This is a genomic window from Microvirga tunisiensis, from assembly GCF_009296175.1.
Classification (GTDB): domain Bacteria; phylum Pseudomonadota; class Alphaproteobacteria; order Rhizobiales; family Beijerinckiaceae; genus Microvirga; species Microvirga tunisiensis.
The window spans coordinates 1-51,568 of record NZ_VOSK01000023.1 but is presented as its reverse complement, the minus strand read 5'-3'; the positions used below and the strand labels follow the sequence as shown (position 1 = coordinate 51,568).

Below are 51,568 nucleotides of genomic sequence, written 5' to 3'. Positions count from 1 at the left end.
GGAGGCCATCAACCGCTACGTGGCTGAAACCAATGCACGTCCCAAGCCCTTCACCTGGACGGCCAACCCAGATGAGATCATCGCTGCCGTCCGGCGAGGGCACCAAGTGTTAGATTCCGTCCACTAGGATGTTGACCAAACGCGCCGGCTTGAAGCTGGCTACGGCTCTCGCCGCACTCATGGTCGTCGGATCGGCGCAGGCCGCCGAGAAGCTGCGGCTCCTGACCTGGGCCGATTACGTTCCGAAAGACGTGATGGAGCAGTTCACCAAGGAGACCGGCATCGAAGTCGAGGTCACCCTCTCGAACAACGAGGAGATGATCTCCAAGCTGCGCGCCACTCAGGGTGCGGGCTTCGACCTCGTCCAGCCGAGCCAAGACCGCATCGCCGGCCCGCAGGCGGAATTCGGCATCTACAAGCCGCTCGATCTGTCCAAGCTCAAGTCCGACCTCTTCATCGCCTCCATGCTGGAAGCGACCAAGAAGAACACCACCGTCGACGGCAAGGTCTACGGCGTTCCCCACATCTGGGGCACCGACGGTCTCATCGTAAACACCAAGGCGGCCCCGAAGGTCGCGGATTACAACGATCTCTGCGATGCCGCGATTGCCGGCAAGGCCAGCTTCCGCGCCAAGCGCCCGGCGCTCATCGCCTTCGCGTTCGCCAACGGCATGGACCCCTTCGCGTCCTACAAGGACCCGAAGGCCTACACCGCCATGATGGAGAAGGTCGGCGCGAAGCTCGCCGAGTGCAAGAAGAGCGTAAAGTTCTTCTGGGACGGCAAGGACCAGCTCCTCAACGCCATCCGCTCCGGCGAAGTGGTGGCCGCCATGGCCTGGGACACGGGCGGCTGGAAGCTCAACTCCGAGAATGCCGACATCAAGTTCATCGCGCCCAAGTCCGGCGCGCTCGGCTGGGTCGACACCTTCGCGATTCCCGCCAAGGGCCGTAACGACGATGCGGCCTACAAGTGGATCAACTTCAACATGAAGCCCGAGATCGCAGCAAAAGTTGCTGCGACCGCCGGCAACTTCACGGCTTCGAACGGTGCCGACAAGCTCATGCAGGGCAAGCTGAAGGATCAGTTCGCCGAGAGCTTCCCGAAGGCCGCCATCGACAACATCAAGTGGTATCCGGCCGTGCCGGCCGGCATCGAGGAGATCGAGGGCAAGGTCCTCGACCGTCTGAAGGCCGGTTCGTAAGAGCCCATCGTAGTGTATCATCATCCCCCGGCAAGCAGCGGCCCCAAAAGTGGACTCCACTTTTGGGATCCATCCGATGCTCGTTTCTAGATAGCGCATCGTTCGGGCCGGAAAACCGGCCCCATTTTTCCGCACGATGCGCTTGCCGGGGGATGACTTTTTGCGTGGCAGCGTCATGGCCTCTTCAAACGATCTCGACATCGTCAACGTCACCAAGCGCTTCGGCAGCCACGCGGCCGTCGATGATGTGACGTTCAGCGTCGCTCCCGGCGAGTTCTTCTCGATCCTCGGCCCTTCCGGCTGCGGCAAGACCACCCTGATGCGCATGATCGCCGGCTTCGAGCATCCGACGAGCGGAGACATCCGCATTCGCGGGCAGTCGATGATCGGCGTTCCGGCCAACAAGCGCCCCGTCAACATGGTGTTTCAGAGCCTTGCGCTCTTTCCCATGATGAGCGTCGGTGAAAACGTGGCCTATGGGCTCACCTGCCGCGGCGTGTCTCGTGCGGACGCCGAGGAGCGCGCTAACCGCATGCTGGAGCGCGTCGGTCTCAAAGGCTTCGGCGAGCGCCGCGTGACGGCGCTCTCGGGCGGCCAGCGGCAGCGCGTGGCGATTGCCCGCTGCCTCGTGCTCGAGCCCACGCTCGTGCTCCTCGACGAGCCGCTCGGCGCTCTCGATCTCAAGCTGCGCGAGCACATGAAGATCGAATTGAAGCAGCTGCAGGGCACGTTCAACACCACCTTCGCCTACATTACGCACGACCAGTCCGAAGCGCTCGTCATGTCCGATCGCATCGCCGTGATGAATCAGGGTCGGTTCGAGCAGGTGGGAAGCCCGCGCGAGCTCTATCACAACCCGGCCACGCCCTTCGTGGCGAGCTTCGTCGGCGAGACGAACCGCTGGCAGGGCGAGATCATGTCGTCGTCCGATGGAACCGTTGCCCTGCAACTGCCCTCGGGAACAGTGACCCAAGGATCAGGCAGGGTCCTGCAGAAAGCGGCCGTCGCTTTCGTGCGGCCGGAGGCCGTCGCTCTGGCTCCGAACCAGCCAGCGTTGCGCGACCTTCCGAATCGTTTCGAGGGCCGGGTGTCAGCGGTGCTGTTCGACGGCGCCAATTCGAGCCTGCTCATTGAGACGCTAGGCTTCGATCGACCGGTTCGTGCCGTGCTCCCGCAGGCCGGACCGCTCGCCGGCATCGAAGTCGGTGCGCCGATCCATGTGGGCTGGACGGCGGACGCCATAAGGGTCTTTGCCGCATGATGACGAAACCGGCGCAGCGCCTCACGTTCTTCCTGCTGCTCGCCCCGGCGATCCTGTGGCTCGGGCTCCTCATCGTGCTGCCGCATGTGGAGATCCTCATCCTGTCCTTCAGCGAGCGGGTGGCGCCGCGGGTCTATGCCTTCGGCGTCGGCAACTATCTCGAATTCTTCACCGAGCCGCTCTACTGGCGGACCTTTGCCCGCACCGCCTTCATGTCGATCCTGGTCACGGCTCTCACCCTCGTGCTCGCCTTCCCCATCGCGCTCTACATCGCCCGCGTCGCGCAGGGCCGCGTGAAGGCGATGCTGTTGCTGCTCTGCCTGCTGCCGTTCTGGGTGTCGGAGCTCGTGCGTACGCTCGGCTGGATGATGCTGCTGCGCGAGACCGGCGTGATCTCCTATATGCTGCGGGCCGTCGGTCTTGCCGACCAGCCGGTGGAACTCCTCTACAACGACGGTGCCGTGATCCTCGGTCTCGTTTATGGCGGGCTGCTGTTCATGATCGTGCCGCTCGCCAATGCCCTGGAGAGCCTCGATCCCTCCGTGGTCGAGGCCGGCTTCGATCTCGGCGGCAGCCGCTGGACCGTCCTACGCCGCATCGTCATTCCCCATGCGATGCCCGGCATCGTCGCAGGCTCGATCATCGTGTTCATGCTGACCGTCGGCAATTTCGCGACGCCGGTGCTGCTCGGGGGCAAGAACGGCCTGTGGTTCACCGAGCAGATCTACGCGCAGTTCATCACGCGCTTCAACTGGCCTCAAGGGGCAGCCTTCGGCATGCTGCTCCTGCTGCTCTCCTCCGCCATCGTGTGGCGGGCCTGCGCCTCACCGGCCAGAGCCTTGGCACCACGTTGAAGCAGGCTTGAAGTCCATGAACCGACCGACCATCGCCTGGAAGCTCTACATCGCGGCATTCTACATCTTCCTGTTCGCGCCGCTGCTCATCGTGGCGATCTTCGCCTTCAATGCGAGCCCGTTCCCGTCGCCGCCCTGGCGCGGCTTCACGCTCGAATGGTTCACCGGGTCCGGCACCGTCTTCGGCAAGCCCGGCGTGCTGACGGACCCAATCTGGTTGAGCAGCATCGGCAACAGCTTCAAGGTCGCCGTGCCGGTGGCCCTGCTCGCCGTCCTCCTCGGCACCGTCAATGCCTGGGTGCTGGAGCGGGCCGAATTCCGCGGCAAGACGGTTCTCGCGATGATGATGCTCTGGCCGCTCGTGATCCCCGGCGTGGTGCTCGGCATCTCGATCCTCGCCTTCTTCTCCCGGGTGGCGAACGGGCTCGAGGACTGGCTTCAGACCGACCTCGATTTCCTGCGTCCCGGCCTGCCGCTCGTCATCCTGGGACAGCTGTCCTTCATCCTCACGATCTCGACGCTCATCATCGCCGCCCGTCTGCGCAAGTTCGACCTGTCCCTGGAGGAAGCCGCCTTCGACCTCGGGGCGAGCCGCGCGCGGGTGCTGCGCACCGTGACGCTGCCCTTCTTGAGCCCCGCGCTCATCGGGGCAGGGCTCGTGGCTTTGCTGATGTCGTTCGAGAACTTCAACACGACCCTGATGCTCGTCGGATCCGACGCCCCGCTGCCGATCACCATGTACGGTCAGATGCGCGAGGGCGCGACGCCGGCCATCAATGCGGTGAGCTTATTGCTGATGCTCGGCGTCGGAGGGATCGCAAGCGTGTTTGCGCTGACGGCGAAGGCGGAGCGGTAAGTTACCTCCCTCGTCATCACCGGCCTTGTGCCGGTAATGACGATCATCTGAAACGCTGCGCTTCTTCGTATCGAGATGACCGGCACAAGGCAGGCCATGACGGTCTGGATGTCATCCCCGGCGAGCGTAGCGAGGGAAGGGGATCCATGACCACGGGGCTGATTGCTCTGGCACCGTCAGCGGCTATGGATTCCCGCCTGCGCGGGAAGGACAGTGTTGAAGCTCAGGCGTCATTCTCGGCAGACGATCCCGGGTTCTGCTTCGCAGCCCGGGATGACGGTTGGCAACTCACCGTCCCCAGGTGCGCTCCAGGACGTTCACCCAGTTCTCGTAGCAGAGCTTGCGCAGGGTCGCTTCGTCGTAGCCGTGGCGGCGCATGGCGTCGACGAGGCGGGGCAGGCCGCGCACGTCGCCGATCTCCGCCGGGATGGTGGCGCCGTCGAAATCGGATCCGAGACCGACGCCATCGACGCCCACATGCGCGATCAGGTGATCCATGTGGCGGATCATCTCTTCGAGCGGCGTGTCGTCATTGCGCTGGCCGTCGGGGCGGATGAAGGAGGTGGCGAAGTTCACACCCACCATGCCGCGGCTCTCGCGGATGGCGGCGAGCTGCTTGTCGGTCAGGTTGCGCGAGTGCTGGCAGATCTCCCACGCATTGGAATGGGTGGCGACGAGCGGCGCATCCGAGAGGCGCGCCACGTCCCAGAACCCCTTCTCGTTCAGGTGCGAGAGATCGATCATGATCTTCAGGCGATTGCAGGCGCGCACCAGCTCAAGGCCGCGATCCGTCAGGCCGGGACCGGTGTCGGAAGTCGAGGGATAGCGGAACGGCACGCCGTGGCCGAAGATGTTGGGGCGGCTCCAGACCGGACCGATGGAGCGCAGCCCACTCTCATAGAGCACGTCCAGCATGTGCAGGTCGGGATCGATGCCCTCCGCGCCCTCGATGTGCAGGATGGCCGCGAGCCTGCCGTTGTCGATGCACTGGCGGATATCGGCGGCGGTCCGGCAGATCTTCACCTCGCCTTTCGAGGCACGCTCGATGCGGATGAGCAGCGAGGCCATGTGCAACGTGACCTGCTGGCTCGGCGCCAGCGCCAGAGTCGCGGGCAGGGGCACGTCATAGCGCGACTGCGTCATCAGCGCGTCCACATCGACACCCACGCTGTCCGACGGCACGTAGACGGCAAAAAATCCGCCGACGAAGCCGCCTTCCTTCATGCGCGGCCAATCGAGGTGTCCGATGTTGTCGCCTTCCAGAAAAGCCTGTTCCGGCTGGATCTTGCCGCGCATGAGGCGGAGAAGGACGTCGTTGTGGCCATCGAAGACGGGCATCAGGGAAGAGCGGGACATGGATTCGTGCCAAACGGTTAGGATTCAAATTGAAGTTCAACCGACCAGAGCTTGTGTCGGCTGTTTCGCATCTCTCGTAAAGCCCTGGCTCGCTGGGTGTATTCGTTCGAGGCCACGCCCGAGCGCAAGGCCGTCGACGTCGTCTCTTCGACGGCCTCGCCATGGCGCATGACCAGAAGGCGCTCGCACAGGTGGGCTACGACCGCGAGATCGTGGCTGACCAGGATATAGGTCAGGCCCAGCCTGCGGCGCAGATCGTCGAGCAGGTTCAGGATCTCCGCCTGCACGGAGGCGTCGAGCGCCGAGGTCGGCTCGTCGAGCAGCAGAACCTTCGGGCGCAGGATCAGCGCACGGGCGATGGCGATGCGCTGACGCTGGCCTCCAGAGGGCTGGTGCGGATAGCGGAAGCGGAAGGAGGGGCCGAGGCCCACCTCGCGCAGGGCTTGGAGGATGCGCGCCTCGGCGTCCTTCTCGCCGTGAATGGCGAGCGGTTCGGAGAGCGTGCGATCGACCGTATGGCGTGGATGGAGCGAGGCGTAAGGGTCCTGGAACACCATCTGCACCGTGCGGTAGAACGCCTTGCCACGCGGTGTGGTGACTTCCTTGGCCTCGACGAGCACACGTCCGCTGGTGATCGGCGCCAGGCCGCAGATGGCGCGCAGCACGGTCGACTTGCCGGAGCCGGATTCGCCGACGAGCCCATAGGCCGCGCCGGGCTCCACGTGGAAGCTCACGTCCTTGACCGCATCGACCCTGAGGCGGCCGGTGCCGAAGACGACTTCAAGATTCTGGATATCGAGCATCGGATCTTTCACCGGTCACAGCGCCCAGGCGGGATCGCGGTTCAGGGTGGGAAGCGGACGAACGTCGTTCGCGAGCGTCGGCAGGCAACGCATCAGCCCCTGCGTATAGGGATGCTTCGCCTCGCGCAGGTTCTTCGCCTCCAGCTCCTCGACCACGCGGCCGGCATACATCACCAGCACCCGGTCGCAGAAGGAGGAGACGAGCTTGAGGTCGTGCGAGATGAAGATGAGACCCATGCCGCGCTCGGTGACGAGTTCGTCGAGGATGCGCAGCACCTCCATCGACACGGTCACGTCGAGCGCCGAGGTCGGCTCGTCGGCGATGAGCAGGTCGGGATCGGTCACGAGCATCATGGCGATCATGGAGCGCTGGCCCATGCCGCCCGACACCTCGTGCGGGTAGAGCGAGAACACGCGGCCGGGATCGCGCATCTTCACCGCCTCCAGCATGGCAAGCGCCTTGTCCCGGGCTTCCCCACGGCCGGCCCGGGCATGCGCCTGATAGGCCTCGATGATCTGCTCGCCGATGGTCATGACCGGATTCAGCGAGTATTTCGGATCCTGCATCACCATGCTGATGCGCCCGCCGCGCAAGGTGCGCAGGGTGCGCTTCGAGGCGGTGAGCAGGTCGATCCCGTCGAAGGCGAGCCGCTTGGCCGTGACCTCGCCGGGGGGAGGGGTGAGCCCCAGGATCGCGCGGCCCGTCTGCGACTTGCCCGATCCCGACTCGCCCACGATGCCGAGGCGCTCGCGGCCGAGCTGGAAGGACACGCCGCGCACCGCTTCCACGGTGCCGGTGCGCAGATGAAAGCGGACGCGCAGATCTTCGACGTCGAGAAGCGGCTTCGTCATTTGGCTGCCTTCGGATCGAGAACGTCACGCAGGCCGTCGCCGAGCAGGTTGAAGCCGAGGCTCACCACGAAGATGGCCAGACCCGGCATGGCGGCGACCCACCATTGATCGATGAGATAGTTGCGGCCGGTGGCGACCATCGCGCCCCATTCCGGCATCGGAGGCTGGGCGCCGAGACCGAGGAAGCCGAGGCCCGCGGCCGTCAGGATGATGCCCGCCATGTCGAGCGTCACGCGCACGATGAGCGATGAGAGGCACAGCGGCACCACATGCCCCAGGATGATGCGCGGCGTCGATGCGCCCTGCAGCTTCACGGCCGCGATGAAATCGCTGTTGCGGATCATCAGCGTCTCGGCGCGCGCGATGCGGGCATAAGGCGGCCAGGATGTGATCGCGATGGCGATGATGGCGTTCTCGATGCCGGGACCCAAGGCCGCCACGAAGGCCAGCGCCAGGATCAAGCGCGGGAAGGCGAGGAAGATGTCGGTGATCCGCATCAGGACCGTGTCGACCCATCCGCCGAGATAGCCGGAGACGGTGCCGACCAGAAGCCCGATAGGGGTCGCGATCAGGGCCACCAGCACCACGACGAAGAGCGTGATGCGCGAGCCGTAGACCACGCGGGAGAAGATGTCCCGCGCCTGGTCATCCGTGCCGAACCAGTAGGTCTCGCTCGGCGGCAGCAGGCGCTGCGTGCGCAGGTCCCCGCCCGCAACCGGCGAATAGGGCGCGATGAAATCCGCAAAGAGCGCCACGAGGATCAGCAGGATGACGATGCCGAGGCCGACAACCGCGAGCGGGTTCCGGGAGAAGGCGCGCCAGCCCAGATAGAAGCGGCCGAGGCGGGCCTGCCAGCGGGAATGCGGCTCTGCAGAGAGCAGCCAGGCCCGAAGGCCTGCGGGTTGTTCAGCAAGAGGGGCGCCGGCCATCAGCGGGTCCTCGGATCGAGCAGGCGGTAGAGCAGATCGGAGACGAGATTGAGCAGCACGAAGGCGGTCCCGATCACGAGGGTTCCGCCCAGCACCGCATTCATGTCTGCGTTCTGCAGGGAATTGGTGATGTACTGGCCGAGCCCCGGCCATGCGAAGATCGTCTCAGTCAGTACTGAGCCTTCGAGCAGATTGGCATAGGACAGGGCGATCACCGTGATGAGCGGCACGGCCGCGTTGCGCAGGGCATGGCGCCAGATCACGCGCATCTCGGACAGGCCCTTCACACGCGCTGCGATCACGTATTCCTGTGCCAGCTCGTTGAGCATGAACGAACGCGTCATGCGACTGATATAGGCCAGCGAAAAATAGCCGAGCAGGCAGGCGGGCAGGATGATGTGCGAGACCGCATCCCAGAACGCATCCCACTGACCCTGCATGGCAGTATCGAGGAGCACGATGTTGGTGACCGGCGTATAGAGATAGGAATAGGTCACGTCGATGCGGCCCGGCCCTGCGACCCAGCCGAGCTTGGCATAGAAGACCAGCAGGCCCATGAGGCCGAGCCAAAAGATCGGGATGGAATAGCCTGCAAGGCCCAGTACGCGCACGAACTGGTCGATAAAGCTGCCGCGCTTGACGGCGGCAAGGATGCCGAGCGGGATACCGAGGATGACGCCGATTAGGGTGCCGAGGGTGGCAAGCTCCAGCGTTGCCGGGAATGTGTTGGCGATATCCATCATCACCGGATTGGTGGTGAGAACCGAATTGCCGAAATCGCCGGTCGCGGCTTTCTTCAGGTAGATCCAGAACTGCTGCAGCAGCGGCAGGTCGAGGCCGAGTTCCTGGCGGACGCGTTCGTAAACCTGTGGGGGGGCCCGATCGCCCACGATGGCGATCACGGGATCGATGGGCACGACGCGGCCGATGAAGAAGGTGACGGCCGCAAGGCCGAGGAGCGTCGTCGCCAGGATGATGACGAACTGGGCGACGTTCTTAAGGGAGGAGCGGAGGGCACTTGCATGCCCTCCGCTCCGGTTCATGACAGCTGAGACCATCGAGATTTCAGTTCTTCTTCGCCTGTGACATGTCGTTGTCGCTGAACGACGGGCCGAGGACGAAGTTGTCCACGTTCTTGCGCACGGCAGCGACTTCGGTCTGCTGCAGGAAGATCACGAACGGGCTGTCGTCGAGAACTGACTTCTGCAGTTCCTTGTACATCTGTGCGCGCTTCTCCGCATCACGCTCCATGACGGCAGCGCGGGTCTTTGCGGTCAGCGGGCCCGGATCCCACGCATTGCGCCACGCCAGGGGCTTGGCCTTCGCGTTGTCCGAGTTGTCGTCATTCGCCGCGAAGGTGTCGGCATTGGAGTTCGGGTCCTGATAATCCGAGCCCCAGTTGCCGATATAGATATCGTGCTGACGGGCGCGGTACTTGGTCAGAGCCTGCTTCGAATCCATCGGCAGGATTTCGAGCTTGATGCCGGCCTGAGCGAAGGTCGACTGCATCGCCTGGGCGACGCCCGTGATCTCAGCCGTGGAGCGGGTGTCCATCGTCACCGAGAAGCCGTCCTTCAGGCCAGCCTTGGCGAGAAGCTCCTTAGCCTTGGCGACATCGAGCTTGTACGGGTTGCTTGTCTCGGCGCCGAGGAAGCCCTTGGGCAGGAAGTTCTGGTGAACGTCGCCCTTGTACTTCATGATCGTGTCGGCGATGGCCGAGTAATCCACGAGGTACTTCAGAGCCTGACGAACCTCGGGCTTGGCCAGGTTCGGGTTCTTCTGGTTCAGGCCGAGATAGTAGATCGTTCCTTTGGGAGCGCTCTGAACCTTGACGTCCGGATTCTTGGACATCGCAGTGATCTCTTCCGGGTTCAGGCTGCGGGCCACGTCGATGTCGCCCTTCTCGAGCAGCAGGCGCTGACTCGCGGTCTCCTTAATATGGCGGTAGATGATGCGGGCGAGCGGAGTCTTCTTCTCGTAGTTCGGGTTGCGCTCCAGGACGGTGACCTCATTGGCCTTCCAGTCGCGCATGATGAACGGGCCGGAGCCGGCATACTTGGTCTTCAGCCAGTTATAGCCCCAGTCGCCGTCCTTCTCGTTCTGGACGACCAGTTTCTTGTCGACGATCGAGGCGACCGAGTTGCCGAGGCAGTAGAGCACCAGGGTCGGAGCATAGGGCTTGTCGACCTCGATGGAGAGTTCGAGCGGGCCCGTCTGCTTGATCTTGTCCTTCACGTTGTCCTTCGTGAAGCCGAACTGTCCCAGGATGAAGGCCGGGGACTTGTCGAGCGCTACCGCACGATGGAGCGAGTAGACCACGTCTTCGGCGGTGATCGGATTGCCGGAGGCGAATTTCCGGTTCGGGCGGATCTTGAAGGTATAGGTCTTGCCGTCCGGAGAAACGGTCCAGGACTCGGCAACCTGCCCGGAGATCTTGGACACGTCCTTGATATCGTAGGTGATCAGGCGCTCATAGGTATTGCCCAGGATCTCGGAGGCACTCAGCTCGAACACCTCTGCCGGATCCAGCGAGATGATGTCGTCGCTCTGCCAGGCCTGGACGAGGGTATCCGGCGGGGTCGCCGCCATGACTGCGGAGAAGGAGGTCGCCATGGTCGCCACCATGGCTGCGGATAGGAGGAATTTCGGAAGTCGCTTCATTGGCCAGTTCCCTTGCAGCGCTGGGAGCGCTTGTTGTTGCGCCAGTATGAATGCAAATCACACAAGCGATGTCGAGTCTAGCAACTGGTTTTAAACTGGCAAACATTGCGCACGGTGCCCAAAGGGAGGGCAGGCGGCGATCCGGGTTGGCCTTGAGGGGCAAATTGTGGCAAAGGCTCTCCGACCCTCTTTCCGGATGAACGACAGTGTCTGAAGAAGCCAAAAAATCGGGTGCCAACACCATGTGGGGCGGGCGGTTCTCGTCCTCGCCCAGCGCGCTGATGGAAGCCATCAACGCCTCCATCGGCTTCGACAAGCGACTGGCCTCTCAGGACATCCAGGGCTCCATCGCCCACAGCACCATGCTGGCCAAGCAGGGGATCATCGCCGAGAGCGACCGGGACGCCATCCACCAGGGGCTCCAGCGGGTCCTGGGCGAGATCGAGTCCGGCTCGTTCACCTTCTCCACGGCGCTCGAAGACATCCACATGAACGTGGAAAGCCGGCTGCGCGAGATCGTCGGCGATCCGGCGGCCCGCCTGCATACGGCCCGCAGCCGCAACGATCAGGTCGCCACCGATACCCGCCTCTGGGTGCGCGAGGCCCACGACCGGACCGATGAGCAGCTGACCATCCTGATCAAAGCTCTCCTCGACAAGGCCGAGGCCCATGCCGCCACGGTGATGCCGGGCTTCACCCATCTCCAGAGCGCCCAGCCGGTGACCTTCGGGCATCATCTCATGGCCTATGTGGAGATGTTCGGCCGCGACCGCAGCCGCTTCCAGGATTCCCGCAGGCGCTTGAACGAGTGCCCGCTCGGCGCCGGTGCGCTCGCAGGAACGTCCTTCCCCATCGACCGGCACATGACCGCCAAGGCGCTCGGCTTCGACGGGCCGACCCGCAATTCGCTGGACACCGTCTCGGACAGGGACAGCCTTCTGGAGTTCATGGCAGCGGCTTCCATTTGCGCCATGCATCTGTCACGTCTGGCGGAAGAAACTATCATCTGGATGTCGGCTCCCTTCGGCTTCGTCCGCCTGCCGGACCGCTGGACCACCGGCTCCAGCATGATGCCGCAGAAGCGCAATCCGGATGCCGCCGAACTAGTGCGCGGCAAGAGCGGACGGGTCGTCGGTTCGCTGGTGTCCCTGCTGACCGTCATGAAGGGGCTGCCTCTCGCCTATGCGAAGGACACCCAGGAGGACAAGGAGCCGCTCTTCGACGCCGCCGACACCCTCGAAATCGTGCTCGCCGCGACGACCGGCATGATCCAGGACCTGGAGCCGGTGCCGGAGCGCATGGCAGCCGTGGCCGGAGCTGGGTTCTCCACGGCGACCGATCTCGCCGACTGGCTGGTGCGCAGCCTCAACATTCCCTTCCGCGATGCCCATCACGTCACGGGGCGGATCGTCTCGGAGGCGGAGAAGCGCGGCTGCACCCTCGAGGCACTTCCCCTGGAGGTCATGCAGGCCGTCGAGCCGAAGATCCATCAAGGCATCTACGATGTGCTGGGCGTCGAGAACTCCGTCCGCTCTCGCACGAGCTTCGGCGGAACGTCGCCCGTCCGCGTGGCCGAGCAGGTCGCCTGGTGGCGCGAGCGGGTCTGAACCGTCCTTCCGTTAACCCTCGATCTTGAACCCCTGCCGGCGCGATCTGGCAGGGCCTTGATAGGGCAGGGTGCCGTCGCCATATTGCTGACAACGGCTCCTTCCGGGGCCACTTGAGTGCCGCATCAGCGGGCTCAAAACCACCGAAGTGCCTCTAACCTTGGGCTTCGAACATGTCGCGTCAGTCGCCCTTTGGGCACCCGTTCCTGTTAGGCTTCGATGAGATCGAGCAGGCGCTCGACCGCGTCGCTAAGGCGGCAGGAGACGGTTATCCGCCCTACAATATCGAGCGTCTGGCTCGCACCGAACACGCCCCCGAGCGTCTCCGCATCACCTTGGCCGTCGCCGGATTCACCCGGGACCAGCTGGAGGTGACCCTTGAGGAGAGCCAGCTCGTAATCCGGGGGCGCCAGTCCGATGACAAGACAAGGCACTTCCTTCATCGCGGCATCGCCGCCCGTCAGTTCCAGCGCACCTTCCTCCTTGTCGATGGCATGGAGGTCATGGGCGCGGACTTGTCCAACGGTTTGTTGTCGATCGATCTCGTCCGGCCCGAGCCGGAACGGATCGTCCGCAAGATCGACATCATTGGGTCGGACAAGGTGTAACGGCATCCGCAAAAAGGAGATGTCCATGAACTTCGATATCAAGAATCATGCCGAGCCGGCTCTGGACGTTGCCGAGCTGGCGAATTTCGGTCTGGGGCAGGTGGCCTATGTAAAGCCAGTGGAAGCCGATGAGGTTGCCCGGCTGTTTCCGCAGGCCCCCAAGCTTCAGCCCGGCATGCGGCTGTTCGCGCTTCTGTCTGCCAGCGGCGAGCCCATTCTGCTGACCGACAATCACGATGCGGCCATCGCCAATGCCTGGGCGCATGATCTGACCATGGTGAGCCTGCATTAAGGCTCACCCCTTTCTGAAGATTTCTCAGGCAATCGCTTCGACGGCCGCGATCAGGCGTTCGATGTCTTCGCGCCGGGAGAGCCGGTGGTCGCCGTCCTTGATCAGGGTCAGCGACACACTGTCTCCCGGCAGGTGCTCGACAAGCTGGAGCGCATGGTTCCAGGGCACGTCGGGATCCTCCATGCCCTGAAGGATATGAACCGGGCAGCCGGTCTGGATCGGCTGGTCGAGCAGGATGTGCTTGCGTCCGTCCTCGATCAGCTTCCAGGTGATCGGGTAGGGATCGTCCGAATAGGCCGAGGGCCGGTGGTAGACGCCGGTCTCCTGCACGCTCTTCCGGAGGTCCTCGGGGAAACGGTCCCACATCAGCCGCTCGGTCATGTCGACCGCCGGGGCGATGAGGACGATCCCCACGGGTGCAATCTGAGGCCGCTTGTCCATGAGATGCCGGGCCACCAGCAGACCGATCCAGCCCCCCATGGACGAGCCGACGAAGATGGGACGCTCATGGACGAACCGCTCGGTCACGGTCACCGCATCCTCGAGCCAGCGGGAAATGGTCCCGTCCTCGAAGGCCCCCCCTGATTCGCCATGGCCGCTATAATCGAAGCGCACGAAGGCGCGGCCGTTCGCTGCAGCCCAGTCATCGAGGGCGGTCGCCTTGGTCGCACGCATGTCGGACTTGAAGCCGCCGAGCCAGACGACGGGCGGGCCCTTGCCCTCGCGGGACAACACGGCGATGGGGCGGGCATCCTGGCCAGCCGTGACGCTTTGCGGCATGGTTAACTCATCCTCAACTGCTTTGAAGCAACCGTTTCTAGACGATTCTTTTGAGAAGGCTCTTACATCCGTGAGTTTTTCAACACGACCCGGCGGAGGGATGGCTTTTCCGTCCTCTCATGTGCATCCGCTGGAGGGCCGGACCATCCTTCAGATCGTGCCGGAACTCGAAGCCGGCGGCGCCGAGCGCACCACCGTCGATATTGCCGAAGGCCTGATCCACGCCGGGGCCCGTGCCCTTGTGGCTACGGAGGGCGGACGGCTCGTCGGTGAGCTCCAGACCAAGGGCGGCGTCTGGATCCCGTTCCCGGCGGCGACGAAGAACCCGTTCTCCATGCTCGTCAACGTGCGAAAGCTCGCCCGGATCTGCCACAACGAGCGGGTCTCCCTGGTGCATGCCCGCTCGCGGGCGCCAGCCTGGGTAGGCCTTGGGGCCGCGCGCTCCCTTAACATCCCCTTCGTGACCACCTATCACGGCAGCTATTCCGGCCGTTCTTCGGTGAAGGTCCTCTATAATTCCGTGATGGCACGGGGCGATGCGGTGATCGCCAATTCCCATTACACGGGCGAGTTGATCCGCTCGGTCTATCCCCAGTCCGCGGACCGGATCCGCGTCATCCACCGGGGAACGGATTTTTCGATCTTCTCGCCCCAGGCCATCGCGCCGGAGCGGATCGAGGCCTTGAGGAAGGCCTGGGAGGTGGCTCCCCACGAACGGGTGGTGCTGCTGGCGGCTCGGCTGACCGGCTGGAAAGGCCAGAAGGTGCTGATCGAAGCGGCGGCCAAGCTGCGCGATGCAGGCCTCACCGACGTGGCCTATATCCTGGCCGGGGATCCGCAGGGGAGGGATTCTTACGTGAAGGATCTCGACAGCCTGATCGCGGCGCGCAAGCTGAAGGGCGTCGTGCGCCGGGTCGGCCATTGCACCGACATGCCGGCGGCCTTCCTGGCGGCTTCCGTCGTCACCGTGCCGTCGACGGAGCCGGAGGCCTTCGGTCGCTCGGCCGTGGAGGCGCAGGCCATGGGAACGCCGGTCGTCGTGTCTGATCTCGGGGCCGTGCCCGAGACGGTTCTGGCCCCGCCGGCCGTACTGCCGCACGAGCGGACAGGCTGGCGGATTCCGGCCGGAGACGCCGATGCATTGGTCGAAGCGGTCGGGGCGGCGCTGAATTTGGGTGCCAGCGCCAGGATCGCCCTGGGGGCCAGGGCCCGGTCCCATGTAGAGCGTCATTTCTCGCTCGAACGCATGGTTTCGAGCACCCTCGATGTGTATTCGTCCCTCTTGGAGGGCCGTTTTACCCATAGAACAAGTTGACTTCCCGCGCATTTGCGCGAAATGTCGATTCATTCGTGGCAAGGCTGAGCATACCAACAGGAGTCCCTAGGGTCTCCCATTCTCGGCCTAGCCCTTAACAGGAGATACGAGCCATTCGCAGACCAATGAGAGCCATGCCGGTGCCGCAAAAGGACGGACCGCGCGCCAACCGAGACATTCGCGGTGTTCGCGACGTGCAGCTGATCGACGATGCAGGGCAGAACCGGGGCGTAGTGCCCTTCTTCGATGCCCTCAAGGTTGCCGAAGAGGCAGGCCTTGATCTCGTGGAGATCTCGCCGAACGCAACTCCTCCCGTCTGCAAGATCCTCGATTACGGCAAATTCCGCTTTCTCGAGCAGAAGAAGGCCGCTGAGGCGCGCAAGAAGCAGAAGACGGTCGAGGTCAAGGAAATCAAGCTGCGCCCCGGCATCGATGACCACGATTACGAGGTCAAGATGAAGGCGATGAAGAGCTTCTTCGAGGAAGGCAACAAGGTGAAGATCACCCTGCGCTTCCGCGGTCGCGAGATGGCGCACCAATCCCTCGGCCTGAAGGTACTGGACCGGGTCAAGGCCGATGTGGGCGATCTCGCCAAGGTCGAGATGGAGCCGAACTTCGAAGGCCGCCAGGTCGTCATGGTCCTGGCGCCGCGCTAAGAGGCTCCCGATACAGTGAAATTCATGGCCGTCGGGGTACCGGCGGCCATTGCTTTTTGGGCGGGCTTCTGCCATAAGCCGCCCTTCATTGAACCGCCCGGCTGTTAGGGCTGCCGTGGCGGTTCGTTTTGCTCAATGCAGCAATGAAAAGGCCAAGGTGCGGTTCAAGCCGCTCCGGAAGCCTGTCCAAAGGAGAGCCAAATGCCCAAGCTGAAGACGAAGTCTGGCGCGAAAAAGCGCTTCAAGATCACTGGCACCGGCAAGGTCGTTTACGCCCAGGCCGGCAAGCGCCACGGGATGATCAAGCGGACCAAGAAGCAGATCCGCAACCTGCGCGGCACCACGACCATGTTCGAAGGTGATGCGTACAACGTGAAGAAGTACTTCCTGCCGAACGGCTAAGGCGGTTCTTCCACCACATCCCTGATTTTGAAGGAGTTTTTTAAATGGCCCGCGTCAAACGGGGCGTTGCCGCCCACGCCAAGCACAAGAAGGTTTTCAAGGCAGCCAAGGGTTTCTACGGCCGCCGCAAGAACACCATCCGTATCGCCAAGCAGGCGGTCGAGAAGAGCATGCAGTATGCCACTCGTGACCGTCGCAACAAGAAGCGCACCTTCCGCGCTCTCTGGATCCAGCGCCTCAACGCTGCCGTCCGTATGCATGGCTTGACCTATTCCCGATTTATCGACGGTCTCGGCAAGGCTGGGATCGAGGTCGATCGCAAGGTCCTGTCCGAGCTGGCCATCCACGAGCCGGCGGCCTTCGCCGCTTACGTGGAGAGCGCCAAGGCCGCCCTGCCGCAGCAGGCTGCCTAAGGTCGGATAGACTAGCTTCGGTGCGGCTGAATCGTCAGCCGCACCGCCTTACTCCCCCTTCTCCGAGACCATCCGCGCTGACGGCCCGAAGGCTGTCGGCTGCCATTACGCGGCTCGGAAGACTTGACGGCTCCCGCGCCGCGCTTCACTCAAAGCGCTTGCATCTGGCAAGGGACCGATGACCGATCTCAATCAACTCGAACGTGACCTGCTCACCCAGGTCGAAGCCGCCGGCGACGAAGCGGCCCTGGAAACCGTGCGCGTCTCAGCACTCGGCAAGAAGGGCTCCGTCTCCGAACTCCTGAAGACCCTCGGCACCATGACGCCCGAGGAGCGCAAGGAACGCGGACCGCTCATCAACGGCCTGCGCGACAAGGTGCAGGGCGCTATTACGACCAAGAAGGACACGCTCGCAGAAGCTGCTCTCGAGGCCCGGCTCTCGGCCGAGCGCATTGACGTGACGCTTCCCGTGCCCGAAGCGCCCGAGAGCCGAGGCCGCATCCACCCGATCAGCCAGGTGATCGAGGAGCTGACGGCGATCTTCGCCGATATGGGCTTCTCCGTGGCCGAGGGGCCGGACATCGAGACGGATTACCTCAACTTCACGGCGCTCAACTTCCCCGAGGGCCATCCGGCCCGCGAGATGCACGACACCTTCTTCCTCGCTCCCGACGAGAAGGGCGAGCGCAAGGTGCTGCGCACCCATACCTCGCCGGTCCAGATCCGCACGATGATGTCCAAGGCGCCGCCGATCCGGGTGATCATCCCCGGCCGGACCTATCGTCACGACTCGGACCAGACCCACACGCCGATGTTCCACCAAGTGGAAGGCCTCGTCATCGACAAGCAGGCCAACATCGCGCACCTGAAGTGGATCCTGGAGGAGTTCTGCAAGGCCTTCTTCGAGGTCGAGCAGGTGAAGATGCGCTTCCGCCCGTCCTTCTTCCCCTTCACCGAGCCTTCCGCCGAGGTCGACATCCAGTGCTCGCGCAAGGGCGGCGAGATCCGCTTCGGCGAAGGCACCGACTGGCTCGAGATCCTGGGCTGCGGCATGGTCCACCCGAACGTGCTGCGCAATTGCGGCCTCGATCCGGACGAGTACCAGGGCTTTGCCTGGGGCATGGGCATCGACCGCATCGCCATGCTCAAATACGGCATGCCGGACCTGCGTCCCTTCTTCGAGGCCGATGTGCGCTGGCTGAACCATTACGGCTTCCGCCCGCTCGACATCCCGAGCCTCGTCAGCGGCCTCACTTCCTAAGCGGAGAGCAACAATGAAATTCACCCTCTCCTGGCTGAAGGATCATCTCGACACCTCGGCCTCCCTCGACGACATCGTCGAGACGCTCACCCGCATCGGCCTGGAAGTCGAAGAGGTCGAGGACAAGGCGAAGACGCTGGCGCCCTACAAAGTGGCGTATGTGATCTCCGCCGAGCAGCACCCCAACGCCGATCGCCTGCGCGTGTGCATGGTCGATACGGGCGAGGGCGCTCCGATCCAGGTGGTCTGCGGCGCCCCGAATGCCCGCACTGGCATGAAGAGCGTGTTCGCGCCGCCCGGCACATATATTCCCGGCAAGAACATCACGCTCGGAATCGGCACCATCCGCGGCGTCGAGAGCGCGGGCATGCTGTGCTCGGCGGCGGAACTCGAAATCTCCGACGATCACGACGGCATCATCGACTTGGCCGCCGATGCGCCGGTCGGCGTTCCCTACGCGGCCTATGCCGGGCTCGACGATCCGGTGATCGAGATCAACCTCACGCCGAACCGTCCCGACTGCACCTCGATCCACGGCATCGCCCGCGATCTTGCCGCCGCCGGCCTCGGTACGCTCAAGGGCGATGCCGTGCCGGCCGTTGCGGCTAAGGGCGCTTGCCCGATCTCGGTGACGATCGAGGACGAGAAGCTCTGCCCGGCCTTCGCACTCCGCCTCGTGCGCGGCGTGAAGAACGGCCCATCCCCGGAATGGATGCAGCGCCGCCTGCTCTCCATCGGTCTTCGCCCGATCAATGCGCTGGTGGACATCACCAACTACGTCACTTTCGACCGCGGCCGGCCGCTCCACGTCTTCGATGCCAGGAAGGTGAAGGGCAATCTCACCGTCCGCCGCGCGAAGGAGGGCGAGGAGGTGCTGGCACTCGATACCCGCACCTACAGGCTCGATCCGAGCATCGTGGTGATCGCCGACGACAACGGCGTCGAGTCCATCGGCGGCATCATGGGCGGCGAGCATTCGGGCTGCGACGAGAACACGACCGACGTGCTGATCGAATCGGCGCTCTGGGATCCGCTCAACATCGCGCAGACCGGCCGGAAGCTCGGGATCATCACCGATGCCCGCTACCGGTTCGAGCGCGGCGTCGATCCGGCCTTTACCGTGCCGGGTCTCGATCTTGCCACCACATTGGTCATCGACCTGTGCGGCGGTGAGGCGAGCGAGGCCGTGCTGGCCGGAAAGGTGCCCGAGGACAAGCGCGTCATCGAGTTCCCCTGGTCCGAGGTTCCGCGCCTGTCGGGTCTCGACGTTCAGCCCTCCGAGTCGGAGCAGATCCTGAAGGCGCTCGGCTTCGGCCTCCAGGGCTCGGGCGAGCGCGTCAGCGTCACGGCTCCGTCTTGGCGTCCGGACATCGAAGGCAAGGCGGATCTGGTCGAGGAGGTCATCCGCATCGCCGGCGTCGACCGCATCGAGCCCAAGCCCCTGCCGCGCTTGGAGGACACGGTTGCAAAGCCCATTCTGACGCTGATCCAGAAGCGCACGCGCCTCGCCCGCCGGGCACTCGCCGTGCGCGGGCTGGTGGAGGCCGTCACCTGGTCCTTCATTGCCAGGAGCGAGGCGGAGCTGTTCGGCGGCGGCGATGGCCGGCTGGCGCTCGCCAACCCGATTGCGGCAGAGCTCTCCGACATGCGTCCGAGCCTGCTGCCGGGTCTCATGAAGGCGGCGCAGCGCAATGCGGATCGCGGGCTCAGTGATGTGGCTCTCTTCGAGGTCGGCCAGACCTTCGCGTCCGACGAGCCGGAAGGCCAGTCAATCAAGGCCGCTGCGGTCCGTCGCGGAACGGCGCGAGCCGAGGGTGTCGGCCGTCATTGGGACGGCGGCGCGCAGAGCGTCGATGCCTTCGATGCCAAGGCTGACGTGCTGGCGCTTCTGGCGGCGCTCGGCATTCCCTCCGGTGGCCTCCAGATGGTGGCCGGCGGTCCGGCCTGGTTCCATCCCGGACGCTCGGGCACGCTGCAATTCGGCCCGAAGAACGTGGTCGGGGCCTTCGGCGAGGTGCACCCGAAGGTGCTGAAGGCCCTCGATCTGAAAGGGCCCCTGGTGGCATTCGAGCTCAATCTCGATGCGCTTCCGCCACCCAAGGCGAAGCCGACCAAGATGAAGCCGAAGCTCAATCTGCCCGACTTCCAGCCGCTCACCCGCGACTTCGCCTTCGTGGTCGGCCGCGACGTGGCGGCGGGCGACATCGTGAAGGCGGCCCAGGGGGCCGAGCGCCAGCTGATCGTGGGCGTCGACGTGTTCGACATCTACGAGGGCACCGGCATCGACCCGCACAAGAAATCCGTCGCCATCGCGGTCACCCTGCAGCCGACCGAAAAGACGCTCACCGATGTGGAGATCGAGGCCGTCTCGGCCAAGATCGTCGGCGAGGTGTCGAAGAAGACCGGGGCGGTTCTAAGGGGATAAAAAATGACTGCCCGAACGTGGCTCAGGCCACGTTCGGGCGATTTCTTCCGTTTAATGGGTTTGCTTCATCCCAGCCATAGCGAACCGTATCGAACCGCATCGCGCGCGCGTCGACCATCAGCAGGCGCCCTACGAGGCTCTCTCCGTAGCCGACGATCTCCCGGATCACTTCCATGGCCATCAGGCTGCCCATGACGCCGGCAAGCGCACCGAGGACGCCGGCTTCCGCGCAGGTCGGAATCGCGCCGGGTGGAGGCGGAGAGGGGAAGATGCAGCGATAGGTCGGGTTGGGCTTACCGTCCGGGCCCGTCTCGTGAGCCCGGATCGTGGTGAGCGAGCCGTCGAACTGACTCAAGGCTGCCGTCACCAGGGGCTTCTTCTCGTAGAAACAGGCATCGGACACCGCATAGCGGGTCTCGAAATTGTCCGAGCCGTCGGCGACGAGGTCGTAGCGGCCGATCAGTTCCCGCGCGTTCTCAGTCGCCAGCCGAATGGGGAAAGGCTCAACCGTCACATGCGGATTGAGCCGTCCGATCGCCTCCGCAGCGCTCTCGACCTTCGGGCTGCCGAGATCCGGGGTGCCGTGGATCACTTGTCTCTGGAGGTTGGAGAGGCTGACTGCATCATCGTCCACGATGCCGATGGCGCCGATACCTGCCGCGGCGAGATACTGGATCAGGGGCGCGCCCAGGCCGCCGGCACCGATCACGAGCACGCGAGCGGCCTTCAGTTTCAGTTGTCCCGGCCCGCCCACATCCCGGAGAACGAGGTGGCGGGCATAGCGGTCGATTTCGTCCGATGTGAGAGACATGTCATGACCTTACGGGATTGGTCTCGGCTATCAACCATTCCTTGAAGGAAATAACATGCCGCCTTGACAGAGGCCTTGGCGGTGTGGCCCTTGCCGTGCCATCGTCAAGGGGCAACCGGCAACAAGCCGGCGTCTAACAGGGAACAAAGCCGATGACAGTTACCAAGTTCGGTCTCGCACTCGCGGGCCTCGCCTTTTCCGCCTCGGCTGCCTTTGCGCAGCAGGCGGCCTTCAAGCCCGCCGTCGTGTACGATCTGGGCGGCAAGTTCGACAAATCCTTCAACGAGGGCGTGCACACGGGTGCCGAGAAGTTCAAGAAGGATACGGGCACCGATTACCGCGATTTCGAGCCGCAGAACGACGCCCAGCGCGAGCAGGCCCTGCGCCGCTTCGCCCGCGACGGCTTCTCGCCCATCGTGGCTGTCAGTTTCAGCCAGGAGACTGCGCTGAAGAAGGTCGCCGAGGAGTTCCCGAAGACGCAATTTGCGATCATCGACTCCGTGGTCGAGAAGCCGAACGTGCAATCCATCGTGTTCAAGGAGCATGAGGGCTCGTTCCTGGTCGGACTCCTGGCGGCCCAGGCCTCCAAAACCAATAAGGTCGGCTTCGTGGGTGGCATGGACATTCCGCTCATCCGCAAGTTCGCCTGCGGCTACCTCCAGGGCGTGAAATACGCCAAGAAGGACGCCGAGGTGTTCCAGAACATGACCGGCACCACGGGTGCAGCCTGGAATGATCCCGTGAAGGGCGGCGAACTCGCCAAGAGCCAGATCGATCGCGGCGCCGATGTGATCTACCATGCGGCCGGCGGCACGGGCGTGGGCGTCATGCGCGCCGCTGCGGATGCGGGCAAGCTCGGCATCGGCGTCGACTCGAACCAGAACGGCATGCATCCCGGCAAGATCCTGACCTCCATGGTCAAGCGCGTGGACGTGGCCACCTACAACGCCTTCGATCAGGCCAAGAAGGGCACCTTCAAGGCCGGCGTCTCGAACCTCGGCCTGGCGGAGGACGGCGTGGCATGGGCTCTCGACGACAACAACAAGTCGCTGATCACCGCCGACATGAAGACAGCCGCCGACAAGGCTGCCGCCGATATCAAGTCCGGCTCCATCAAGGTTCACGACTACATGTCGGATTCGAAGTGCCCGATGTAAGATGAGACATGGTTCGACCGCAGGTCTGCAAAGGTCTGCGGTCGAATCTTTTTTCGACCGAGTTTTGTTTTTCCGATAAGATCCGGCGCTCGTTTTCGTCATTGCCGGCAGACCATTCGAGGCCGATGTCCCCAGCCATTGAACTCATTGCCATCAACAAGAGCTTCGGCACCGTCCACGCCAACAGGGATGTGAACCTGCGGGTCGAGCGCGGCACGATCCACGGCATCGTCGGCGAGAACGGTGCGGGCAAGTCGACCCTGATGTCGATTCTGTACGGCTTCTACGAGGCGGATTCCGGCGAGATCCACGTCAACGGCAAGACGATCTCCATCCGCTCCCCCAACGATGCCATTCATGCTGGCATCGGCATGGTTCATCAGCATTTCATGCTGGTCGAGCCCTTGAGCGTGGTCGATAACGTGATGCTCGGTGCCGAGGGCGGCGCCATGCTGCGCGCGGGGGAGGCCAGGGCGCGCGCCGAGCTTGCGCGGCTGGCCAAGGATTACGGCCTCGAGATCGACGTGGACGCCATCGTCGGCGATCTCTCCGTCGGCCTGCAGCAGCGCGTCGAGATTTTGAAAGCCCTCTATCGCGGCGCTGATATCCTCATCCTCGACGAGCCCACCGCCGTGCTCACGCCGGCTGAAGCCGATGCACTGTTCGATCTGCTCCGTTCGCTCAAGGAGCAGGGAAAGACCGTCATCCTCATCACGCACAAGCTGCGCGAGATCATGGCGATTACGGATCGCGTCTCGGTCATGCGCCGTGGCGAGATGGTGGCGAGTGTCGAGACAGCCGACACCTCGCCGCCGGAACTGGCGGAGTTGATGGTGGGACGGCGCGTGCTCCTGCGCGTCGAGAAGGCCGAGAAGGCGCCCGGTGCGCCGCTGCTCGAGATCGACACCATGTCCGTGGTCGATTCTCGCGGCGTGGTGCGCGTGGCGAATGCTTCCTTCAGCGTTCGTGCCGGCGAGATCGTCGGCATCGCGGGAGTGGCCGGCAACGGCCAGAGCGAGTTGCTGGAGGCCATCGCCGGCATGCGCCATCCCGCGCGCGGCTCGATCCGTCTCGAGGGGCGCGATATTCCTTCCTCAGAGCACAACCCGCATCGCATGCGCCAGCTTGGCCTGCTTCACGTTCCGGAAGACCGGCTACGCATGGGACTTGTTCCGGCCTTCCCGGCCTTCGAGAGCGCCATTCTCGGGTTCAGCGACGAGCCCCATCTCGGCCGCGGACCGATCCTCGACCATAACCGCCTGGTTGCGGATTTGGCGAAGAAGATGGAGCAGTACGATGTGCGTCCGCCGGCGCCGCGGCTGAAATCATCGAACTTTTCCGGCGGCAATCAGCAGAAGATCGTGCTGGCGCGCGAGATCGAGCGCAATCCGAAGGTGCTGCTCGTCGGACAGCCGACACGCGGTGTCGATATCGGCGCGATCGAGTTCATTCACCGCCGGCTGATCAGCTTGCGCGATGCGGGCGTCGCCATCCTGCTCGTCTCGGTGGAACTCGACGAGATCATGAACCTGTCCGACCGCATCCTCACCATGTGCGGCGGCAGGATCACGGGCGAGCGCAAGGCATCCGAGACGAACGAACAGGATCTCGGCCTGCTCATGGCCGGCGTGACGGACGAGGCTGCCTGATGCAACCGCGATTGACCCTCGTCACCCTGGGTGTTGCCGATCTCTCGAAATCCCGTGCGTTCTATGAGGCCTGGGGCTGGAAGGCCTCTTCCGCCAGTCAGCCCGGCGTTGCATTTTTTCAGGCGAACGGCTTGGCGCTTGCCCTGTTCGGCCGTGCGGATCTCGCCAAGGATGCAGGCGTCGAGGACACGCCCACCGGCTTTGCCGCCATTTCGCTCGCCTACAATGCCCGTTCCAAAGAGGAGGCCGACGAGGTCTATGCTCTTGCCGTGAAGGCTGTCGCGCGTCCTCTCAAGCCGCTGCAGGATGTTTTCTGGGGCGGATATTCGGGCTATTTCGCCGATCCGGACGGGCATCTCTGGGAAGTCGCCTGGAACCCGTTCTTTCCTCTCGATGAGCAGGGCCACATGTTCCTGCCGGATGCTTAAGACGTGAGCGCTCCTCTCGACCTGCCCCGATGGGCCGACACGGTTCTCGTACCCGCCATCTCCGTGGTGGCGGCCTTTCTTGTCGCCGGCCTCGTCGTGCTCGGGATCGGCGAGAATCCGCTCTCCGCCACGCGCTATCTGATCCAAGGCAGCCTCGGTACCAGTGAGGGGCTCGGCTTCACCTTGTTCTACATGACCGACTTCATCTTCGTCGGGTTGGCGGTTGCCGTCGCCTATCATGCAGGCCTGTTCAACATCGGCGGCGAGGGGCAGGCGACGCTCGCGGGTCTCGGCATCGCGCTCGTGCTCAACAACCTGACCTTCCTGCCAGGCTTCCTGCTCATTCCGCTCGGCATTCTGGGAGCCGCTGCCTTCGGCGCCGCTTGGGCGGCCGTTCCGGGCTATCTCCAGGCGAAGCGCGGCAGCCACATCGTCATCACGACGATCATGTTCAACTGGCTCGCCAGCGTGCTGATCGTCTACCTGCTGGTGAACGTGCTGCGCGAGCCGCAATCCATGAACCCGGAAACGCGCGCCTTCCCGGAGCAATCGTATATCCCGTTCATGCATGAGGTGTTCGCCGCCTTCGGCATCGAAATTCCAGCGTCGCAGCTCAACCTGACGCTGGTGCTGGCGCTGGCGGCGTCCTATTTCGTCTGGCTCCTCATTTATCGCTCGCGTCTCGGCTATGCGATCCGCGTCGTCGGCTCCAATCCCGCGGCGGCGGTCTATGCCGGCATCTCTCCCGCGCGCATCACCATCATCGCCATGATGCTGTCCGGCGCGCTGGCGGGCGGTCTCGCGGTCAACGAGCTCATGGGCTATCAGCATCGCCTGCTGCTCGAATTCACCTCCGGCTACGGCTTCGTGGGCATCGCAGTGGCGCTCATGGGGCGCGCGCATCCCGTCGGCATTATCCTGGCCTCGCTCCTGTTCGGCATTCTCTATCAGGGCGGGGCGGAGCTCGCCTTCGAGCAGCCGGCCATCACCCGCGACATGGTGGTGGTGATCGGCGGTATCATCATCCTGTTTGCCGGCGCTCTCGACGGGCTGTTCCGGCGGGCCGTGGCGCATGTGCTGACGCGCCAGAAACTGGCGAGGGCCTGAGCCATGGATCTCAGCTTTCTCGTTACGGTTTTCGACTCGGCCCTGCGGCTCTCGGTCCCGCTTCTCGCCGCCTGCCTGGCCGGTCTCTGGTCCGAGCGCTCCGGCGTGGTGGATATCGGCCTTGAAGGCAAGATGCTGGTAGCGGCTTTCGCGGCGGCGGCGGCGGCGGCGGCTTACGCTTTCGGTTCGGCCTGGATCGGTCTGATGGCCGGCATCGGCGCATCGGTGGCCTTCGGCCTCATCCATGGCTTCGCCTCCATCAGCCAGCGCGGCAATCAGATCGTCTCCGGTGTCGCCATCAACATGCTGGCCGCGGGGCTGACCGCCATCGTCGGCAATGCCTGGTACAGCCAGGGCGGGCGCACGCCGCCGCTGGAGGGCGTGCAGCGTTTCGGCGACGCGATCTTCGGCCATTCGGCCCTCGTCTACATCGTTCTTCTGGCCGTGCCGCTCACCTGGTTCGTGCTGGGGCGGACCCGGTTCGGTCTTCGCCTGCGCGCCGTCGGTGAAAATCCGGCCGCGGTCGATACGGCAGGCATTTCGGTGACAGGCTTGCGCTACACCGCGGTCGTTATCGGCGGCGTTCTCTGCGGCATCGGTGGGACCTATCTCTCGGTCGGGCAATCGGCGGGCTTCCTCCCCAACATGACGGCCGGCAAGGGCTTCATCGCGCTCGCTGCGCTGATCTTCGCCAAGTGGCGGGCATGGCCGGCGCTCGGTGCCTGCTTCCTCTTCGGTTTGCTCGATGCCATCGCCATTCGCCTGCAGGGCATTTCCCTGCCGGGAATCGGCGAGGTGCCGGTACAGGCCATCCAGGCACTGCCCTATCTCATGACCGTCATCCTGCTCGCAGGCGTCATTGGAAAGGCGATCCCGCCCCGAGCTGCCGGCGTGCCCTATGTGAAGGAGCGCTGAGCATGGCATCGTTGGACACCCTGTTCGAGGCCGCCAAGGCCATCCAGACCAGGGCCTATGCGCCCTATTCGCGCTTCAAGGTGGGTGCGGCGATCGCCACGCCGGACGGTCGGGTTTTTACGGGATGCAACGTGGAGAACGCTGCCTATCCGGTCGGCTCCTGTGCGGAAGCCGGCGCCATCTCGGCCATGGTCGCTGCCGGCGAAAGCCGCATCACTGAGATCGTGGTGATGGGTGAGGGGGAGCATCTCGTCACCCCCTGTGGCGGCTGCCGCCAGCGTATCCGCGAATTTGCCGCTCCCGATACGCCCATTCACATCGCAGGGCCTGAGGGAATTCGGAAACGCTTCACGCTCGACGAACTGTTGCCTTTCTCCTTCGGGCCGGACAATTTGACGGATCGATAAATCGGTCCGAACCATTGCGATAACGAAAGGAAGGCCTGCAATTCAGGCCTGAAACGATGACGATGCACCAGTTGATTCAAGAAGCGGCCGAGTTCGTACGCGCCCGCGGCTTCGACGGCCATTTCGATGCAGCCTTCGTGCTCGGCACGGGGCTCGGCACTCTCGTCGACGAGGTCAGCGATGCGGTGAGCCTGCCTTATGCCGCTATTCCGCATTTCCCGAAAAGCGGCGTCTCCGGCCATGCGGGCAAGCTCGTCGCCGGCACGCTCGAAGGCAAGCGGGTGCTTCTGTTCCAGGGCCGCGCCCATTATTACGAGACGGGCGATGCCGGCGCCATGCGCCTGCCGATCGCTTTCGTGAAGGAGCTCGGCGTTCCGGTGCTGGTCGCCACCAATGCGGCCGGTTCGGTGCGCGCCGATATCCGACCGGGAAGTTTGGTCGCCCTCAACGATCACCTCAATCTCTCGGGCGGCAATCCGCTGCTGCGCGATCACACCGAGGGGCGCTTCGTCTCGCTCACCAACGCCTATGACGCGGATCTTCGCCAGGTTCTTCAACGAGCCGCAGAGAAGAGCGGCATCGCACTGCCCGAAGGTGTTTATGCCTGGTTGTCCGGCCCGAGTTTCGAGACGCCGGCTGAAATCAAAATGGTGCAGATTCTCGGCGGCGATCTCGTCGGGATGTCCACGGTGCCGGAGGTCATCCTCGCGCGCTATTACGGATTGAGGGTCGCCGCGATTTCCGTCGTCACGAACCTCGCTGCCGGGATCGAAGGCGCTTCGCCCTCGCATCAGGAGACCAAGGATACGGCAGCCGAAGCGTCAGAGAAGTTCAAGCGTCTCATCCGGTCCTTCGTTGCGGAGCTGTCCCATGTCTGATGCGCCTATAGCGACTCGCGCCCTGCGCAGTCTCGATCTCACCGATCTTAACGAGACCTGCAACGATCAGGCCATCGATGCCTTGTGCAAGAAGGCGCTCGACCCGCATGGACCTGTGGCGGCTGTCTGCGTGTGGCCGCAATTCGTGAAGCGTTCGCAGGAGAACCTCAAAGGCTCGCCCGTGCGCATCGCCACGGTGGTGAACTTCCCTGCCGGCGGCGAGGATATGAGCCGCGTCACCGACGACACGCAGGAGGCGCTCTCCGACGGCGCCAACGAGATCGATCTCGTGCTGCCATACGAGGCCCTGCGCCGGGGCGACCTCGCCGTTGCCACCGAGATGGTCGAGGCCGTGCGCGATCTCGTCAATCAGGGGCGCCTGCTGAAGGTCATCCTGGAAACGGGCGAACTGAAGGATCCGAAATTGATCGAGACGGCAAGCCGCATCGCCATCGACGCGGGAGCGGACTTCATCAAGACCTCGACCGGCAAGACACCGGTTTCGGCGACGCCCGAAGCCGCCGAGATCATGCTCAACGCCATCAAGGCTTCGGGCAGGCCCGTCGGCATCAAACCCTCTGGAGGCATTCGCACCGTCGCGGACGCGAGGATCTATCTCGATCTTGCCGACCGCATCATGGGCCCGGGCTGGGCGACCCCGCGGACATTCCGCTTCGGCGCGAGCAGCGTCTACGACACGCTGATTGCCGCCATCGAAGGTCGGGCCGGCACGACGGCGACCGGAACTTACTGACATGACGTTACTTCCGCAGGAAATCATCCGCCACAAGCGCGACGGCGGCAGGCTCGATCCTGAGCATATCGAGCACTTCATCGAAGGCCTTACCGCAGGCCGTGTCACCGAAGGCCAGGCGGCCTCCTTCGCCATGGCGATTTTCTTCCAGGGTCTCTCCGTGCCGGAGCGCGTGGCGTTGACGCGCGCCATGATGAATTCCGGCACGGTGCTCACCTGGGATCTGCCGGGCCCGGTGCTCGACAAACACTCGACAGGCGGCGTCGGCGATACGGTCAGCCTCGCGCTGGGTCCCGCGGTTGCAGCCTGCGGCGGCTATGTGCCGATGATTTCCGGGCGCGGCCTCGGCCACACGGGCGGCACCCTCGACAAGTTCGATTCCATTCCGGGCTATGTCACGCAGCCCGATATCGACACGTTCCGCCGTGTCACGCGTGAGGTAGGTTGCGCCATCATCGGCCAGACCGCCGATCTTGCGCCTGCCGACAAGCGCCTCTACGCGATCCGCGACGTGACCGCGACGGTCGAATCCATCGATCTCATCACAGCTTCGATTCTCTCGAAGAAACTGGCCGCGGGGCTGCAGGGCCTCGTGATGGATGTGAAGTTCGGCTCCGGCGCCTTCATGGACAATGTCGACGATGCGCGAAAGCTCGCCGAGAGCCTCGTCGTCGTCGCCAATGGCGCGGGCCTGCCCACGAGCGCGCTTCTCACCGACATGAACGAGTCGCTCGCTTCGAGCGCCGGCAATGCGGTCGAGATGGCCTATGCGGTCGATTACCTGACGGGCCGCCGGCGCGAGACGCGCTTCCACGAGGTGACGGTTGAGCTCTCCGCCGAGATGCTGCTGCTCGGCAAGCTCGCTGCCACCATCGATGATGCACGCGCCAAGATTGAGCTCGCGATCTCTTCAGGCAAAGCTGCCGAGGTCTTCCAGCGCATGGTGTCCGCCCTCGGCGGGCCTGCCGATTTTCTGGAGAACCATAAGGTGCATCTGCAGTCTGCCCCCGTCATCCGCGCCATTCACGCCGAACGTTCCGGAACCGTGCGGAAGGTTGCCGCGCGCGGCATTGGTGTAGCCGTCGTTGCGCTTGGAGGCGGCCGCACGCGCCCGCAGGATCCGATCGATCACGCGGTGGGCCTGACCGAACTTGCCGCCCTCGGCGAGACCGTCGACGCCTCACGTCCCCTCGCTATCGTGCATGCACGCAGCGAAGAGGCGGCGGATGCGGCGGCACGCGCTGTTCGTGCCGCCTATACGATCGGTGAAGGGAAGGCTGATCCGGGGCCGAGCATTCTCGAACGGATCGGAGCGACCGCATGAGCCTTCTCGTCGCCGTCACCTGGGAGACGCAGCCCTGGGTCGAACGCTTCAGGCGCCACCTGCCTGATCGGGACATCGTCGTGCTGGGCGACGATTTCGACAGGAACGCCATCCGCTATGTGGCGACCTGGGGTCCGAAGCCGGGAAGCTTGTCCAACCTGCCCAACCTCGAAGCGATCTTCTCGCTCGGGGCAGGTGTCGATCACCTGATGAGCTATCCCGGGTTGCCTGCTGCACCCATCGTGCGCGTGGCGCAGGACGATCTCACCCATCGCATGAGCGAATACATGGTGCTGCATTGCCTCATGTATCTGCGCGAGCAGCGCCGCTTCGACGAGGATCAGAAGGCGAAGCGCTGGAACCCGGATCGCGCGCCGCCGATCGCGGGTGAAGTCCGCGTCGGCATCATGGGATTCGGCGTGCTGGGACAGGATGCGGCACGCAAGCTGAAGGTGATGGGTTTCGATGTCGCCGGTTGGAGCCGTACGCCGAAATCCGTCGAAGGCTTCGATGCCTATGCGGGTGAAGATGGCCTGACGTCCTTCCTCAACCGTACTGACATTCTCATCGCCCTGATGCCGCTCACGCCCGACACGCAAGGCATTCTGAACCGTTCGCTGTTCCGGAAGCTTGCGCGTGATGGCAAGCTCGGCGGACCGATCCTGATCAATGCGGGCCGCGGCAAGCTGCAGGTGGAGGCCGATATCCTCTCCTGCCTCGACGACGGCACCCTGCAGGCGGCAACCCTCGACGTGTTCGAGACCGAGCCCTTGCCGGAGAGTTCACCGCTCTGGACGCACCCGCGCGTGACGATCACGCCGCACAATTCGGCGACGAGCGAGCCGGAAGCGACGGCTCGCTACATCGCGCAGCAGATCCGCCGCCATGAGGCGGGGGAGGCGTTCGAGAACGTGGTGGATCGGGCGCGAGGGTATTGACGCATTTCGTCATCGCTCGAGAGTAGAGCGTCATCACCGGCCATGTGCCGGTGATCCCGATGGGAAGAGCGCAGCGCGTTTCTGAGTCGAGATGGCCGGGACAAGCCCGGCCATGACGAGAGTTACCCTGAAAGCGACCCCGAGTTCTGCTGTGCAGCCCCGGGATGATCGCAAAGATTTAACCCAGCCGCTTGATCGAACTGATCGGACCGTAGCTCGTCCGGCGGATGCGGTCCTCGGCGACCGTCAGCGGTTCGATCATCACGGTCATGCTGTGGCCGGTGGCGTGGATGAAATTCGTCCCGTCCACCATCAGACCCACATGGCCCTTCCAGAACACGAGATCGCCACGTCGAAGGCCGCTCAGATCCGCCTTCACCTCGCCAGCCGTGCCAAGCTCACGCTCCTGCATGTCGCTGTCACGCGGCGCCTTGATACCGGCAGCCGTCAGCACGGTCTGTGCCAGTCCCGAGCAGTCGATGCCGAGGCTCGTCTTGCCACCCCAGAGATAGGGCGTGTGCAGGAAGCGTTCGGCCACGCTCACGTAATCCGTCTCGAAGACATCGAGCCCGCTCAGATGCGCGGCAAAGACCCATCCGCCGGTGCCAAGATGCGCGTAATCGCCTTGCGTCTCCGTGACGGCGACCTTGGAATTCAGCGTCAGGTAATCGTGAAAAGGCAGCTTCAGGTTCGGACCCGGATAGATGAAGGTGCGGATCGCCCGGACCCTGTGGGTGGGCTGCGGCTCAGGCTCACTGAGGGCAGCGCTCGGCAGATAGCCCACATAGCCGTCATCATGGAGCTGCACCCAGGCCCAGCCCTCATGCTCGTCATAGACGGTCACGCTTTCTCCGAAGATCGCCTGCGTGTCGACGGGCGCCTCGCGGGAGGGATGGCGATGCAGCGGCGAGAAGGTCGTGATGACACGCTTGACCGTGCCTGTCGTGTAGCGCTCGGCATCGACCTGTCCGCGCAGGCGCTCATCGGCGAGATCGGCGCGAACGGGCGTGATGCGGCGGTCGAAACTCATCGGGGCAGCTCCTTGGCACGGGCCATGATCATGTCTCCTAGCCGTTCCACGGTCAAAGCACCAGCGACGGTGCGTTGGATGATGACGTTGCGCCGATCCGCCTCATCCCGGCGGCGGGAGACGAGGTCGAGCTTGCCAAGGGTGTCGAGGGCACGGGTAATAACGGGCTTCGTCACATCGAGCTTCTTCGCGAGCCCACGCACGGTATGAGGCGGCGGCTCCAGGTAGATCGTCAGCAGGATGGAAATCTGACGGGAGGAGAGGTCGCCGCCCCGATGCACGAGGCCGAGATGCACATCGTGCCAGAGCTTGAGCGATTGAAGAGCACGCAATTCGACAGGCATAAGCACCGGACCAAAAATGGACACCACTTTTGGGATTGATCCGATGCTCAACCCCTTAGCGGCGCATCGTTAGGCACGGAAAACCGGGCCCACTTTCCCGCACGACGCGCAGAGCCGCACCGTTCGTTTCGGAGCCGTATTCTTCTGAACCCGAACGAACGGCGCAACTGATGCCTGCTGGTATGCTTAAGACGCGTAGCGTTCCCTTAGGAGAGAATACAGCGCGCGCGCCGCCTGGACCTCGCCGCCCTCGGGCCGCGCAGGCTTGGTCGAGTTGTTCCAGGCGAAGATGTCGAAATGCACATGCGCCTTCGCTGCCGACACGAAGCGACGCAGGAACAGGGCGGCGGTGATCGAGCCGCCCATCGGTCCACCGGTATTGTTCATGTCGGCGAACTTGGAATCGAGCTGGCTCTGATAGGGCGTCCAGAGCGGCATGCGCCACACGGGATCGTTCACCGCGGTGCCATGGCGGGCGATGTCGGTGGCGAGCGCATCGTCATCGGTATAGAAGGGCGGCAGCTCAGGCCCGAGCGCCACGCGGGCCGCGCCGGTGAGTGTCGCGAAATCGACGAGGAGGTCAGGGTTCTCCTCGTCCGCCAGCGCCAGGGCATCGGCCAGGATGAGCCGGCCTTCCGCATCCGTGTTGCCGATCTCGACAGAGATGCCCTTGCGGCTGCTGAGAATGTCGCCGGGGCGAAAGGCATTGCTGGAGATCGAGTTCTCGACCGCCGGAATCAGCACGCGCAGGCGCACCGGGAGTTTCGCGTCCATGATCATGGAGGCAAGCGCAAGGGTCGCGGCCGCGCCGCCCATATCCTTGCGCATGAGCAGCATGGAGGAGGCTGGCTTGATGTCGAGACCGCCGGTATCGAAGGCGACGCCCTTGCCGACGAGCGTGACGCGCGGCACATCGGCTTTGCCCCAGGTGAAATCGATGAGACGCGGAGGCGTGGCCGATGCACGGCCGACCGCATGGATCATGGGGAAGTTCTGTTTCAGAAGATCGTCGCCGACGATGCACTTGAAGGAGGCGCCATGCCGCTCCGCCAATTGACGTGCGGCAGCTTCGATGCCATCGGGGCCGAGATCGCTGGTCGGCGTATTGACGAGATCGCGGCTCGTCACGACCGCATTCGCAATGTGCGAGACTTCCTCGGTATCGACGCCCTTCGGCGTCACGAGACGAACGGTCTTCTCGCTGCGCTTGCGGTAGCGGTCGAAGCTGTAGGCTCCCAGCAGCCAGGCAAGGGTCGCCAGCGTCGGGTTCGGCGCATCCGATTCAAAGCGATAGACGCCATCCGGCAACAGGGTCGGAAGCTTGCCGACGAGAAACGGATCGTTGTGCTTGGCATCTGCGCCGTTGAGGCCGAAGACGATGCCCATGAGTCCGCCATCGGCACCTGGGAGCAGGCAGTGGCTCCCGGCTTTGCCCTCGAACCCTTGCGCCTTCGCGAAGCCTTGCGCGATCTGGGGCAGCTGTCCGGAAATGTCCGCCCATGTCTGTTCGGTCACCAGCCAGATGGGCTTCGAGGTATCAGTCGCTGAGGCGAGGAGAGGGTGGGGCATGGGGTTTTGACCTGGACGGTTAAGGACGATTGCTTGAGGTGAGGTTTTAAGGGGTGAAGCCGCGCATGTCATCCTGGACGGAGCAGAGCGACGATCCGGGATCGCGTGCAGGATGAGGCGCAGGAAGCGCAACATTGTCATTCCCGCGCAGGCGGGCATCCATAAACACCGTTCTGACAGAACGAAGAATCCTCAGCGGTCATGGGCTCGGGGGCTCCGCTTGCGCGGCCCCGGAATGACCCGTGTGGTCAGCCCAACGCGTGCTGCCGCACGATCCGGGCGAGGCCCGCGATCAGCGCTTGTTGCGGCACCTTGATCTCAGCCTTGATGCCGTGGCGCTCGAGCGCGTGGACATAGAGATCGGCGCGGCCCGGTTCGGCCAAGATGGTGACGGAGGAGGGGCGACCGAACTGCGCCAAGGCTCCGTTGATCTCGTCGCCCGTGAGAAGGCCAGACAGGTAGGGTGCGAGCAGATTGCTGTCCATGCGGCGCGAGACGACCGCCGCGCGGGCGCTGAAAAGAAGATGGAGCAGGCCGACCCGGTTCTCGCCGCTGTTGCGCTCGGCGGCATCGATCCCGAGATCGAAGCCTTTCGGGTCTTCCGGCTCGGTGGCCGGGCGGCCGATCATGGAATGCTCGCGCAGCAGCCCGTACATCTCGCCGGTCATGTAGGTGGCGAAGCGCTCGATGCGACCGTCCTTCATCGCGATCCATTTCGGATGGGTGCCTGCCGAGCAGATCAATCCGTTCTCGACGCCCGCACCCAGAGCCAGCGTCTCCTCACCGCGCATGACGTCGGCCGTGCCGGGAGCGGGCTCGCAGAACAGGCCGGGGATGATGTAGCCCTTGCGGCCGTTCTCCAGATCCACGGGCACGAGCGCCTGGGCGATTTCGGCCGGGCCTGCAGGGCAGGTGGCGTATGGCGCCTCAACCCAGCCTTCGCGGCTCCCCACCATGCCGACGAGCAGCACCGGTGCATCGGGCTCGGCCTCGAGCCATCTCCCGCATTGGCGCGAGAAAACGTCACGGTGCTGGCCCTTTTGCAGGGCCGAGACACCCTCATTCGATGAGACCTCGTCGAGAACGGTTTCGTTCTCGATCAGATAGCCACGAAAGCGGGTCGTTCCCCAATCGGCGACGATGAAGCGCAAGGCGGATGATCCCTCATTGGAATTGCGAAAGGAAATCGCCTGAAGCGTCAGCGCGTTCCGTACATCCGGTCGCCGGCATCGCCTAGGCCCGGCACGATATAGCCGTGGTCGTTGAGGCGCTCGTCGATGGAGGCGGTCCAGATATCCACGTCCGGGTGCGCGCCGCGCAGCTTCTCGATGCCCTCGGGCGCCGCGAGCAGACAGACGAAGCGCAGATCCTTGGCGCCGCGCTCCTTCAGCCGGTCGATGGCCGCCACGGCCGAGTTCGCGGTCGCCAGCATGGGGTCGAGCACCAGCACCATGCGGTCGGCGAGATCGGACGGGGCCTTGAAGTAATATTCGACGGCCTGGAGCGATTCCGGATCGCGGTAGAGGCCGATATGGGCGACGCGCGCGGCGGGAACCAGCGTGAGCATGCCATCGAGGAAGCCGACACCCGCACGCAGGATGGGGGCGAAAACGAGCTTCTTGCCGGCGATCTGCGCGCCTTCCATGGTGGTGAGCGGCGTCTCGATCCGGATGCGCTCGATGGGCAGGTCGCGGGTGACCTCATAGCAGAGCAGCATGCCAATCTCGTTGAGGAGCTGGCGGAAGCCCTTCGTCGAGCGTTCCTTGTCCCGCATCAGGGTCAGCTTGTGCTGAACCAGCGGATGATCGACCACCGTGACGCCCTGCATGTTTTTTCCCTCTTTGATCGTCGTATGCTGATTCAGCTAAAACACTGTCCCGTCACTGATCACGCTGAGAGGGGGCGAGCCGTCGCCGCGCTTCTCCTTCGCAAGCCTCCGCCCTGTCGCCCAGGTGCCGCCTTCCAGCACCTTGGCCAAGGGAAAGTCCTCCGCGGCGAATCCTAGCTTCGTGCGGATGGGATCGGCAATGCGGTCGAGAAGGGCCACGGTCAAGGCCCGCCATTCGACGACGAGTTCCGAATCCACCGCATGGGCGCGCGTGGCGTCCGCCGCATCCTTCAGGGCGATCACGCCCGTGTCGAGAAAAAGGCCACCGTTGCGGTATTCTGGCAGGCCCGTGAGACCGTCGATATCGACAACGGCAAAGCCCGCCCATTCGAGCGGCTCGATCAGCGAATAGGAGAGCCACTGGGACAGTTTGTGGAAGGGGATGAGCCCCTTCGTGGCATCCGGCGCCTCGATCAGAGGATGGCGCCAGGTATCGCCGAGATCGATGCCGCCGAGCGTGATGCGGCCGGGCCAGATCGGCCCGAGATGGGTGAGCAGCGCCTCCAGGATCGAGGTCGCCCTGATGCCGTCGCTTTCGGCCGTGGCGGCAATGACGTCGAAGAGCCCGCCTGGGCGAGGATCGTCGACCTGCCCGAAAATATCGGGGTTCGTTGCGACGACGCGCCCCAGACGATTGAGAAGAGCGGCGCGGCCTTCGAGCCCGACGAGCGGGTTGTCGGCCGAGACCTGGAAACCGGAGGCGAGATCCTCCGCGGTCAGCGTCATCAGCACATCCGCATCGACGCGGAAGGGATCCTCCGGCTTGCTGGAAAAGGCGCCGCTCAAGAACATGTCGAAGCTTGCGACCGCAAGCCCCTCGGAGCGGATATAGATTTCGCCGGTGCGGCCCTCCTCGTAGCGCCACTGCGCCCCCGCACCGGCATCGAGCAGGACCGAGACGATGGCGAGATCGAAGGCGGAGCGGGCCATGTCGGCGGCGCTCTCCCAGGGGGCGCCGTGCATCACCGCATCCCAGCGATCATGGCCGCCGGCGGAGAAATGGCGCCAGCGGGCATGGAACGGAATCTCGAGGGAAGGATAGGCCTGGCGGATCGTGGCCACGACCTCGTCGGCACAGGGCTCAAGCCGGTCGAGATCGACCGTGAAATGCTTGAGGCGACCCTCGAGCCCTGCTTGCAGAAGCTGATGGGACCGCTCCCGCACGGCTGCGGCGGACAACAGGCTTCGGGCGGCTTGGGTTTCTGGAGAAAGATTGGGCTGGTCCGTCACGCAGGGCTCCGCTGCTCTCGTGCCGAGAGCGATAGCACAGTCTCGGCTGAGCGCAGCATTCCGGCGCTCAGCCGTTTGACGAGAAGGTTAAGGCCAGAGCATCGGACCCAAAAGCGGCTTTCATTTTTGGGATCAATCCGATGCTTCAATTCGCCCTGAGCGCATCGCTCAGGGGTGAAAACCGGGGCCACTTTTCACTGGCGTGGCCCTTCGGGTCCGCGCGATGCGCTCGGCGTCAGAACCGCTCCAGATCGCGTCCCTTCACCTTGTCCAACTCCGATGCATCGGGCGCGCCGTCGGGCGTGTAATAGCCTGCGGCCTTCTTTGCCTCCAACTCCACCTGCGCATCCGGCGGCACCAGCTCGGCCGGGATCGGCACGCGCTCCACCACCTCGATGCCCGAGCCGGTGATGGCATCGTACTTCATGTTGGACATGGACATGAGCCGGTCGATGCGGCGGATGCCGAGCCAGTGCAGCACATCGGGCATGAGCTGCTGGAAGCGCGCATCCTGCACTCCGGCCACGCATTCTGTGCGCTCGAAATAGGTGGAGGCCTGGTCGCCGCCTTCCTGCCGCTTGCGGGCATTGTAGACGAGGAACTTGGTCACCTCGCCGAGCGCGCGGCCTTCCTTGCGGTTATAGGCGATCACGCCGACGCCGCCACCTTGAGCTTCCCGGACGCATTCCTCGATGCCGTGCACGAGATAGGGCCGGCAGGTGCAGATGTCGGAGCCGAACACGTCGGAGCCGTTGCACTCGTCATGGACGCGGCAGGCAATGCGGGTCTTGGGGTCGCTCAGGCGGGCCACATCACCCATCACATAGACCGTGATGTTGCCGATGGGCGGCAGGAACACGCTCATATCGGGACGGGTGACGAGCTCGGGGAACATGCCGCCGGTCTGCTCGAAAAGGGTGCGGCGCAGCTCGCCCTCGGAGCAGCCGAAGCGCTGGGCGATGCCGGGCAGATACCAGACCGGATCGACCGCGATCTTCGTCACCGAGATGTCGCCCGATTCATGCAGGAAACCACCATCGGCCTTGAGGCGCTTCGCCCCCATGGCGCCAAGGATCTCGGGCATGTTGAGACGCGCCTTGGTGACCGCGATGCTGGGACGGATGTCGAGGCCGGCGGCGATCTCGTCCTTGTAGATCTCGCCGACCATATGGCCCCAGGGGTCGAGGGACACGATCCTGCCCGGCTCGAACCATTGCGGATGCGGGCCGATTTCGGCGGTCGGGTGCGTGTTGTGAAGATCGGGCCGCGCCAGCGGGTTGAGCGCCCGGGCGGAGATGGCCAGCGCCCGGTAGAGGGAATAGGAGCCGCCATGGGCGCCGATCACGTTGCGGTCGGCCGGGTTGGTGACGGTGCCGACGACCGGACCCCGGACCTGTGGGTCCTCGGCCCCCCATTTGATCGGATGCTTGATGGTGCCTGCGTTCGGCTCGGGATGGGAGGTGAGCCGGATATGGGTCGAGCGGTTAGGCGAGCTCATGAACGATCTTCCACGCGAAACGGGAAGACTCCCCCACTGATCGCCGGAGAGCCTCCATACGATCTTTGGAAGACTGATCCAAAGTTTCGGTGCCGTCAATGGCACTGGGGAGGGATGCGGCGGCTTGGCCTTTTCTCGGGACTTTCTGCAACTGTCCTCACGTCATCACCGGCCTCGTGCCGGTGATCCCGATGCGAGAAACGCTACGCTTCCACAACCGGGACGGCCGGGACAAGCCCGGCCATGACAAAGGGCTAAGAGCCAAGGCGCTCCCATTCCTTTATGGGAAACCCCCAGATGGGCGAGCACGCTTGCCCCGATATCGGCAAAGCTCTCCCGCCGCCCGATGGCGCCAAGCTTCAATCCAGAGCCGAAGCTCAGGATCGGCACGTGTTCGCGGGTGTGGTCGGAGCCCTGCCATGACGGGTCATTGCCATGGTCGGCGGTGATGATGACGAGGTCGCCGTCCTTGAGGGCTGCCTCGATCTCCGGGATGCGCCGGTCGAAGGCCTCGAGCGCAGCGGCATAGCCGGGAATGTCGCGACGATGGCCGAACTCGCTGTCGAAATCGACCAGATTGGCAAACACGAAGCCGCCATCGGGCAGATCCTTCAACGCCTCGATGGCGGCCGACAGGCAGGCATCGTTGCCATTGGGCTTCACCTCCCGACCCGTTCTGCGATGGGCGAAGATGTCGCCGATCTTGCCGACGGTCACGATGGAGCGCCCTGCCGTGTCGAGGGTGTCGAGGATGGTGTCGGCCGGTGGCGGCGTGGCGAAATCCTTGCGGTTGCCGGTTCGTTTGAAACCGCTCTCGGGCGAGCCGACAAAGGGGCGGGCGATCACACGGCCGATCTTGTATGGATCGCAGAGTTCGCGCCCAATCTGGCAGAGATCGTAAAGCCGCTGCAGGCCGAAAGTCTCCTCGTGCGCGGCGATCTGCAGCACGCTGTCGACGGACGTGTAGAAGATCGGCTTGCCGGTGCGCAGATGCTCCGCGCCGAACTCGTCGATGACGACAGTGCCGGAGGCATGCTTGTCACCGAGAATGCCGCGAAGATTGCCCCGTTCGATGAGCGCCGCCGTCAGCTCCTCCGGGAACGTCGGGATGGTATTCGGGAAATAACCCCAGTCGAAAGCCACGGGGACGCCTGCGATTTCCCAATGGCCCGAGGGCGTGTCCTTGCCCTTGGAGGTCTCGACGCCGTAACCCCAGGCGCCTTTCAGCGTTCCTTGCGGTGCCAGGTTCGGCGGCATGCGTCCGGTCGAGGCTTCGGCGGCAAGGCCGAGGCCGAGCGCCGTCATGTGCGGCAGGTGAAGCGGACCCCGGCGCAAACCGGCCTGATCGCCCCGGCCCGCGGCACAGGCCTCGGCGATGTGCCCGACCGTATCGGCGCCGGCATCCCCGTAAGCAGCCGCATCCTCGGCTCCGCCGATGCCGACGGAATCGAGCACGATGAGTAGAGCGCGAGGCATGTCTTCTTGTCCTTCAAGCCACTAGAATCATGACTGATACGGCATCGCGGCAAAAGATGCGATGCTCTCTAATGGTGGTGGTGCCCACCAGAATTGTGCCCCTCATGGGCATGGTCATGATGGTCCAGTGGGCATTCCGCGCCATGATCGTGAGATCCTGGCCGGTGGATCTCGATCTGCAGGGTCGAGTGCCCGATGCCGAAATGGGCCTTCAGATCCTGCTGCGCCTGCGCCAGAAACCGGTCGCCCGGATGTCCGCTCGGCATGACGAGATGCGCCGTGAGCGCCGTCTCGGTGGTGCTCACCGCCCAGACATGGAGGTGATGGACGTGGTCAACGCCCGGCATCGCCTCGAGCGCCTTCCTGACTTCCGGAACGGCGATGCCGCGCGGCACGCCGTGCAATGAGAGCGCCAGGGACTGCTTCAGCAAGCTCCAGGTGCCCCAGACGATGACGGCGGCGATGACGAGACTGAGCACCGGATCGATCCAGTTCGCGCCCGTCCAGAGAATGGCGAGACCGCCGAGAACTACGCCGAGGGACACGGCGGCATCCGCCACCATGTGCAGGAAGGCGCCGCGGATGTTGAGATCGTGCTGGCCACCCAGGAAAAGGAAAGCGGTAAAACCGTTCACGACGATGCCGATGCCCGCCACGATCATCATGGCGCCTGCGGCAACCGGCGTCGGTTCGATCAGGCGCCCGACGGATTCCCAGACGATGCCGCCCACCGCCACCAGCAGGAGGAGGGCGTTGAAAAGCGCCGCCAGAATCGAGCTGGAGCGCAGACCGTAGGTGAAGCGCTCCGTCGGGCCGCGCCGCGCGAGCAGGGCCGCGCCCCAGGCGATGGCGAGGCCGAGCACGTCGCTCAAGTTGTGCCCGGCGTCGGAGAGCAGGGCCATGGAATCGGCCCAGAAACCGTAGCCGGCCTCGATGATGACGAAAGCGAGGTTGAGCGCGATGCCGATGGCAAAGGCACGCCCGTAGCTGGTGCGGGGGGCATGGGAATGCCCGTGATGGTGATGGCCGGTCGAATGGTGATGCGAATGCATGATCGAAGCGTTCAAGCCTATTCTCGAACGGCGCTCGACGCCGCCGTTTCAAGATTGAAGGCGGCGGCAAAGAGCGCCTTGGTGTAATCGGTCCGCGGCGCGGCGAAGATGTTTTCGGCGGATCCTTCCTCGACGATCTTGCCGTTCTGCATCACCACCACATGGTTAGCGAGTGCCCGCACGACCCTGAGATCGTGGCTGATGAACATGTAGGCAAGGTCGCGCCGTTTCTGGAGATCGCGTAGCAATTCGACGATCTGCGCCTGCACGGACATGTCGAGCGCCGAGGTGGGCTCGTCGAGCATGATGAATTGCGGCTGGAGCGCCATGGCGCGGGCAATGGCGATGCGCTGGCGCTGGCCGCCGGAGAATTCGTGCGGATAGCGGTCCATGGTGGACGGATCGAGACCGACATCGTCCAGTGCCTTGGCCACGGTGTCGCGGCGCTGGGCGTAAGTGAGGCCTTTGTTCTGGACGAGCAATCCCTCCTCGACGATCTCGGCAATCGACATGCGCGGCGAGAGGGAGCCATAAGGGTCCTGGAACACGACCTGCAGATCCTTGCGCATCGGGCGGATCTCTTTCGAACGCATGCCGTCGATGCGGTTGCCGAGAAAGACGATGGGGCCTTCCGATTGCACGAGGCGCAGGATGGCAAGGCCGAGCGTCGTCTTGCCGGATCCGGATTCGCCCACGACGCCGACGGTCTCGCCCCTGCGCACGCGCACGGAGACGCCGTCGACTGCCTTCACATGACCGACCGTTTTCTGGAAGAAGCCGCGCTTGATCGGGAACCACACCTTGATCGGCCCGGCATCGACGATGACCGGCGCATCCTTCGCAACCGGATTGGCACGGCCCTTCGGCTCGGCGGCCAGGAGCCTCTGCGTATAGGGATGCTGCGGGTTGCCGAACACCTCCGCGACCGTGCCCTGCTCGACGATCTTGCCCTTGAGCATGACGCAGACGCGGTCCGCGATCTTCCGCACGATGCCGAGATCGTGCGTGATGAAGAGCATGGACATGTTGAGCCTGCTCTTCAGCTCGGCGAGCAGCTTCAGAATCTGCGCCTGCACCGTCACGTCGAGCGCGGTGGTGGGCTCGTCGGCGATGAAGAGATCGGGCTCGTTGGCGAGCGCCATGGCGATCATCACGCGCTGGCGCTGGCCGCCGGAGAGCTGATGCGGATAGGCACCCAACCGGCTTTCGGCATCGCGGATGCCGACGAGCTCGAAAAGCTCGAGCGTGCGGGCGCGCGCTTGGCGGTCCGAGAGGCCGCGGTGGAGCTTGAGGATCTCAGCGACCTGCCGCTCGATGGTGTGGAGCGGATTGAGCGAGGTCATCGGCTCCTGGAACACCATGGTGATGTCGTCACCGCGCACCCGGCGCATCTCGTCCTCGTTCGCCGCGATCAGGTCCTTGCCCTTGAACAGGATGCGCCCCGACGGGTGATGCGCGGACGGGTAGGGCAGGAGTTTGAGCGCGGACAAGGCGGTGACGGACTTGCCTGATCCGGATTCGCCCACCAGCGCCACCGTCTCTCCCGGCATGACATCGAACGAGACGCGGTCGACCGCCAGCATGTCGCCCCCGCCCTGGCGGAAGGCGACGGAGAGGTCTTGGACGGACAGGAGGGGCTCGGTCATCGAAACGTCTTCCGCGGGTCGAAGGCGTCGCGCACCGCTTCGCCGATGAAGATGAGGAGGCTGAGCATGATGGCGATCACAAAGAAGCCCGCGAGACCGAGCCATGGCGCCTGAAGGTTCGCCTTGCCCTGCGCGAGCAATTCGCCGAGCGACGGCGAGCCCGGCGGCAGGCCGAAGCCGAGGAAGTCGAGCGAGGTGAGCGTCGCGATCGAGCCGTTGATGATGAACGGCATGAAGGTCAGCGTCGCCACCATCGCGTTCGGCAGGAGGTGCTTGAACATGATGGTGCCGTTGGAGAGCCCCAAGGCCCGCGCGGCGCGCACATATTCGAAGTTTCTGGCGCGCAGGAACTCGGCCCGCACCACGCCGACCAGCGATACCCAGGAGAAGAGCAGCAGGATGCCCAGCAGCACGAAGAAGCTCGGCGTGATCACCGCCGAGATGATGATGAGGAGATAGAGCGAAGGGATCGCGGTCCAGATCTCGATGAAGCGCTGGAACAGTAGATCGGTCCAGCCGCCGTAATAGCCCTGCACCGCTCCGGCGAGAACGCCGATGATGGATGAAATGCCGGCAAGCGTCAGGCCGAACAGAACCGAGATGCGGAAGCCGTAGATGAGGCGCGCGACGACGTCACGGCCCTGATCGTCGGTGCCAAGCCAGTTCCACTCGATGTCGTTGCAGCCCGTGCCGCCGGTCCGCTCCGCGATGGGCCGGCACTGCTCGTCGGTGAGCATCCAGGTGGGTGGCGCGGGTGCCGGAACGGGAAGGTCGAGATTGTGCGTGGTGTAGGAGAAGCGGACCGGCGCCCAGAGCAGCCAGCCGTTGTCCTGGATCTCCTTGGCGATGACCGGATCGCGGTAATCGGTCTGCGCCAGGAAGCCGCCGAATTTTTCCTCGGGATAGTCCACAAACGCCGGATAGAGCAGCTCGCCCTTGTAGGAGGCGAGGATCGGCTTGTCGTTGGCAATCAGCTCCGCGAACAGGCTGAGCACGAACAGGACCATGAAGATCCAGAACGACCAGTAGCCGCGCCGGTTGGCTTTGAAATTCTGAAGCCGTCGCCGGTTGAGCGGCGAGAGCTTGATGAAGCCCTCCTTCGGCAGGGGAGGCGCGACGGGCGAGGAGGCCGGCGAAACGACAGGAATGGTCTCGTTCATCTCACGCCTCCCTGGTCTCGAAATCGATCCGGGGATCGATCCACGTATAGGTGAGGTCCGAGAGCAGGTTCACCGCCAAGCCTACCAGCGAGAAAATGTAGAGATTGGCGAAGACGACCGGATAGTCGCGGTTCACGATGGACTCGAAGGAGAGCAATCCCAGGCCGTCGAGGGAGAAGATCGTCTCGATGAGGAGCGCGCCGGCGAAGAAGGCGCCGATGAAGGCACCCGGGAAGCCTGCGATCACGATCAGCATGGCATTGCGGAACACGTGGCCGTAGAGCACCTGGCGCTCGGACAAGCCCTTCATGCGTGCGGTGAGCACATATTGCTTGCGGATCTCGTCGAGAAACGAGTTCTTCGTCAGCAGGGTCGAGGTGGCGAAGGCGCCGAGCGCCATGGCCGTGATGGGCAGCACCAGATGCCAGAAGTAATCCGCGATCTGCATGTACCAGGGCATGAAGTCCCAGTTCTCGGAGGTGAGACCGCGAAGAGGGAAGATCTGCCAGAACGAGCCGCCGGCAAACAATACGATCAGGAGGATCGCGAACAGGAAGCCCGGAATCGCATAGCCGATGATGACGACTGCGGATGTCCAGATGTCGAAGGAGGAGCCGTCACGCACGGCTTTCTTGATGCCGAGAGGAATCGAAATCGCATAGGACAGGAGCGTCATCCACAAGCCCAGACTGATCGACACCGGCAGCTTCTCCTTGATCAGTTCCAGCACCGAGATGTCGCGGAAATAGCTCTTGCCGAAATCGAAGCGGGCATAATCCCAGATCATCTTGAGGAAGCGCTCATGCGCCGGCTTGTCGAAGCCGAACTGCGCTTCCAGTTGCTTGATGAATTGCGGATCGAGCCCTTGCGCGCCACGATAGCGGGACGAGGAGGCATCGGCCGCGCCTGCCCCGCCGGGGCTCTGCGCTCCGAAATCGCCTCCGCCGCCGGAGATGCGGGAGGAGGCGCCGGAATCTTGCCCCTGCAGCTGCGCGATGATGCGCTCGACGGGGCCGCCGGGAGCGAACTGCACCAGAACGAAGGAGATGAGCATGATCCCGAGTATCGTGGGGATCATGAGAAGAATGCGGCGTGCGATATAGGCCAGCATCAAGCGCCTGCGGATTTAAGGCCGATGCGGCCAATGGGGGTCGTCAGCGTTGTGTCCAAGCCTTATCCTCTCCCGATCCGCTTCGCCTTCTCGGCATCGTACCACCAGGTTCCCGGCGCACCCGAGGCAAAGCGGGGCTTGGTCTCCGGGCGCGAAAACTGGTCCCAATAGGCCAGCCATTCGCTGGCCCGGTACCACATGGGCACCCAATAATGGCCCGAACGGAGAACCCGGTCCAGGGCGCGGCAGGCGACGTTCAACTCCTGCCGCGACTTGGCGTTTCCAATCTGCTCGATCAGGGCGTCGACGGCCGGATGGGCGATGCCGGCCAGGTTATGCGCGCCAGACGTCCGCGCAGCCTGCGAGCCGTAAACCGTCCGTAGGCTGTCGCCCGGTGTCGTCGAGCCGACAAGCGCGCGACTCGTCATGTCGAAATCGTATTCGTTCAGGCGCTGCTGATACTGGGCCGCATCCACGATGCGTGACCGGGCATCGATGCCGAGACGCTTCAGGTTGTTCTGGAAGGGCTGGGTGTGAGGCTGGAGCGAGGGCTGGAAATCGAGGAACTCGATGGTGAAGTTCTGGCCGTTCGGCAGCTTCAGCACGCCCCCCTCACGCTTGCAGCCGGCCTGTCGCAGGAGTTCATCGGCGCGGCGCAGCAACTGCCTGTCCTGTCCCGAGCCGTCGGAGACGGGGGGAAGGACGGGGTCTCCGAACACCGAAGCGGGAAGCTTGTCGCGGAACGGTTCGAGCAGCGTCAATTCCTCCGCCGTGGGCATGCCCACCGCCTTCATGTCGCTGTTCTCGAAAAACGAAGCCGTGCGCCTGTAGAGGCCGAACATGATATTGGTGTTCGTCCATTCGAAATCGAAGGCGAGGCCGATGGCTTCGCGAATGCGCGGATCCTTGAAGGTCTCGCGGCGCGTGTTGAAGTACCAGCCCTGAATGGATGAGGGCGAGTCGTTCGCAATCTCTTCCTTCTTCACCTTGCCTTCGCGCACGGCCGGGAAATCGTACCCGGTCGTCCAGGTGCGGGAGGTGAATTCCTCGTGATAGTTGAGCGTGCCGTTCTTGAAGGCCTCGAAGGCCACCGTACGATCACGGAAATATTCGTAGCGGATGCGGTCGAAATTGCCCTGGCCCACATTCACCGGCAGATCCTTGGCCCAGTAATCCGGCACACGGTCGAACTCGATGAAGCGCCCGACCTCGAAGCGACCGACCTTGTAGGGACCTGAAGCCAGCGGCGCTTCCAGCGTCGAGGCCTCGAAATCCTTATCCCGCCAGTACTTCTCGGAGAAGATCGGCATGCCGGCGACGGTGAGATGCAGGTCGCGGCTGCGTTGTGGCGTGAACTGGACACGCAGGATGTCGTCGGACTCCGCCTCGGCCGACGCCATCTGCGTCAGGAGTTGAGAGAAGACCGGATGGCCCTTGGTCTTCAGGATGTTCAGCGAGAAAGCCGCGTCCTTCGCGGTCAGCCGTGAGCCGTCGTGAAAGCGCGCTTCCGGACGCACGGTGAAACGATAGGTGAGCTTGTCGTCGGAGATGCGCACGCTTTTGGCGACAAGGCCATAAAGCGCATCCGGCTCATCCGCCGACCCGGCCATGAGGGTGTCGAAAGTGCCGGTCATGCCGGCCGCGCCATCGCCTCGTAGCACGAAGACGTTCAGCGTGTTGAAGGTGTCGAAGTTCTGGTTGCCGGTGGTCTGCTTGATCTGGACCGCCAGCGTGCCGCCTTTCGGCGCAGCGGGATTCACGTAAGGAAAATGCTTGAAATCCGGTGCCTGTTTCAACTCGCCGAAGCTCGACAGGCCGTGCGTTTCCGTCTCGCCTTCCTGCGCCAGACCGATTCGCGGTAGGACGGAAAGAGCGGCACCTGCCGCTCCCGTTTTGAGGATGCTGCGGCGGCTGATGGTCTTCATCGCGGAGCTCCCGTCTTGGCCGCCTTGGCTTCGTCGTACCACCAGATGGTCGGAAAGGCGGCCCCGCCGTAGCGCGGCATCGCCTCGGGATGGCTGTAGCGGTTCCAGCGCGCGGTACGCTGCTTCAGCGAGGTCCATTGCGGAACCACGTAATCGTGAGCGAGCAGAACGCGGTCGAGGGCCTTCGTCGCCGCCACCAGATCGTTGCGGTCCTTGGCGAAGATGATCTTGTCGATGAGCGCATCGATGCCTGGATCGGCAATGCCGGGAAGGTTGCGCGAGCCCTCGCGCGTCGCAGCCTGCGAGCCCCAGAACTCACGCTGCTCGTTGCCCGGAGAAAGGCTCTGGGGCCAGAGGCCTGTGGCGACGTCGAAATCGAACGCGCGGGCGCGATTGGTATACTGGACGTCGTCAACGGTGCGCACCGTGGTGGCGATGCCGAGGCGATCCAATGAGGCCTTATAGGGAAGGAACACGCGCTCTTCGTTGGGGCTGCTGCTGAGCAGTTCCGCGCTCAGGACCTCACCCTTGGCGTTGACGCGGCGGCCGTTCTTCACCTCCCAGCCCGCTTCCTTGAGCAGGCGATCCGCCTCGCGCAGGTTGTTGCGGACCGTCTCGGGCGAGTCGTTGATGGGATTCTTGTACGGCGTCGTAAAGACGGATGCCGGGATCTTGTCGCGGATGGATTCGAGGATCTTCAGCTCTTGTCCCTCGGGCAGGCCCGACGACGCAAGATCGAGCCCGTAGAAATAGCTCGAGGGCCGCTCGTAGAGGCCGTAGAAGATCGTCTTGTTCAGTTCCTCGAACGGGAAGGCAAGATTGAAGGCTCTGCGAACGCGCTGATCCTTGAATTTGTCGCGGCGCATGTTGAGCACGAAAGCCTGCATGACTCCCGTTGCGCGGAACGGAAATTCTTCGAGGATCACGCGGCCTTCCTGGCGTGCCGGAAAGTCGTAGCCCGCCGCCCAGTTGCGGGCGCTGTTCTCTGTCCGGAAGTCGAGTCGGTCGCTCTTGAAGGCTTCGAGCAGCACCGTCGCATCCCGATAATACTCGTAGCGGATCTCGTCGAAGTTGTTCTGCCCCACATTCACGTTGATCTTTTCGCCCCAATAATCCTTCACGCGTTCGTAGGAAGCGTTGCGGCCGGTATCGAAACTCTTGAGGCGATAGGGACCGGAGCCGAGCGGCGGTTCGAGCGTGGTCTGCGTCACGTCGCGCTTGCGTCCATCGGGTGCCGTGCCTTCCCACCAATGCTTCGGCAGGACCATTAGCTGCCCCATGATCTGCGGCAACTCGCGGTTGCCCTTCTCGTCGAAGGTGAACTTGACCTCACGCTCGCCCACCTTCTCGGCCTTGCTGACATTGGCATAGTAGAAGGCGTAGGTCGGACTGTTGGCCTTCAGGCTTTCGAACGAGAAGATGACGTCGTCCGTCGTCACCGGCTTCCCGTCATGCCATCGCGCCTCCGGGCGCAGGCGGAAGCTGACGGAGGAGTAATCCTCGGGATAGGAGAACGACTCGGCGAGCAGGCCGTAGGAGGCATTCGCCTCGTCGAGGGCAGATGTGGTCAGGGTTTCGTAGATGAGGCCGAGGCCCTGCTCGGGGGAACCCTTCACGCCGGCGACCACGATGTTGAAGCTGTCGAAGGTGCCGAGCGCCCCTAAGCGAACGAGTCCGCCCTTCGGGGCGTTCGGGTTGACGTAGTCGAAATGCGAAAAGCCTTGCGGGTATTTGGGCTCGTCGAGCAGGGCCGAACCGTGCCGCCATGGCGCTTCCTGGGCTGCGACGGGAGTGAAGACGAGGCAGGCGGCGAGGAGGCTCGGCAGAAGGGTGCGGATCACAAGGCGTCTCCTGAACGGACGAGGCGTCTGTCGTCAGCTTACATTTTGTGCGCCCTGAGGCGAGCGCAAGAGATAACCCTCGAAACCCGCGAGTGCCTAAAAGAAAAGCCGGGCTTGAGGCCCGGCTCTTCGAAACGTGATGCTGTTCAAATGTCTTACTGGGCGGCCGGCAAGGGAACCGGGCTGTCGGAGAGGGTCCGCAGATAGGACAGGATGTCGGCGCGCTCCTTGGCCTGGGCGACGCCCGCGAAGGCCATGATGGTGCCGGGGACGTCCTGCTTTGGATTGTGAATGAAGGCGAACAGGTCCTCGTAGGACCAGTTGCCGCCGTGGCCCTTCATGGCCGCGGAGTAGTTGAAACCCTCGTGCGAGGCGACGGGGCGCCCGACGACGCCGTAGAGATTCGGGCCGACCTTGTTCGGGCCGCCCTTCTCGAAGGTGTGGCAGGCCGCGCATTTCTTGGCGGAGCTTTGGCCTTTCGCCGGATCGGCGCTGGCCAGAAGGACCGGGAGCGGCTGCTCCGGCTCTGCGGGGGCGGCTCCGCCGCCGGCAGCGGCCTCTTCGGGGGCCGGGAGGTCATAACCAGGGACAGCGGGCTTATGGGGAGCAAACAGGCCGCCGGCGATAACGTTGACGCCGACCACGAAGAGAAGCGAACCGAAAACGGCGCCCGCGATCTTATTGGTCTCGATATTCATCAGTTAGGCTCTCCTCGCCTTCGTACACCGGCGAAATCAGCGCAGCAGAACGGATCCGCGGGCGAGTGCCCGCGACAGGGCCGTTGCTTAGCCGTAGTGATGGGGTTTTGACAATAGGGTTTCCAGGAGTTTTCGCCGTTCTCGTGGTCGCAGCACGGGTCTCAAACTCCTGAAGGCGGCCCAAGGTCCGTTTCCGGCCCATGACAAATGGCCCCTGCCTTTCACTTTTCGGTCCGATGTTCTAAGGACCCGGATCATTTCCGAAAAAACCGCGTCATGTCCGATCCACTCGTCCTCATCCCCGCCCGCCTCGCCGCAACCCGGCTGCCGAACAAGCCCCTGGCCGAGATCGCCGGCGAGCCCATGATCGTCCATGTGTGGCGCCGGGCCGTGGAGGCGGGGATCGGGCCCGTGGCCGTGGCGACGGACTCCCCTGACATCGCCGAGGCGGTCGCCAGGGCGGGAGGGCGGGCGGTCATGACCCGGACGGATCACGTCTCCGGCTCTGACCGCATCTTCGAGGCTGTGGAAAAGCTCGACCCGGAGGGACGGCACGACGTGGTCGTGAACGTCCAGGGCGACCTTCCGACGATCGATCCGGCCGCCATCGCGGCCTCCATCGTCCCGCTCTCGGATCCGGCGGTCGACATTGCGACTCTCGTCGCGGTCATCGCCCGGGACGAGGAGAAGACCAATCCCAACGTGGTGAAGATGGTGGGGAGCCCGATTTCTTCCAGCCGCCTCCGCGCCCTGTACTTCACCCGCGCGACCGCGCCCTATGGTGATGGTCCGCTCTATCATCACATCGGTCTCTACGCCTATCGCCGCAAAGTGTTGCAGCGTTTCGTCGGCCTCACGCCGTCCCCGCTGGAGATGCGCGAGAAGCTGGAGCAGTTGCGGGCGCTGGAGGCCGGCATGCGCATCGACGCAGTCGTGGTCGACGACGTGCCGCTCGGCGTCGATACTCCTCACGATCTGGACAGGGCACGCGAGATCATCGCGGCCAGGGCCTCGGACCCAAAAGTGGCTTCCACTTTTGGGTCCGAGGCCCCTTCTTTAACGCGGCGCATCGTTCAAGGCGTAAAACCGGGACCACTTTTCCGCGCGATGCGCTGGGAGGACATCATGAGCAAGCTTATTTCTTTCCAAGGGGAGCTGGGGGCCAATTCCCACACGGCCTGCTCGGAGGCGCGTCCCGACTGGGAGGCGCTGCCCTGTCCGACCTTCGAGGATGCGTTCGCGGCCGTGAACGAGGGTCCGGCGGGCCTAGCCATGATCCCCATCGAGAACTCCATCGCGGGGCGCGTGGCCGATATCCACCATCTGCTGCCGACCTCCGGGCTGCACATCGTCGGCGAGCACTTCCTGCCGATTCACTTTCATCTCATGGCCATCCCCGAGGCCAATCTCGGCACCGTCAAGGACGTCTACAGCCATGTCCATGCCCTGGGTCAGTGCCGCAAGATCATCCGCAAGCTCGGGCTCAAGGCCCATGTGGCCGGCGACACGGCAGGCTCCGCCCGCGAGGTGGCCGAGTGGAAGGATCCGACCCGCGCGTCGCTCTCGCCCCGCATGGCGGCCGACATCTACGGCCTGAAGATCCTGGCGGAGAACGTGGAGGACGAGGCCCACAACACCACCCGCTTCGTCATCCTCTCCAAGACGCCGTACTGGGCCCCTGCCGGACAGGGTCCGACCGTCACGTCGTTCGTCTTCCGTGTCCGCAACCTGCCGGCCGCGCTTTACAAGGCGCTGGGCGGCTTCGCGACGAACGGCATCAACATGACGAAGCTCGAGAGCTACATGCTCGAAGGCGAGTTCCTGGCCACCCAGTTCTATGCCGAGGTGGACGGCCATCCGGAGGACGCGAATCTAAAGCGGGCACTGGAGGAACTGGAATTCTTCTCCCGCGAGCTGCGCGTTCTCGGCGTCTATCCGGCCGACCCGTTCCGGGAGAAGATCAGGGAAGCGGCCGAATGATCATTCTCATCCGCGAGGCGGTTGAGAATGATGTCGAAGGCATCGCCAGGGTCCACGTCCAGGGCTGGCGCGAATCTTACAAGGATTTCCTGTAATAGGGGCAAAACCGTTGGCGATCACGCTAAGGAGCAGCGGTCGCTGACCAGATCTGCCAGGCGCGGGACGGCTGGCGCATCAGCAATTCCCAGTCTATCGCCAAGATAGCTCCAGAATGACACT

Annotated in this window: 46 protein-coding genes and 3 pseudogenes; 26 read left to right on the top strand and 23 right to left on the bottom strand. The window is 64.0% G+C overall.

Annotated features, from left to right (window positions below):
• The 5 genes and pseudogenes from FS320_RS45870 to FS320_RS09410 form a co-directional block, all read left to right on the top strand.
• Nucleotides 1–127, top strand: a pseudogene (locus tag FS320_RS45870) (IS630 family transposase); the annotation flags it as partial.
• 1 nt (nucleotide 128) lies between these two features.
• The gene (locus FS320_RS09425; protein ID WP_152711109.1) at nucleotides 129–1,202 is read left to right on the top strand and encodes an extracellular solute-binding protein; all 1,074 of its coding nucleotides are present in this window, start codon (nucleotides 129–131) and stop codon (nucleotides 1,200–1,202) included.
• 175 nt (nucleotides 1,203–1,377) lie between these two features.
• Complete coding sequence (locus tag FS320_RS09420) at nucleotides 1,378–2,463, top strand: ABC transporter ATP-binding protein (RefSeq protein ID WP_152711108.1); 1,086 nt, start codon at nucleotides 1,378–1,380, stop codon at nucleotides 2,461–2,463.
• The gene (locus tag FS320_RS09415) at nucleotides 2,460–3,317 is read left to right on the top strand and encodes an ABC transporter permease (protein WP_244627053.1); all 858 of its coding nucleotides are present in this window, start codon (nucleotides 2,460–2,462) and stop codon (nucleotides 3,315–3,317) included. Before FS320_RS09420 ends, FS320_RS09415 begins: the two co-directional genes overlap by 4 nt.
• Nucleotides 3,318–3,333: 16 nt before the next feature.
• Nucleotides 3,334–4,173 carry an ABC transporter permease gene (locus FS320_RS09410; protein ID WP_152711107.1) on the top strand — a complete coding sequence of 280 codons (840 nt, stop codon included), beginning with the start codon at nucleotides 3,334–3,336 and terminating at the stop codon, nucleotides 4,171–4,173.
• A 288-nt stretch (nucleotides 4,174–4,461) separates the two neighbouring features.
• On the opposite strand, the gene FS320_RS09405 is transcribed toward FS320_RS09410, so the two are convergent.
• Genes FS320_RS09405 through FS320_RS09380 form a run of 6 tightly spaced genes read right to left on the bottom strand, consistent with a single transcriptional unit; the run spans nucleotide 4,462 to nucleotide 10,774 of the window.
• Nucleotides 4,462–5,529 (bottom strand): dipeptidase, encoded by a 1,068-nt coding sequence (locus FS320_RS09405; protein WP_152711106.1) that lies wholly within the window; start codon nucleotides 5,527–5,529, stop codon nucleotides 4,462–4,464.
• A 17-nt stretch (nucleotides 5,530–5,546) separates the two neighbouring features.
• The gene (locus FS320_RS09400) at nucleotides 5,547–6,332 is read right to left on the bottom strand and encodes an ABC transporter ATP-binding protein (protein ID WP_152711104.1); all 786 of its coding nucleotides are present in this window, start codon (nucleotides 6,330–6,332) and stop codon (nucleotides 5,547–5,549) included.
• Nucleotides 6,333–6,347: 15 nt separating this feature from the next.
• On the bottom strand, nucleotides 6,348–7,184 hold the full coding sequence (locus FS320_RS09395) for an ABC transporter ATP-binding protein (RefSeq protein ID WP_152711102.1): 837 nt from the start codon (nucleotides 7,182–7,184) through the stop codon (nucleotides 6,348–6,350).
• Nucleotides 7,181–8,113, bottom strand: a complete 933-nt coding sequence (locus FS320_RS09390) for an ABC transporter permease (protein WP_152711100.1) — start codon at nucleotides 8,111–8,113, stop codon at nucleotides 7,181–7,183. The genes FS320_RS09395 and FS320_RS09390 overlap by 4 nt, the downstream gene beginning before the upstream one ends.
• Entirely contained in the window at nucleotides 8,113–9,171 is a 1,059-nt protein-coding gene (locus tag FS320_RS09385) for an ABC transporter permease (protein ID WP_420846719.1), read from the bottom strand. Before FS320_RS09385 ends, FS320_RS09390 begins: the two co-directional genes overlap by 1 nt.
• A gap of 7 nt (nucleotides 9,172–9,178) precedes the next feature.
• Entirely contained in the window at nucleotides 9,179–10,774 is a 1,596-nt protein-coding gene (locus FS320_RS09380; protein ID WP_152711098.1) for an ABC transporter substrate-binding protein, read from the bottom strand.
• 242 nt (nucleotides 10,775–11,016) lie between these two features.
• On the opposite strand from FS320_RS09380, the gene argH reads away from it, so the two are divergent.
• The 3 genes from argH (at nucleotide 11,017) to FS320_RS09365 (ending at nucleotide 13,281) form a co-directional block, all read left to right on the top strand.
• Nucleotides 11,017–12,381: an argininosuccinate lyase gene (argH, locus tag FS320_RS09375; RefSeq protein ID WP_152711122.1), complete on the top strand. Its 1,365-nt coding sequence runs from the start codon at nucleotides 11,017–11,019 to the stop codon at nucleotides 12,379–12,381.
• A 173-nt stretch (nucleotides 12,382–12,554) separates the two neighbouring features.
• Nucleotides 12,555–12,989, top strand: a complete 435-nt coding sequence (locus FS320_RS09370; RefSeq protein ID WP_152711096.1) for an Hsp20 family protein — start codon at nucleotides 12,555–12,557, stop codon at nucleotides 12,987–12,989.
• Between the two features lie 25 nt (nucleotides 12,990–13,014).
• Complete coding sequence (locus tag FS320_RS09365; RefSeq protein ID WP_152711095.1) at nucleotides 13,015–13,281, top strand: BQ00720 family protein; 267 nt, start codon at nucleotides 13,015–13,017, stop codon at nucleotides 13,279–13,281.
• Nucleotides 13,282–13,305: 24 nt separating this feature from the next.
• Here the strand turns inward: FS320_RS09365 and FS320_RS09360 are convergent, their stop codons facing one another.
• Nucleotides 13,306–14,061 carry an alpha/beta hydrolase gene (locus FS320_RS09360; RefSeq protein WP_152711093.1) on the bottom strand — a complete coding sequence of 252 codons (756 nt, stop codon included), beginning with the start codon at nucleotides 14,059–14,061 and terminating at the stop codon, nucleotides 13,306–13,308.
• A 100-nt stretch (nucleotides 14,062–14,161) separates the two neighbouring features.
• Here FS320_RS09360 and FS320_RS09355 point away from each other — a divergent pair, with 100 nt between their 5' ends.
• From FS320_RS09355 to pheT, 6 genes are all read left to right on the top strand, one after another.
• Nucleotides 14,162–15,376, top strand: coding sequence for a glycosyltransferase family 4 protein (locus tag FS320_RS09355; RefSeq protein WP_152711091.1), 1,215 nt, complete (start codon nucleotides 14,162–14,164; stop codon nucleotides 15,374–15,376).
• Between the two features lie 134 nt (nucleotides 15,377–15,510).
• Entirely contained in the window at nucleotides 15,511–16,032 is a 522-nt protein-coding gene (infC, locus tag FS320_RS09350; RefSeq protein ID WP_244627052.1) for a translation initiation factor IF-3, read from the top strand.
• A gap of 201 nt (nucleotides 16,033–16,233) precedes the next feature.
• Complete coding sequence (gene rpmI / locus FS320_RS09345) at nucleotides 16,234–16,434, top strand: 50S ribosomal protein L35 (protein ID WP_109598789.1); 201 nt, start codon at nucleotides 16,234–16,236, stop codon at nucleotides 16,432–16,434.
• 44 nt (nucleotides 16,435–16,478) lie between these two features.
• Nucleotides 16,479–16,847, top strand: coding sequence for a 50S ribosomal protein L20 (gene rplT, locus FS320_RS09340; RefSeq protein WP_152711088.1), 369 nt, complete (start codon nucleotides 16,479–16,481; stop codon nucleotides 16,845–16,847).
• Between the two features lie 178 nt (nucleotides 16,848–17,025).
• Nucleotides 17,026–18,108, top strand: a complete 1,083-nt coding sequence (gene pheS / locus FS320_RS09335; RefSeq protein WP_152711086.1) for a phenylalanine--tRNA ligase subunit alpha — start codon at nucleotides 17,026–17,028, stop codon at nucleotides 18,106–18,108.
• A 13-nt stretch (nucleotides 18,109–18,121) separates the two neighbouring features.
• Complete coding sequence (gene pheT, locus FS320_RS09330) at nucleotides 18,122–20,533, top strand: phenylalanine--tRNA ligase subunit beta (protein ID WP_152711085.1); 2,412 nt, start codon at nucleotides 18,122–18,124, stop codon at nucleotides 20,531–20,533.
• 22 nt (nucleotides 20,534–20,555) lie between these two features.
• On the opposite strand, the gene FS320_RS09325 is transcribed toward pheT, so the two are convergent.
• Nucleotides 20,556–21,344, bottom strand: coding sequence for a HesA/MoeB/ThiF family protein (locus tag FS320_RS09325; protein WP_152711083.1), 789 nt, complete (start codon nucleotides 21,342–21,344; stop codon nucleotides 20,556–20,558).
• Between the two features lie 152 nt (nucleotides 21,345–21,496).
• Between FS320_RS09325 and FS320_RS09320 the strand changes: the two genes are divergently transcribed.
• The 10 genes from FS320_RS09320 (at nucleotide 21,497) to FS320_RS09275 (ending at nucleotide 30,901) form a co-directional block, all read left to right on the top strand.
• On the top strand, nucleotides 21,497–22,501 hold the full coding sequence (locus tag FS320_RS09320) for a BMP family lipoprotein (protein WP_152711081.1): 1,005 nt from the start codon (nucleotides 21,497–21,499) through the stop codon (nucleotides 22,499–22,501).
• Between the two features lie 125 nt (nucleotides 22,502–22,626).
• Nucleotides 22,627–24,150: an ABC transporter ATP-binding protein gene (locus FS320_RS09315; protein ID WP_152711079.1), complete on the top strand. Its 1,524-nt coding sequence runs from the start codon at nucleotides 22,627–22,629 to the stop codon at nucleotides 24,148–24,150.
• Nucleotides 24,150–24,578: a VOC family protein gene (locus tag FS320_RS09310; RefSeq protein ID WP_152711077.1), complete on the top strand. Its 429-nt coding sequence runs from the start codon at nucleotides 24,150–24,152 to the stop codon at nucleotides 24,576–24,578. Before FS320_RS09315 ends, FS320_RS09310 begins: the two co-directional genes overlap by 1 nt.
• 3 nt (nucleotides 24,579–24,581) lie before the next feature.
• Nucleotides 24,582–25,685, top strand: a complete 1,104-nt coding sequence (locus tag FS320_RS09305) for an ABC transporter permease subunit (RefSeq protein ID WP_162002909.1) — start codon at nucleotides 24,582–24,584, stop codon at nucleotides 25,683–25,685.
• Between the two features lie 3 nt (nucleotides 25,686–25,688).
• On the top strand, nucleotides 25,689–26,600 hold the full coding sequence (locus FS320_RS09300) for an ABC transporter permease (RefSeq protein ID WP_152711075.1): 912 nt from the start codon (nucleotides 25,689–25,691) through the stop codon (nucleotides 26,598–26,600).
• A gap of 2 nt (nucleotides 26,601–26,602) precedes the next feature.
• Complete coding sequence (locus FS320_RS09295) at nucleotides 26,603–27,007, top strand: cytidine deaminase (RefSeq protein WP_152711073.1); 405 nt, start codon at nucleotides 26,603–26,605, stop codon at nucleotides 27,005–27,007.
• Nucleotides 27,008–27,063: 56 nt separating this feature from the next.
• Nucleotides 27,064–27,885, top strand: coding sequence for a purine-nucleoside phosphorylase (locus FS320_RS09290; RefSeq protein ID WP_152711071.1), 822 nt, complete (start codon nucleotides 27,064–27,066; stop codon nucleotides 27,883–27,885).
• A complete protein-coding gene (deoC, locus tag FS320_RS09285; protein WP_152711069.1) occupies nucleotides 27,878–28,639 on the top strand; it encodes a deoxyribose-phosphate aldolase in 762 nt (253 codons plus the stop codon). Before FS320_RS09290 ends, deoC begins: the two co-directional genes overlap by 8 nt.
• Before the next feature lies 1 nt (nucleotide 28,640).
• The gene (deoA, locus tag FS320_RS09280) at nucleotides 28,641–29,963 is read left to right on the top strand and encodes a thymidine phosphorylase (RefSeq protein WP_152711067.1); all 1,323 of its coding nucleotides are present in this window, start codon (nucleotides 28,641–28,643) and stop codon (nucleotides 29,961–29,963) included.
• The gene (locus FS320_RS09275) at nucleotides 29,960–30,901 is read left to right on the top strand and encodes a 2-hydroxyacid dehydrogenase (RefSeq protein ID WP_152711065.1); all 942 of its coding nucleotides are present in this window, start codon (nucleotides 29,960–29,962) and stop codon (nucleotides 30,899–30,901) included. Before deoA ends, FS320_RS09275 begins: the two co-directional genes overlap by 4 nt.
• Before the next feature lie 178 nt (nucleotides 30,902–31,079).
• Here the strand turns inward: FS320_RS09275 and FS320_RS09270 are convergent, their stop codons facing one another.
• The 15 genes and pseudogenes from FS320_RS09270 to FS320_RS09200 form a co-directional block, all read right to left on the bottom strand.
• A complete protein-coding gene (locus tag FS320_RS09270; protein ID WP_152711064.1) occupies nucleotides 31,080–31,931 on the bottom strand; it encodes a C40 family peptidase in 852 nt (283 codons plus the stop codon).
• Entirely contained in the window at nucleotides 31,928–32,275 is a 348-nt protein-coding gene (locus tag FS320_RS09265) for a MarR family transcriptional regulator (protein ID WP_152711118.1), read from the bottom strand. The genes FS320_RS09270 and FS320_RS09265 overlap by 4 nt, the downstream gene beginning before the upstream one ends.
• 186 nt (nucleotides 32,276–32,461) lie before the next feature.
• Nucleotides 32,462–33,844 (bottom strand): leucyl aminopeptidase family protein, encoded by a 1,383-nt coding sequence (locus FS320_RS09260; RefSeq protein WP_152711062.1) that lies wholly within the window; start codon nucleotides 33,842–33,844, stop codon nucleotides 32,462–32,464.
• A 248-nt stretch (nucleotides 33,845–34,092) separates the two neighbouring features.
• Nucleotides 34,093–34,995 (bottom strand): 2-dehydro-3-deoxygalactonokinase, encoded by a 903-nt coding sequence (locus FS320_RS09255; RefSeq protein ID WP_162002908.1) that lies wholly within the window; start codon nucleotides 34,993–34,995, stop codon nucleotides 34,093–34,095.
• 47 nt (nucleotides 34,996–35,042) lie between these two features.
• Complete coding sequence (gene upp, locus FS320_RS09250; protein WP_152711058.1) at nucleotides 35,043–35,672, bottom strand: uracil phosphoribosyltransferase; 630 nt, start codon at nucleotides 35,670–35,672, stop codon at nucleotides 35,043–35,045.
• A 36-nt stretch (nucleotides 35,673–35,708) separates the two neighbouring features.
• Nucleotides 35,709–36,962: a DUF1688 family protein gene (locus FS320_RS09245; RefSeq protein WP_162002907.1), complete on the bottom strand. Its 1,254-nt coding sequence runs from the start codon at nucleotides 36,960–36,962 to the stop codon at nucleotides 35,709–35,711.
• A gap of 235 nt (nucleotides 36,963–37,197) precedes the next feature.
• Complete coding sequence (locus FS320_RS09240; RefSeq protein WP_152711056.1) at nucleotides 37,198–38,460, bottom strand: GTP cyclohydrolase II; 1,263 nt, start codon at nucleotides 38,458–38,460, stop codon at nucleotides 37,198–37,200.
• Nucleotides 38,461–38,718: 258 nt separating this feature from the next.
• Nucleotides 38,719–39,936: pseudogene (locus tag FS320_RS09235) on the bottom strand (phosphopentomutase); the annotation flags it as partial.
• A 68-nt stretch (nucleotides 39,937–40,004) separates the two neighbouring features.
• Nucleotides 40,005–40,988 carry a cation diffusion facilitator family transporter gene (locus FS320_RS09230; protein ID WP_152711114.1) on the bottom strand — a complete coding sequence of 328 codons (984 nt, stop codon included), beginning with the start codon at nucleotides 40,986–40,988 and terminating at the stop codon, nucleotides 40,005–40,007.
• A gap of 17 nt (nucleotides 40,989–41,005) precedes the next feature.
• Nucleotides 41,006–42,634: an ABC transporter ATP-binding protein gene (locus tag FS320_RS09225; RefSeq protein ID WP_152711052.1), complete on the bottom strand. Its 1,629-nt coding sequence runs from the start codon at nucleotides 42,632–42,634 to the stop codon at nucleotides 41,006–41,008.
• Nucleotides 42,631–43,794, bottom strand: a complete 1,164-nt coding sequence (locus FS320_RS09220; RefSeq protein WP_152711050.1) for an ABC transporter permease — start codon at nucleotides 43,792–43,794, stop codon at nucleotides 42,631–42,633. Before FS320_RS09220 ends, FS320_RS09225 begins: the two co-directional genes overlap by 4 nt.
• A gap of 1 nt (nucleotide 43,795) precedes the next feature.
• Entirely contained in the window at nucleotides 43,796–44,905 is a 1,110-nt protein-coding gene (locus FS320_RS09215; protein WP_152711048.1) for a microcin C ABC transporter permease YejB, read from the bottom strand.
• Between the two features lie 62 nt (nucleotides 44,906–44,967).
• Complete coding sequence (locus tag FS320_RS09210; RefSeq protein ID WP_152711047.1) at nucleotides 44,968–46,830, bottom strand: extracellular solute-binding protein; 1,863 nt, start codon at nucleotides 46,828–46,830, stop codon at nucleotides 44,968–44,970.
• Complete coding sequence (locus FS320_RS09205; protein WP_162002906.1) at nucleotides 46,827–48,671, bottom strand: ABC transporter substrate-binding protein; 1,845 nt, start codon at nucleotides 48,669–48,671, stop codon at nucleotides 46,827–46,829. Before FS320_RS09205 ends, FS320_RS09210 begins: the two co-directional genes overlap by 4 nt.
• A 155-nt stretch (nucleotides 48,672–48,826) precedes the next feature.
• Nucleotides 48,827–49,369 carry a c-type cytochrome gene (locus FS320_RS09200; RefSeq protein ID WP_338105312.1) on the bottom strand — a complete coding sequence of 181 codons (543 nt, stop codon included), beginning with the start codon at nucleotides 49,367–49,369 and terminating at the stop codon, nucleotides 48,827–48,829.
• A 207-nt stretch (nucleotides 49,370–49,576) separates the two neighbouring features.
• On the opposite strand from FS320_RS09200, the pseudogene FS320_RS09195 reads away from it, so the two are divergent.
• Nucleotides 49,577–50,362: pseudogene (locus FS320_RS09195) on the top strand (3-deoxy-manno-octulosonate cytidylyltransferase); the annotation flags it as partial.
• Between the two features lie 132 nt (nucleotides 50,363–50,494).
• Complete coding sequence (locus FS320_RS09190; protein WP_152711110.1) at nucleotides 50,495–51,349, top strand: prephenate dehydratase; 855 nt, start codon at nucleotides 50,495–50,497, stop codon at nucleotides 51,347–51,349.
• The last annotated feature ends 219 nt before the right edge of the window (nucleotides 51,350–51,568 follow it).

Coding starts and splice junctions, on each gene's coding strand:
- FS320_RS09355 (WP_152711091.1), top strand. CDS start 14,162: ATGGCTTTTCCGTCCTCTCATGTGCATCCGCTGGAGGGCCGGACCATC.
- FS320_RS09300 (WP_152711075.1), top strand. CDS start 25,689: ATGGATCTCAGCTTTCTCGTTACGGTTTTCGACTCGGCCCTGCGGCTC.
- FS320_RS09325 (WP_152711083.1), bottom strand. CDS start 21,344: ATGTCTCTCACATCGGACGAAATCGACCGCTATGCCCGCCACCTCGTT.
- FS320_RS09415 (WP_244627053.1), top strand. CDS start 2,460: ATGATGACGAAACCGGCGCAGCGCCTCACGTTCTTCCTGCTGCTCGCC.
- FS320_RS09360 (WP_152711093.1), bottom strand. CDS start 14,061: ATGCCGCAAAGCGTCACGGCTGGCCAGGATGCCCGCCCCATCGCCGTG.
- FS320_RS09220 (WP_152711050.1), bottom strand. CDS start 43,794: ATGAACGAGACCATTCCTGTCGTTTCGCCGGCCTCCTCGCCCGTCGCG.
- FS320_RS09215 (WP_152711048.1), bottom strand. CDS start 44,905: ATGCTGGCCTATATCGCACGCCGCATTCTTCTCATGATCCCCACGATA.
- FS320_RS09315 (WP_152711079.1), top strand. CDS start 22,627: ATGTCCCCAGCCATTGAACTCATTGCCATCAACAAGAGCTTCGGCACC.
- FS320_RS09405 (WP_152711106.1), bottom strand. CDS start 5,529: ATGTCCCGCTCTTCCCTGATGCCCGTCTTCGATGGCCACAACGACGTC.
- pheS (WP_152711086.1), top strand. CDS start 17,026: ATGACCGATCTCAATCAACTCGAACGTGACCTGCTCACCCAGGTCGAA.
- FS320_RS09320 (WP_152711081.1), top strand. CDS start 21,497: ATGACAGTTACCAAGTTCGGTCTCGCACTCGCGGGCCTCGCCTTTTCC.
- FS320_RS09425 (WP_152711109.1), top strand. CDS start 129: ATGTTGACCAAACGCGCCGGCTTGAAGCTGGCTACGGCTCTCGCCGCA.
- argH (WP_152711122.1), top strand. CDS start 11,017: ATGTGGGGCGGGCGGTTCTCGTCCTCGCCCAGCGCGCTGATGGAAGCC.
- pheT (WP_152711085.1), top strand. CDS start 18,122: ATGAAATTCACCCTCTCCTGGCTGAAGGATCATCTCGACACCTCGGCC.
- FS320_RS09225 (WP_152711052.1), bottom strand. CDS start 42,634: ATGACCGAGCCCCTCCTGTCCGTCCAAGACCTCTCCGTCGCCTTCCGC.
- FS320_RS09190 (WP_152711110.1), top strand. CDS start 50,495: ATGAGCAAGCTTATTTCTTTCCAAGGGGAGCTGGGGGCCAATTCCCAC.
- FS320_RS09260 (WP_152711062.1), bottom strand. CDS start 33,844: ATGCCCCACCCTCTCCTCGCCTCAGCGACTGATACCTCGAAGCCCATC.
- deoC (WP_152711069.1), top strand. CDS start 27,878: ATGTCTGATGCGCCTATAGCGACTCGCGCCCTGCGCAGTCTCGATCTC.
- FS320_RS09290 (WP_152711071.1), top strand. CDS start 27,064: ATGACGATGCACCAGTTGATTCAAGAAGCGGCCGAGTTCGTACGCGCC.
- FS320_RS09420 (WP_152711108.1), top strand. CDS start 1,378: ATGGCCTCTTCAAACGATCTCGACATCGTCAACGTCACCAAGCGCTTC.
- FS320_RS09295 (WP_152711073.1), top strand. CDS start 26,603: ATGGCATCGTTGGACACCCTGTTCGAGGCCGCCAAGGCCATCCAGACC.
- FS320_RS09270 (WP_152711064.1), bottom strand. CDS start 31,931: ATGAGTTTCGACCGCCGCATCACGCCCGTTCGCGCCGATCTCGCCGAT.
- FS320_RS09230 (WP_152711114.1), bottom strand. CDS start 40,988: ATGCATTCGCATCACCATTCGACCGGCCATCACCATCACGGGCATTCC.
- FS320_RS09380 (WP_152711098.1), bottom strand. CDS start 10,774: ATGAAGCGACTTCCGAAATTCCTCCTATCCGCAGCCATGGTGGCGACC.
- FS320_RS09370 (WP_152711096.1), top strand. CDS start 12,555: ATGTCGCGTCAGTCGCCCTTTGGGCACCCGTTCCTGTTAGGCTTCGAT.
- FS320_RS09275 (WP_152711065.1), top strand. CDS start 29,960: ATGAGCCTTCTCGTCGCCGTCACCTGGGAGACGCAGCCCTGGGTCGAA.
- infC (WP_244627052.1), top strand. CDS start 15,511: ATGCCGGTGCCGCAAAAGGACGGACCGCGCGCCAACCGAGACATTCGC.
- FS320_RS09310 (WP_152711077.1), top strand. CDS start 24,150: ATGCAACCGCGATTGACCCTCGTCACCCTGGGTGTTGCCGATCTCTCG.
- upp (WP_152711058.1), bottom strand. CDS start 35,672: ATGCAGGGCGTCACGGTGGTCGATCATCCGCTGGTTCAGCACAAGCTG.
- rpmI (WP_109598789.1), top strand. CDS start 16,234: ATGCCCAAGCTGAAGACGAAGTCTGGCGCGAAAAAGCGCTTCAAGATC.
- FS320_RS09200 (WP_338105312.1), bottom strand. CDS start 49,369: ATGAATATCGAGACCAATAAGATCGCGGGCGCCGTTTTCGGTTCGCTT.
- FS320_RS09240 (WP_152711056.1), bottom strand. CDS start 38,460: ATGAGCTCGCCTAACCGCTCGACCCATATCCGGCTCACCTCCCATCCC.
- rplT (WP_152711088.1), top strand. CDS start 16,479: ATGGCCCGCGTCAAACGGGGCGTTGCCGCCCACGCCAAGCACAAGAAG.
- FS320_RS09210 (WP_152711047.1), bottom strand. CDS start 46,830: ATGAAGACCATCAGCCGCCGCAGCATCCTCAAAACGGGAGCGGCAGGT.
- FS320_RS09395 (WP_152711102.1), bottom strand. CDS start 7,184: ATGACGAAGCCGCTTCTCGACGTCGAAGATCTGCGCGTCCGCTTTCAT.
- FS320_RS09390 (WP_152711100.1), bottom strand. CDS start 8,113: ATGGCCGGCGCCCCTCTTGCTGAACAACCCGCAGGCCTTCGGGCCTGG.
- FS320_RS09410 (WP_152711107.1), top strand. CDS start 3,334: ATGAACCGACCGACCATCGCCTGGAAGCTCTACATCGCGGCATTCTAC.
- FS320_RS09385 (WP_420846719.1), bottom strand. CDS start 9,171: ATGGTCTCAGCTGTCATGAACCGGAGCGGAGGGCATGCAAGTGCCCTC.
- FS320_RS09365 (WP_152711095.1), top strand. CDS start 13,015: ATGAACTTCGATATCAAGAATCATGCCGAGCCGGCTCTGGACGTTGCC.
- FS320_RS09265 (WP_152711118.1), bottom strand. CDS start 32,275: ATGCCTGTCGAATTGCGTGCTCTTCAATCGCTCAAGCTCTGGCACGAT.
- deoA (WP_152711067.1), top strand. CDS start 28,641: ATGACGTTACTTCCGCAGGAAATCATCCGCCACAAGCGCGACGGCGGC.
- FS320_RS09400 (WP_152711104.1), bottom strand. CDS start 6,332: ATGCTCGATATCCAGAATCTTGAAGTCGTCTTCGGCACCGGCCGCCTC.